Here is a 57671-nt window from a genome sequence, read left to right as displayed (position 1 = left end):
ACTGAAGAAGAATGTTCCAGGTTTTATCAAAGGCATGGATTCTAAATGGGGCGAATATGGCTATGGTTTCTCAAAAAACGGAATGATGATCAAGTTGTTTGAATCAGGTCAACCCGTTCTGCACACATGTTCAATAAACGTGCTAGAAGAATTTGAAATTCAAGCTTTTGGAACAACTGAGGAGAAACTATCGCAAATAGATTTTGAAAAATGGAATGATGCACTCATGTATGGTGTTGATGCCGTAATATATATATAAGATAAATTAGTGTAGTAAAAAACATGTATAGGAGATAATAAAATGGGAGATTACTATAAAAAGACATATGGGAATAGATTGATTTACAATAAGAAAGAACTAGAAAATGATTTAAAGAAAGCATTCCAGTTATTTTTGTTTGAGTATTATTTGATTGTAGAAATTAATAACAACAAAATAAGTGTTACACATAATATCTCTGCAAGGGACAGTGAAGTTTTAGCATGGGTAACCCAGGTTTTAAATCAAGGTGGGTTTGGAAACGATCATTTGGGAAGCAAACAAACCATAATTGTGCAAATTTCTTGGCGTGATAGTAATACAATTGGAATTGATCACCCAGAGGGGCTAAAGGGTTATACAAGAGATAAGTTAAGGGAAATATTCAATAAGAATAGTCTGAGTGAAGGGTTTTATGCTAGATAGGGTGCTAAAATATTAGTAGGGTGCTAAAATATTAGTAGGGTGCTAAATTGTATTAGCACCGGTTACCTTAGACAGTCCAGTAAAGGGGATTTAAACCCTATTGATTATTTTTGTTGTGAAAAAATCAACGATGGTGTTTCAACTAGATGACTTCAATGTAACAACTCAAAAATATGTTACTTTGGTATTTTAGCCACCTGTCTAACCATGTAAGGGGAAACATATTTTAGTCGATTTTGATGTTACTTTAATACACACAAGGTTGATTTTGCAAGCAATATGGTTTTTTCAACGCATGTAGAGTCTATTGTGTTGCTTTCTCTAAAATAGCACTTGTCATATACTTGACACATACTTGACAACACTATATTTTTAGTCTAAATTATTAAAATCAGCCATCAGATAACTTTCATAGGTATCCGATGGTTTTTTTGTCTATCTGTGCAAATTTCGTCCATTGTGGGAACATATTTTTTGATGAATAATAGCCTTTTTTGTCCGAATGGTTGTCTTACGCAACATATTTGCTTTTAAGAATTGAATAGGAAACTATACAAAACACTCCATCAAGATAAAACAAAACACTCCGTCAATATAGTGCAAAAGACTCCATTTGAATTGCATATTCAATAAACGTGTGATAAAATATAGATAAGAAAGTGAGTGATATCTTGAATACAATATACCTTGTTCGAAACATTGATAGTGAACTTGAATCCTATCTTGAGGCTTTTGGTGCTGTACTTATTACAGGGCCAAAGTGGTGCGGTAAAACAACAAGCGCATCCATGAAGGCAAAAAGTATTTTGAAACTACAGGATCCAGACAAATCTCAGGGTTATTTATTAACTGCACAAACAAAACCCTCACTACTACTTGAGGGTGATAAACCTCGATTAATTGATGAGTGGCAGATGGCACCTGTGTTATGGGATGCGATTAGAACGTCAGTTGATAATGTGAGGGATGAAGGGCTATACATATTAACAGGATCAACAGTTGTTGATGAGTCGAAAATCATGCATACTGGAACGGGTAGAATCGCTCGTTTGAAGATGTATCCAATGAGCTTATTCGAGTCTAAGGAGTCGAATGGTATAATATCATTAAAACAATTGTTTAACGACAAAAATTACAATATTGATGGCTTAAAATCAAATTTAACCATTGAAAACTTGATTTTTGCAACTTGTAGAGGTGGTTGGCCATCGAGTTTAACTAAAAAAACAGATGCTGCTAAACTACTTGTAGCTAAATCATATTTAGATAACATTATCCAAATAGATATTTCTACAGTTGATGGTAAAAAAAGAGAACCATTAAAAGTTCAATATTTACTTAGATCATATGCAAGAAACATAGGCACAATCTCATCGAATAAAACCATCATTGACGATGTTAATTCAAACACAAACCTGTCTGAATCTGCATATTATGAATATGTTAACGCACTGAACAAGCTTTATGTAATTGAAGATATACCAGCATGGAATCCATCAATTCGCTCAAAAACCTCCATCAGAAGTTCGAATAAACGAATGTTCATTGACCCATCAATAGCAGCTGCTGCTCTCGGCGTCTCACCTCAAATGTTGTTACAAGATTTTGAAACTTTTGGCTTTATGTTTGAAAACTTATGTGTAAGGGACTTAAAGGTTTATGCAACGTCACTTGGAGGAAGTTTATCATATTATAGAGATCGAATGAATCTTGAAGTCGATGCAGTACTACATTTAAATGATGGAAGATTCGCATTGATAGAGTTTAAGTTGGGAACAAAGCAAATAGAAGAAGCAGCAAAACATCTTCTTGAAGTGGTTGATCTTATTAGAAAAGCAAATGAAACTAGAAACTCTCAAAAATTAAAAGATCCAGAATTATTGATGATTATAACAGGTGGTGAAATGGCATACACAAGAGAAGATGGAATTAAGATTATACCCATAGGTTGTTTGAAGCACTAAAAATCTATTTTGTTTACACTTTTGACTGCGTGAATTTATTAAGAAATTTGAAATTATTCAGTTGCTAATAAGTGTATCGATGGACTTTGAATTCTAAGATATATAGGGGAAAAATATTTTTATTGGTTTTCTATAATGAGACCAGAGAGGATAAATGATGAAAATTATATACGTGAGTTCAGAAGAAATATATAAGTTATTAAATATCACAGTAAACGCATTTGATGGTGAGATGTATTGGGATTTTAGAGCATATAACGACTGGTGTTTGAGACCAAATCTTTCCAGTCTTATACAAATTCATAAAGAAGTAATTTTAACAAGCGACATGAAAAAGTTTATTGATGATAATTATGAACAATTAGTGGTATTTTTCTTGACAACTTATGTCTCCATGACTCAACCAAGTACTCCCATCAGAAGTATGGAAGATTTAATGAATAGCAACACAAGATTTGCAATCCAGGTTGCTGACACTACTGAAATATGTATTTATACAAAAAACGATCATGATTTTTCAAAGTTATATGACTTATGCAACACTGTAGAGAACTCTAAAGTTGAAATTATTCATGATTTCATGCATTGGGATTTTGATGTTTCATACATCCTGAAGAAGTGAAATGAATTATCGTTAGTCGAAAGTTCAATGTTATATCACGGATTCATGTATAGAATTAACAACAAGGAATGACGTTAGTTATCAAACAATTAGAAGTTATCGTATGCTTTAGCGTATCAATGACGACCTAGCACGAGTCTAGATAGGTTTTCAAGTGCAATATGTTCCCACACTGGAAAAAGTCTGGAATGGGGGAACATAAAATGCCTAAAAATATGTCTCCGACGTACATGCAACGACATTTTTTCGAGCAATCAGATATACTCCACGCATGTAGAGTCTATCACGTTGCTTTCATTAAAATAGCACTTGTTATATACTTGACACATACTTGACAACACTCTATTTTTAACCCAACTCAATAAAAATCAGCCATCAGATGACCTTCAAAGGTATCCGATGGCTTTTTTTGTCTATATGTGCAAATTTCGTCCATTGTGGGAACATATTTTTTGGTGAAAAATGGCCTTTTTTGTCCGAATGGTTGTCTTACGCAACATATTTTACTTCAAAAAAAATTAGATAATAACGACCTTATAATTCATAATCTTATCGTACTTTTCGTTGTGATAAGTACCTGTTGCTAAAGGTTTTAATGCTTCAAAAGCATGTCTATTTTCTGAGAATTCTTTATCGGTATAGTTCTTTGTTCCTGCTACACAGAAGACAATGTTTTCAGGTGTTACTGAGATGATCTTGTAAATGAATGAGCGTAAGGTGTCACTATCAACTTCCTGGATGGGTTCTAGTAAATTGTTGAGTGTGGTTTCAATCTTTGCAAGTCTTGAACGTGTATCGTAGTTTTTTAAGTACTCACCCTCAAGCTTTCTGATCTCGGTTTTATTATTGTGAAGCTGCAAAGTCAATGATTGGTATTTGCTGTTGAAATCCTCCTGGGAAAGATTAGGATTCTTCACTTGAACATCAATGAGGTTTGATATCATTCTTTCAATCTCATCGCCTTGTGCTTGAAGTTTTTGAATCTTGATTTCAACATCACTAACTCGTATGGTTGATTTGATGATCTTCTGTATATTTGGGATGATGTCCTTTTCCTGTAAAAACACCTCGTTTAGCATTTTCACAGTCGCACCTTCAATCATCTCTTGGTATGTTGCTTTAGCCTTGCAGTGAGCTTTACCGTCGATGTAACCACCACATTGCTGCATGACTCTTTGAGCTGGTGTACCGTAGTTCCAATAGCGTCTTTTCAAGGTTCGCCCACACTCTGAGCAAACGATAAATGCTGAGAAAGGATAGGTTACATTGTACTTAGCCAGGTTCTGCACTGCTATGAATAAGTGGGACACGTTCCCCCTCCCTGAAGGTATTAAATATAGTATAATAATACAAAGGAGTTGATAGTGTGGTTAATCAGTACAGTGTAGACTTTAAGCTAAAAATAGTAAAGATGATTCTTAATGAAAATATAAGTAAGCACGAAATAGAAAGAACATATAAAGTGGCTAGGAAAACACAAAGAGACTGGGTAAGTAATTATGAGACAGAGGGTGTAAGTGGACTTGTCAGTAAAAGAAAGATTAGGGATAAACTATATACTGATCATGAAGTAGATCAAGTGGAGACACTAAAGCATGAGATACTCCTTTTAAGAATAGAAATTGAGCGTTTAAAAAGAGGCTATAATAGTGAAGATGTAAAATACATAAAAAAAAAGAAATCATGAATGATGAATACAGTCTGGTTCATAAATTCAGATCTAAATTCTATATCAATGAGCTATGTAGATATATAGGAGTTACAAGAAGCGGATACTATAGATGGCTAAGCAGAAAATCACATAAAACACAAAGACAAGAAACAAAAGACTACTTAAAATCAATCATTATGAATTATCACGACATGTATCCAGCTAAAGGATATAGAGCAATAAAAAAGGATATTTTTACTGATACAGGTTGGATTGTCTCATATTACCTGATGTATCAATGTTTTAAAGAGTTGGGCATATCAAGTAAAGCACGCAGGAAAGCCTTTAGAAGACCAAAGGGAATCTCTGATAAGTATCCTAATATCATCAAAGGTGATTGGTCTACTAAAGGACCCTTTGAGAAAGTGTGTAGTGATACGACAATGATCATTCATAAGGGAGTAAAATATGATTGGAATTATCATGTAGATGTCTATAATAATGAAATTGTAGGATCTGATGTAGCAAGTTACAAGCACTGTAATGGCGTTATGAATCATTTAAGAAGTCTAAAAGACTTTCTTCGTATTAAAGAGAGTAGAGGATATAAAGATAAGCATACCATTCTTCATAGTGATCAAGGCATTGTATATGCATCAAGCAAGTTTGAAAAAACACATAAAACATATCCAATTACTAGAAGTATGAGTAGAGCAGCTACGCCTACTGATAATCCAGTTATTGAATCTTTAAATGGATGGATCAAAGCGGAGTTGAAACACAATTTGAAAATACATGATTTTACAGACATAAAAACAGCAATAGAGCTATACATCAATTACTTCAATAACAATAGACCAGCTTGGAAACTTGATTATCTTACCCCAGTAGAATATAGAACTATTGAAGGATTTAAGTAAAGTGCATCAAGCATAACTAGTTATGATAAAATATAAGTAACAAAGATAGTTACATGTCCTATTTTTTAGACCTAAAGGGGGGGCATGTGTCCTAGAAAGTCGTAGCAGAGCAATTAATCTTCGTGCAGTTAGAGGACTAAGAAATGCCGTAAGTCACCACAGAATGTTATTTGTTTATGAAGACTTTGATGAGTGCATCGTGGATAATATAATTAGTGATAGCTTAACAGCAAATGTCATTAACTTATCAATTCTTATAAATCCATTCTATAAGGCTTTTATCATTAATGAATTAAATAGAGCAAAGAATGATAAGGATGATCCTGGGTTTGTGGACACAATTCCATCGAAAGCGTATTTTAAACTAGGAGAGAACTATGCAAACAAATAGTTTTGATAAAATTAGATTTTTTGAGGATAATTGTATTGTTATCGATGACTGCTATAGTCCTTTAACTAAAAAACGTAACATTGATAATTATATCATTCAACATGCTAAAGGTGTTATATCACAAGACAATGATGTTAGCTATTTGCCCGATGTTCCTGATTTGTACTATGCATCCTTACCGAGAGATGTAGAGAACATTGATGTAATAGTTCAACTAACACACTTAAAAGCACTAAAACTTTTTTCGAGTGCTCTAAATAAGATTGACATCAGTCATTTGATTAACCTAGAGCATTTACACATCATTGAAGATGATGTATTGTCAAACTTTAATTTTCCTAAATCACTCGTGAGTGTATATTTTCAAGGATTTGGCTTTAAGAATTTATTGCCTTTAAAATCTTTCATTCAACTAAGAGAACTCTATATTGATAACTCCTCAAAGTTAGTATCAATCGAAGGTATCGAAAATCTCACTAGTTTAAATCTAGTTTCATTAGACTATTGTACCAAGCTAAAAGACATCGAATCTATCTCGTCATTATCTAAAACTTTGAAAGCTCTACGTGTAATGGAATGCAATAAAGTCATAAATTTCGATTTTTTAAATGATCTTAAGGAATTGACAAATGTATTTATTGTAAACTCGCATTCAATGGCACCTATAAAATTACCAAATTTGGAATTCGTGAACTCAACAAAAATAGATGAATATATATGTAACTTCAAAATAGAGGACGGGAATTTAAAACCACTATTAAAATCAAAGCATGCAGAAGTCTTCAAATTCTACTCAAATTATAATTTGATAGATAAAGATCTGCCAAAAAAGTATGTAGCATATCATGACTCTAATTACACAGGCAAGAGAGTGTTATTGTCAGATCTAGAACTTGGAAAAGATGATCCTAATATAATTTGGACGAAGTAGTAATTTTTCACAGAGCTAAACACAAAATATATTGTTTAACTTGAATTTATTAATATATAAAAAGTATATTAAAAACTATACAAGGAGCAGTTATTGATGGATATCAAGTATAAAAAACCTGAATTTGTTTTATTTTTAGTACCTTTTGGATTACTCTTGTTATTTGGTGTTATTGACGCACTGATTTATTATGACAAATATCCAGAAATAGCAATTATTTCGATTATTTTCGGTGCAAGTGGCACACTATTTGGATTATTGATGTTGTTATATGGATTGCTATATATTTATGAAGCAGAGTTTGAAATTAAAGGTATTAATGCCGTAAAGAGAAAAAACGAAATATTTATTGATTTCAATAGTATAAGTGATATTGATTATATAAAACCTTCACTATTTAATTATCTAACAAGCACCGCTGGGTCAAGTTCATATTTATTTCCAGGATTTTTAAGGATAAACATCAAAAAACACAATAGCAAAAAAGGACCATATTTCATTCGCCTTAAGTACAAAGACTTTGAAAGACTGCCTAAAAAATACAAAGACTTAATGAAATATCCAGTCTGATGTATTAAAATATGAATTATGAAGTATGTAATGGTAACAATATACTATAGTAAAAACATTGAACAATTCGCGAATGACCTAATTCAGACATTTGGAGGAATAAAATATGGAGTATAATGACTATAAATTTGACGTTGTATATACAGATGAAATGTTGGTTCAATTGAGTAAGCATATTATAGATCTAAAGAGAAAGAGATTATTAATATACTTTTTTCTACTCACCTTATTATCAGCATTTTTAATTATCTTAGATATCGTGGGACCAGATAACATTCATACCTTGTATGCGGGGGTTTTCTTTTCTGCGTTTTCTGCTTTATCACTTACTGCGTTGGTTCAGACTCGCATATCAAAAATAAGGAAGAGTATATTAATTAATAGAGTGGGGTTACCTGTTAAATCTTCTTTTACACTAAATGCCGACACAATAACAATTGAAACAGTTACAAAGTATTCAAAGTCAAATGTCTTGTATGAATATTATGCTATAAAGAAAATTGATAAAGTTGCATCCGATTTGATATACATATATATGAATGATTCGAGAACAGCAATAGTTCAAACAGATAAAGCGGAAGAAATCTATAATCATCTTATGTTGCGAGTTCAAGGAAATAAAAACTAGCAAGTGCATTGTAACTATGATAAACTTGCATTTCAATTTATGAATTGTCTCGATATCATCTAGAGAGTAGTCTACCATTATTAAAAAGACTAGGTGAGCTACTTATTTGAAAGGAACAAGAAGATGGATAAAATACTAGATTTTATTGTATATGCATTAAGGTGTGTAATGCTGTTGTTTTCTGCAATGCTTGGACATGGTGAGGTAATCGACAATTGGTTGAAGGATACAATAGTTGGAGTTGTTACACTTTGCCTTATTATCTTGTTATTATTCTTCATAGATAGATTAACAGTTAAAATATATAGAAAAAAAAGATTAAAAATAAAAAACCAAAATCTTGTAGAAAATACAAGTAATTATGTTTCCTTTTGCATTTGGGGAGATGGTCCAGGAAGACCCTATGATAATGCATATGAATTGAAAAGCAAAAAAATAGATGTTGATCAAAAAACTATCAAATTTCAATTTAATGGTGGTGAAGAGTGTATTGTTGAGAATCCAGTTGGGATTGATTGGGGTCAAAAAGGTGTGAGAATCGAGAAAGCTACCATGATTACTTGGAAACACTACTATTATGGTAAACCTCAAACAATTGAAAACTCAATCATTTTCGAATATACTTTGATTGATGAATCGCATGTCCATGTTGTTGTGAAAAGTAATTTTTTTAACAGGGACGAAATAATTAGTATCGATAAAGAAATAGCTATTGTTTCGTTTTAATAAAAGTATTTTTACATAATAAAGTTGAACACCGAATAAATCAAAAACAATCGATTATTATCGAAGAATATGTTCCCTCACTGGAAAAAGTCTGGAATAGGGGAACATAAAATAGCCAAAAATATGTTTCCGACATACACGAACCGACATATTTTCGAGCAATCAGATAAACTCCACGCAGAAAGATTGTGTAAACATAATTATCAAATCATAATAATCCTGGTGGAATTCCGTCATTTTCCACCAGGATGGATTTCGACTCCTCATACAAAAATACCACCTAGAGCAAATTGATATGATCCCCTCAAAGTAGGCACTACAATTATTTAAACACTTAAATATAAAACGGCTAAAATAAGCCGTTTTAATTCATATGTTTGGTGGAGATGAGGGGAATTGAACCCCTGTGCAAAACACTTCATAAAGCACTTTCTACATGTTTAGTCTGTTTATGATTTAATGCTTTAACCTAAACAAACAAAAGGTTATAACACGATCCTATAAGGTTCTTTTATTGTCCTAGGAAAAACAATAAGTATAACTTACTAAAATTGGGCCGCATCAGAACCGTAAGTGAATTCAGAATTGGCTCGCACCTTTTCTTAGGCAGCGAAACTTAAAGATTGGTTTCCGGTTATAATAACCTCGGCTTTTTTACTTGAGCAACCAAGACATGCTTATACTCTACTCCATGCCGTGACGAATCCAGAACATCCCCAGCGCATATATCTTACATCAAAGCACTGCTTTTGTAAAGTCTAAACATTCATTTTACAAAAATAAGGGTGGTATAATATAAAAAAGAGGGGGTTATCAATATTCCAGAATCAATTTATAACCAATGATAAGATGAAATGCACAAAATAATCTATATATTGCATAATTTAAGTGATATAATAAATTAGGATTTACAAAGGGGACTTTACATGATAAAAGCAATCATATTTGACATGGATGGAACAATTTTAAATACAATTGATGACATTACAGATAGCGTTAACTACGCACTTTCTATGAAGAATCTTCCAGAAAAATCAGTTGATGATGTTAAACAAGCTGTTGGTAGTGGAGCTTTTCAGTTAATTGAAAAGGTTGTACCAGCACATTACGATGAAGAAGAAAAAAAAGAAGTCTATCAAATCTATCAAGAACACTATGATCAAAACAGCTCCAATCGTACCGGACCTTATGATGGTATTTTAGACTTACTTAAAACCTTAAAAGAACAAGATTATAAACTTGCTGTTGTTTCCAATAAACACGAGTATTTAGTGCATGAACTCAATATAAAAATGTTTAGAAACTATTTTGATGTTTCTATCGGTATGGTTGAAGGTATACCGATTAAACCTGAACCAGACATGTTGCTAAAAGCTATCAATCTACTCAATATATCTAAAGAAGAAGTCATATTTATTGGAGATTCGGATGTTGATATGTTAACGGCAAGAAATGCTAAAATAACATCCATTGGTGTTACATGGGGATTTAGAGACCGACAGGTTCTAGTCGATCATCAAGCAAACTATATTATAGATGAACCTACTGAACTATATCCAATCATTGAAGGGATTAACAAATTATGAGCATGATTAAGTTAGAGAATGTATCTAAATATTATAAATCCGAGGAAACTGTATCCGTAGGGATGAAAAATATAAACCTAGAGTTTAGCCTAGGCGAATTTATTGCTGTTACGGGTGAATCAGGTTCAGGTAAGTCAACTTTACTCAACGTGATTAGTGGTTTAGATGGTTATGAGGATGGAGAACTTTATTTATTTGGTGAAGAAACTTCTCACTACACAATTGCAGATTGGGAAAAGTATCGTGGAACACATATTGGTTTTGTTTTCCAAAACTATAACATTATTGATTCCTACACAGTTCTTCAAAATGTTCTATTAGCGCTTGAGGTTCAAGGTTATGATCCAAAAACAAGAAAACAAAGAGCTTTAGAACTGATTGATAAAGTTGGTTTAACAAGTCATAAAAATCATAAAGCTTCGAAATTATCAGGTGGACAAAAGCAACGTACAGTCATCGCAAGAGCACTTGCAAAAGATTGTCCAATTATTGTTGCTGATGAACCAACTGGTAACTTAGATTCTGCATCTGGTGCCCAAGTCTTAAAAGTGCTTCATGAGCTTAGTAAAGACAAATTGATTATTGTCGTCACACATGAGTATAGTCAAGTTGCAGAATATGCAACTAGACGTATTAAAATGCACGATGGAGAAGTCGTTGAAGACAAAAAAATAAAGAAACCTGAAGATGTAAAACAAAAAGACGCACCTAAAATTAAAGGTATGCCTTTTCATACGCTTCTAAGATTTACTTTAAGAAATCTATTTGCCACACCAAAACGATTGGTGTTCTTAGTGTTTATGCAAATGCTTGTCATGGTTGCATTTACACTTTTTTATACGTTTAGATTAAGCTCTATTAGAGAAATGGAAGTTGCCCAATCTCAAAGATTTCCAAATGTTCCAGAAACCAGAGTCCTAATTGAAAAAAGAGATGGACAAGATTTTGATATTGATGATTTAACATATTTCAATAACATCCGTTTTGTTTCTAATGTTTATGAACAGGGACTTAATTTTTATAACTCTACAAGGTTGTATATTTTTAAATCAGAAAACATACACACATGGGGAAATTCAACCTATATGGATGGTATGTATGTTGAAGGTACTGATGCAGCAAGTACACTTCGAGAGTTCAATATAGAAGGCTCGATGCCTATTGCCAAAAATGAAATTGTTATTGGCCATAACTGGTATAATTATCAGGTTGGTGAAACTGTTAAAATAGGAACATCATACTCATATGTTTATGATGGTGTACCTATAAATAATGACGACTTTATAGGTAATTTTGTTATCTCAGGTATCGATAAAACAAAATCTAATATATTATATTTTTCTGAAGCATTTTTAAGTGCTGAAGATGAAGTGCCTCGATACATAGAAAATATAAGCGTAAAGAACTCATTAATAAATCAAGCATATTATGGATTTGGATTTTTATTTGGATCAAATTATCATAATTTAGAAAAAAGTAGCATTGATATACCTGGAAAAGTCATTCGATTTGATGATGGTAGTGGTGATCCTATTGAATATGTGACGACTCAATCGATAACGTTTAATGGTTACATATATAATGAAAGCACTTGGAGTACAGAAGAAGTACTTATTACAGTTGAGGATGTTCACATCCATTATAACAATGTGACTTATTACGCGACGATGAGTGGTGAATTAGCAGATATTATCAAAGATTATGTTTTAGATCAGTACTCACATTTTTATTTATCAGAGAATAGACCAGTATTGTCACTCAGCGTTAGTGGTTTAAGTGCAGGCAATCGAGCAATTAGAACGATTGACTATGAAAAATATCGCGTGATATATCCTGCAAACATCCCTGATCCTACTGGTGGTATCTTTGTCTTTATGCAATCATTATTTACAGGAGTTTTCTTATTTATATTTGGTGTTTTATTATACTCAATCGTTCATGCAGTAACCAAGAATATGATGAAAACAAGACAAAAAGATTTTGCAATTTATAGGTCTATTGGTACGAATAAAACAACACTTGCTCGCCTTGTTGTATTAGAACAGGTCTTTATAGCACTTATTAGCTCAGTCATGATGTTTATTGTCTTGTATATCTTAGGGCTTTATGTTCCATTTATTTATCGAATTATTCAATATATGGAAAATATAGATTACGTCATCTTAATTGGCATCTTCCTATTCTTTGGTGCATGGTTAGGTTTAAGATTCAATAAGAAAATTTTCAAACAATCAGTTATTGAATCAATCGTATTAAGTAGGGAGGAATAATCATGATTAGAGTCAAAGGTTTACAAAAATATTTCTTCAGACATAAACGTAATGAAATCCATGTTTTAAATGATATGACTATTGATTTCCCTGAATCCGGACTTGTCGTTTTATTAGGACCATCAGGCTCAGGGAAAACAACATTATTAAATGTTATTGGTGGACTCGATAGTGTCCAACAAGGGACAATTGAATTTGATGATCAACAAATAAACCGTTATAAATCTAGCACATGGGATAAGATTCGAAATGAGTCTGTAGGTTATATATTCCAAAATTATAATTTACTTCCACAACTATCTGTATATGATAATATCGCATTAGTCTTAAAGATGGTCGGAATTCATGATCCTAATATTATCGATCAAAGAGTTGCGTATATCCTAAAAGCTGTGAAGATGTATCCATTTAGAAAAAAGAAGTCAACGCAACTTTCTGGTGGACAACAACAAAGAGTTGCTATTGCAAGAGCATTAGTTAAAAATCCTCGTGTTATTATCGCTGATGAACCAACCGGTAATTTGGATTCTAAAAATACAATCGACATTATGAATATTATTAAGGAAATATCCAAACAAAAATTGGTTGTTTTGGTGACGCATGAAAGAAATATTGCAAATGTTTATGGAGATCGTATTATTGAAATCAAAGATGGACAAATCATTGATGACCATCTAAACGAGTCGGATCATGAACATAACGTATCAGAAGAAAACATTTTATATCTAAAAGATATGAATCAAATCACTGAATTGGGAAATAGCAACGTCAAATTATCGCTTTATAACGATTCAGATCAAGTCATTGATCCTGTAAATATACGTTTAATTGTAAAAAATAAAACGCTTTATTTAGATATAGACAGCAGCTTAACCAAAGTTAGGTTAATCAATGAATCTAGCAACTTATTAGTTAAAGACGAACATTATGTCAAGAAGAATAAAGAGCAGTTATTAGAGACAGCTTTTAAAACTGATATGCTGGATAACAAAGACGTTCATAAGAGTTTTAGAACCATTGTTTCAATTAAGCAAATTTTCATGCTTGCTTTGCAAAAGATTTTATATTCATCTCGAAAAGGTAAAATCATGCTGTTTAGCTTTATCATGTCTGGTGCAGTCATTGCTTTATCTATCGCAATGGTTTCTGCAACCATCATTCCAGATTTATCTAACATGCGATATGAAAATAATTATGTTAGAGTCAGACAAACACAGTTTAGCAAAATGGATTATGATGAATTAGTAGCATATTCTGATGATGATGCGAAATTATATGTAAATACATTAGGAACGATTGAAATTTCAGTACTTGATCCATTAAATGAGGACAAAGCATTATTCAAACTTCAGTATTCAAAAGGTATGTTCCAACCAGCAGATTCTGAAATCACTTTAGATATTATTGATCATGTTTCAAGATCTAAAATCGTCAAAGGGCGAATGCCTCAAACACATAACGAGTTTGTGATAACGAGTGAACTTGCAGATCAATCCATACAAACACAAGGTGCGGAATTTGGTGTCTGGTCGTGGGACCATTTGATGTTAGAAGATTTTGAGATATCTGGTGTTCCTGTAAAATTAGTAGGTATTACAAAAAGTGATCGAAATATTGTTTATACAACAAGAGATTTTGCTAATATGATCAAACCAACTTCTTATTTAACACAAGCACCTATTTATGTAGGAACCTTAAATGCAACTATAATAGGTGATCATTATCTAGATGAGAGTCTAATTACTCAAGGACAGTTACCAACAGGAGATCAGGTGATTGTCTCACAAGCATTATATGATGCATTATATAAATTACCATCAGGTCAAGATTGGCCCAAAACATTTGATGATTTTGATTATACAATTAGCGGAGTATTTACTGACACAGAAAGATTAATCGTTGGTTCAAACCAAATCATTGAAAAAGCAAGATACGATAAAGTGAGCAGTTTTTATGTTTATTCAAGTCGACCAAGGGCTTTAGTTAGTACTTTGGAAGCTGATGACATCGAAGCTATTCTTGAACTTGACGAGCAAACCAACATCTTTAACCAAGCAACCATTCAAGCAAGAATTACAACGACAATCGTGACTTTAGTCATTATTGGCTTTACGTTATTAGGATTTTATTTCATTATGCACTCATCGATGGTCTCAAGAATTTATGAAATATCTGTTTATCGAGCATTAGGTATGAAAAAAACAGAAATTTTCTTCTCCTTTATGATTGAAATCTTGATTTTATCAACTGTTACATCATTAATTGGATATGGTATAGCTACGATTGGCTTAATTCAATCTTCGAATACACTAATAGGTATGTTTAGGGCATTTCTTGTAACACCATTAACGATATTGATAGGAATAATTATTTTATATCTTATTAATTTAATTGGTGGTATGTTTCCAATATTCTTACTCCTTAGAAAAACACCAGCACAAATTCTTGCACAATATGATATTTAAAAAAAAGAGCCAATCGGCTCTTTTCTTTACATCCAGGTTGTTATGTCATTAATATCAAGTCTAACTGATCTGTAACCATCTTCAGCTTTTTTGCCAATTGATACAATCATTACTGGTTTGTATCTTTGATCATCTAAACCTAATGATTTAACAAGCAGTTCGTGACGGAAACCTCCAATTGAACAAGTATCATATCCATATTCTTTCGCGATGAGCATCAGTTGCATTGCAACTAAACCACCATCGATTAATCCTGTTTTCTCTAAGCGATCTGCAGAAACGGTGTTGACCATATTTGAAATACTTCTTAGCTGTTTTTCCCTGACTTCTATAGGCATAACCCCAGCTTTAACGGCTTTGTCATATATTTTTTCAGCAAACTCATATTTCTTTAAATCGTTTAAGATAACGATCATAGCTGCTGATGTTTCTAGTTGGCTGACATTTCCGTATAAAACAGGTCTTAGTTTCTCTTTTGCTTCATCAGACTCTATAACGATAAATCGCCATGGCTGCATATTCATAGATGATGGAGCTCTGGTAGCTTTTTCAAGTATTTCAGTCATTTCGTCTTTGCTAATTTTCACCCTGGGATCGTAGATTCTAATTGATCTACGCTCTGTAATTTTCGACATTTGCTCTCCTCCTCATCTAAAATCATTATATCATGCATAGTGATTTCATTTAGTGTTTATGATTGCTTACATGTGCTATAATCGAAATAGGAAGGAAGATGATGATGACAAAATTTATATTGGTTCGACATGGTGAGCCTAGATATGATGAAGTATTAGAAAGAAGATATTTTGGAATGGGCTATGATTTAGGTAAATTAACAGATTTAGGTGTTAAACAAGCAGAAGAAAGAGCAGAAGACCCAATTTTTAAAGACGCAGAAATCATTGTTTCTTCACCTTATACGAGAGCTTTACAAACAGCATCAATTATTTCGAGAATTACGGGTATCCCTTTGACAGTTGAAAATGATTTACATGAGTGGATGCCAGACACGACATTTAAGTTTGAACTTAATGCAGGTAATGCTTTTGATGAGTATGTTGAGTCAAAAGGTGTTAGAAATGAATCAACGGTTTATCATTGGGAGTCTTATGAACATTTGAAAAAACGTGTTCGTTTAGCACTGAGTAAATATCAGAATCACAAAAAAGTTATTGTTGTGTGTCATGGTGTTGTGATATCAACACTTACAAGATTTAATGATATGATTGAGCATTGTGGCGTGAGGGAAGTTACACTTTAATGAATATTAAGAAGTTGGAAGCTTGGTATGAGAAAAATCATCGAAAGCTTGTTTTTAGAGAATCAAATCGTCCATATGATATTTGGGTAAGCGAGGTGATGTTACAACAAACACAAGTTGAAACCGTCTTACCTTTTTTTGAACGCTTTATGAAAAAGTATCCAACTGTTTTAGATCTTGCAGACGCAAAAGAAGAAACGCTTCAAAAAGCTGTTGAAGGATTGGGATATTATCGTCGCTTTAGAAATATGCATTTGGCAGCCAAAATAATTAAAGATAAATATGATGGCAAGTTTCCTAGTACATATGAAGAAATCATCAAGTTACCTGGTATTGGTAAATATACAGCAGGAGCTATTATGTCAATTGCGTATCATCAGCCTTATAGTGCACTTGATGGCAATGTAATTCGTGTGTTATCTAGATATTTAGGAAATGATTCTGATATGAGAGTTGAGAAAAACAAAAAGGCATTAGATCAAATTAATCAATCCTATATAGAACAAGCAAATCCAAATGTTTATACTCAAGCGATGATGGAACTTGGTGCTTTAGTCTGTCGGCCTAAAAATCCTAAATGTGAAACGTGTCCGCTTCAAGAACATTGTTTTGCATATCAAAATGATTTGGTCGATCAATACCCTGTATTATCTAAGCTAAACGATAAAAAAGAGTTTAACTATATAACATTACTCATTCATAGTGAACATGGACTATTTTTAAGAAAAAGAGATGAAGAACTTTTAAAGGGGATGTATGAGTATCCTCAATTTGAAAGTGAAAGTATAAATTCAGTGATAGAGATGTTAGAAGAACAAGATATTATTCTTGATGTATATAATCATCATAAAACGTATAAACATGTATTTACACACCAAGTATGGCATATGGATGTATACGAAGCTAAACTTATTTCTGGAAAGCTAGAAGATTGGATTTGTATGGATTTAGACCAAATCCATCAAGCACCGATGGCAGTTGCACATAAAAAGATTAAAAAATAAAAAAAGACCCTAAGGTCAATTTTTAAAGAATTCTAAGAAGTCTTGATTATCTTTAAGTGAATAATAGATTGGAACACCTAAAACATATAAAACAACAAACTCTCCAATAAATACGGAAGGCATTGTAATATATAAAGGACCAAGATGATAACCATAAGTTAAGATTAAACCAATGATGACGCCATTGATAATTGCTGGCCAAACCATCGCGAATAATGGAACTTTTCTCGTATACCACATCAGAAATCCAGCAATTGTGGTTGCCATGGTTCCAAATATTACATCAATAATAATCGCTCCACCTACCAAGTTAGCTATAAAACAACCAACCGTCAGTCCGATGATACTTTTCTTATCAAAGAAAACTAAGATCATTAACACTTCGGCAATTCTAAATTGAATCAATCCAAAACTAGCAAATTGAAACACATAGACTAACACAACATACACCGAAGCAATCATCGACTGCTTCAAAAAATCTCTTAATACCATTTTATTCATTTGTAATCTCCCTGTTTTGTTTTAGCTGGTTTCCTAGGGTACAGCTAATATTACTTAAACATTTTATCAAAGATATGCTATAATTACAAGATGAAGGATGATAAACATGAGTATAAAATTTGAAGTCTTACATGTATGTAAACAAAGTGGAGCACGCTTAGGGAGATTAACGACACCTCACGGGGTTTTTGAAACGCCTTTTTTTATGCCAGTTGGCACTCAAGCAACTGTTAAAACCTTGGAGCCAAAAGAAATTAAAGAGGTCTCAGAAGGGCTTATATTAGGCAACACTTACCACTTGTGGCTACAGCCGGGAGAAGATCTTGTTGAAAAACATGGAGGTATCCGTGGTTTTATGAATTGGGATGGATCCGTTTTAACAGATAGTGGTGGTTATCAAGTATTTTCGTTAACCGAAATGCGTAAGATTACTGAAGAAGGTGTACATTTTAAACATCATAAAAATGGATCTGCATTATTTATGTCTCCAGAAGACTCAATTAAAGTACAAGAAAAACTAGGTGCTGATATTATCATGAGTTTTGATGAGTGTCCACCACCTTATGAAACTTATGAGTATATGAAAGACTCTGTCGATAGAACATTGCGTTGGGCAAAAAGAGGAAAAGATGCATTATCAACTGATCAAGCGCTATTTGGTATTGTCCAAGGTGGCTTAAATGAAGAATTAAGGAAATACTGTGCAGAAAAATTAATAGAAATGGATTTTCCTGGATACTCTATTGGTGGTTTGTCAGTTGGAGAAACTAAAGAAGAAATGTATCAAATGACGAAGTATTTAAACCCTATTCTACCTTTTGATAAACCTAGATATTTAATGGGTGTTGGTGCACCTGATGATTTAGTTGAAAATGTAATTCATGGTATCGATATGTTTGATTGTGTACTCCCAACAAGGATTGCACGTCATGGGACAGCATTAACAACAGAAGGTAAAATCGTTATCAAAAATCAAACTTATGAACATGATATGAAACCATTAGATCCATATCTAAAAACTAAAGTTTCTAAATACACTCGCTCTTATATCAGACATTTATTTAAGGCAGAAGAAATGTTAGGGATGCGTTTAGTCACTTATCAAAATTTGGCTTATCTAAAGCATTTGATGCAAGAAATTAGAACAGCAATTAAAGAAGATCGTCTTCTTGATTTTAAAGAAGAAATGAAGAAAAAAACAAATTATTTTAAATCTAGATAAAAATCTTTCATTTATAGAGATTATATTGTAAAATAGAGATAGTGCTAGGAGGGATACCTATGGTATTTGGCGAATCAGATAATTTCAATCAAAAGCCCGTTATAAAAGTTATTGGTGTTGGTGGGGGCGGAGGTAACGCTATCAATAGAATGATTGAAAACGATGTTAAAGGCGTTGTTTTTGTTGCTATGAATACCGATGCTCAAGTACTAAAAGTATCGAAAGCTGAAACCAGAGTTCAACTTGGTAAATATTTAACAAGAGGACTTGGTGCTGGTGCTAAATCAGAAGTTGGACGTCAAGCTGCAGAAGAGTCAATTGAAGAGATAGAAGATGTTTTAAGAGATGCTGATATGGTCTTTATTACAGCTGGTATGGGCGGAGGTACTGGAACAGGTGCTGCACCAATCATTGCACAAAAAGCTAAAGAAATGGGATGCTTAACAATAGGTATCGTAACAAAACCATTTGCTTTTGAAGGACCTGCTCGTATGCAAGCAGCAATTTATGGATTAGAAGAGTTAAAACCTCATGTTGACACATTAATCGTGATTCCTAACGAAAGATTATTAGCAATCTCTGGTCCAACAACTCAGTTGTTAGACGCATTTAGAGAATCTGATAATGTATTGCGTCAAGGTGTTCAAGGTATTGCTGAAATTATTGCGATTCCTGGTTTAATTAACGTTGACTTTGCTGATGTTAAGACAGTTATGGAAAATAAAGGTACTGCATTAATGGGTATTGGTATTGCATCAGGTGAAGATCGCGCAATTGAAGCAGCAAGAAAAGCAATTCACTCTAAATTGTTAGAAGTCAGTATTGATGGAGCAACTGATGCAATCGTTAATATTACCTCAGGCACAAATATCACACTATTTGAAACAGAACAAGCATTATCTGAAATTAGAAATGCAACAGATAGAGATTTAAACATTATTTACGGAACTACAGTAAACCAAGATTTAGATGAAGAATTAATTGTAACAGTTATTGCTACTGGTTATGAATTAAAAGCTAAAGACTCAACGATTGAAAACTTGGCAAGTGAGATTTTCAATAAGTCTTCAGACGAACAAATGAAACTTACAAAACAAGGATTGAAATCACAAGAGTATGAAGAAGATGATTTAGAAAGCAATCAACCTTCTGAAGGTAAGAAACGCAACCTACCTTCATGGTTAGTAAAAAAAGGAAAATTTTAAAAGGCGAAAGCCTTTTTTACTGGAAGGATATAAAAAATGTTAAAAGCAGGAATTGTTGGGCTACCGAATGTAGGGAAATCTACGCTCTTTAATGCCATTACAAAAGCAGAAGCACTTGCAGCAAACTACCCGTTTGCTACAATTGAACCGAATGTAGGTATTGTTTTTGTACAAGATAAAAGACTAGATGTTTTAGCTCAAAAATATAAACCAAAAAAGGTAGTGCCTACAGCATATGAATTCATCGATATTGCTGGGTTAGTTAGAGGCGCTTCTAAAGGTGAAGGATTGGGTAACCAATTTTTAAGTCATATTCGCGAAGTCGACGCTATTTGTCAAGTAGTGCGTTGTTTTGATGACGAAAATGTGACGCATGTTGATGGAAAAGTAGATCCAATTAGAGATATCGAAACCATTAAGATAGAGCTGAACTTAGCCGATATTGAATCCATTGAAAAACGCATTCAAAGACTAGAAAAAAAGGTTAAGACGAAATCAAAAGAAGCGATTCAAGAACAAGAATTATTAAAGCATATAAAAGATACGCTTGATAAAAATGAAAGTCCGAGACTTCTAGATTTTACTGAGGAAGAATTAAAGATTATTAAAAACTTTAATTTGTTAACAATGAAACCTATGATTTATATTGCAAATGTTGCAGAAGAAGGGCTTCATGAACCAGAAAAAAACCCGCATTATCAAAACGTTTTATCCTATGCGAAACAAGAAAAAACAGAGGTTGTATTAATTTCAGCACAAGTAGAAATGGAAATTGCTTCATTACAACCAGAAGAACAACTCACTTTCCTAGAAGCTTACGGATTAGAAAAATCAGGGTTAAACGAAGTGATCGAAAAAAGTTATGATCTACTTGGTTTAAAAACATACTTTACAGCTGGGGAACCAGAGGTAAGAGCCTGGACATTTAAAAATGGTATGAAAGCACCTCAGTGTGCTGGTATTATTCATAGCGATTTTGAAAGAGGGTTTATCAAAGCGGAAACGCTAGCTTATGATGACCTTATCAAATATGGAACACCACAAGTAGCAAAAGAAAATGGAAGAGTTAGATTAGAAGGGAAAGACTATGTTGTCAAAGATGGTGACATCATGCTCTTTAGGTTTAATGTATAATGTTATTTGATATCAATGCGACTGTGATTTGTGCATCTAAATATTTTGATACAAATCAAATGAGAGCCTTGTATCTAAAAGGTGTCTTTCATTTTGGAGAAAATCGCGCACAAGATTTACTCAAAAAAATAGAAGAACTCAAAGATTTAAACATCACGTGGCATTTTATTGGTCATCTTCAGTCCAATAAAGTTAAAGATATCATCAATCAAATTGACTATCTTCATACACTTGACCGAATCAGCTTAGCAAACAGCATTCAAAAGCACGCAACAAAGCCTATTAAATGCTTCGTTCAAGTTAATTTAACAGAAGAAGATCAAAAAAGCGGGATTTTACTCTCGAATTTGGCTCAATTTCTTTTAGAAATTAAAAAATATGATAAAATAGAGTTAATCGGTTTTATGACCATTGGTAAAGATGAAGATCGAATGATAACTGACCAAGTGTTTCATCAACTAGATGAGTTAGCTAAGACCTACAAACTGCCATATCGTTCAATGGGGATGACCAATGATTACGAACTTGCGATGAAACATCATGCAACACATGTTCGGATTGGTAGAAAATTTCTTGAACTGCTTGAATAGGAGGAAATATGGGATTATTTAGCATTGGTAAGAAGAAGAAAAATGAAGATCAATTAAATGTTGATAATGAATTAATGTCTGACAAAATTATTTTTGAAAATCTTTTGACTGATGAGGATCAATACATAACTGGTCTTGCAGAAAAAATGATCAATGGACATCCATTAATCCTAAACTTTGAACCGCTTGATATTGATCAAGCAAACAAAGTCATCGCATTTCTTTCAGGTGTCATTTATGCCATTCATGGAGAAATAGCAAATGTTCAAGAAAAAGTATTTATGTTCGCAGCTAGCGATGTTTATGATGATGGATCAATGGAAGAATTTTTAAAAGATGTAGTAGAATAGAATATTGCGTTGAAAAGGACAAGCAAACTCAATTGAAGTTTCAAGCGATTTAGGGATGGTGTAAGCCTAAGAACCACTCGATTAGTATGCATCACCTTTGAGCAAACATCAAAAAACGAAGTGCTAGAATTTTATTCTAGAACTAAGGTGGTACCGCGGAATTTTATTTCGTCCTTAGCTATAAGGGCGAATTTTATTTTTATATTAGATTAAGAGGAGAGATAAAAATGGATTATAAAGACACATTATTGATGCCTAAAACTGATTTCCAAATGAGAGGGAACTTAGGTGTCAGAGAGGTAGAATTTCAACAAAGATGGAATGATATCGATCTCTATAAAAAAGTATTAGAAAAAAATAAGGCATCAATACCCTTTATTTTGCATGATGGACCACCATATGCAAATGGGGATATTCATATCGGACATGCACTCAATAAAATCTTAAAGGATTTTGTTTTGCGTTATCAAACCATGAAAGGTAGATATGTCCCATATGTACCAGGATGGGATACACATGGTTTACCGATTGAAACTGCATTAACCAAAAAAGGTGTTAAAAGAAAAGAGATATCACTTGTTGAGTATAGAAAATTATGTAGAGAATATGCACTCGATCAAGTTGAAAAACAAAAGGGACAATTCGCTAGATTAGGTATTTTAGGTGAATGGGAAAATCCTTATATCACTTTAACCAATGATTATGAAGCAAATCAAATAAAAATATTTGCCAAAATGGTTGATCGTGGACTCATCTATAAAGGACTTAAACCAGTTTATTGGTCGCCATCATCAGAATCTGCATTAGCAGAAGCAGAAATTGAGTATCAAGATAAACAATCTATATCTGTATATGTTGCTTTTCCATCTATAGATGCAAAAGATACCTTAAAAGATGCATCCTTTTTGATTTGGACAACAACACCATGGACACTTCCAGCAAACTTAGCAATTTCAGTACACCCAAGATTTAACTATTCAGTGGTTGAAGTTAAAGGAAATCGTTATGTGGTTGCTGAAACATTAGTTGAAACATTAGCTAGCACCTTAAATTGGGATGAATACAAAGTTGTTGATACCATCAAAGGTAAAGATCTAGAGTTTATGAAGTATAAACATCCGTTATATGGTCGTATATCACCAATTATTGTTGGTGAACATGTTACTGATTCAGATGGTACTGGACTTGTACATACGGCTCCAGGGCATGGTGAAGATGATTATCGTATTGGAAAAGTTTATGATTTAGATGTTTTTTGCCCTGTCGATGATAAAGGGTTTATGACCGAAGATGCTGGTCCATTTGCAGGTCAGTATTATGAAGTTGCAAATGAAGCAATCGTTGTTGCACTTGAAGAAAAAGGTGTGCTCCTTAAACAAAATAAATTTACCCACTCTTATCCACATGACTGGAGAACGAGAAAACCTGTCATCTTTAGAGCTACACCTCAATGGTTTGCAAGTATTGATCAATTAAAACAAGATTTACTTAACGAAGTTAAAAAAGCGGATTGGCTTCCTCTATGGGGAGAACTCCGTATCTCAAATATGATTACTGGTAGAGAAGACTGGTGTATATCAAGACAACGTGCATGGGGTGTTCCAATTCCAGTCTTTTATGCTGAAAATGATGAGCCTATTATGACACAAGAAGTTTTAGAACATATCAGCAATCTATTTAGAGAGTTTGGTTCAGATATTTGGTATGAAAAAGAAGCTAAAGATTTGCTTCCTAAAGGTTTTACACATCCAGGTAGTCCAAATAACATCTTTAGAAAAGAAACTGATATCATGGATGTTTGGTTTGATTCAGGTACTTCACATTCTGTATTACATGCAAGAAACTTACCATATCCTGCAGATTTATATTTAGAAGGATCTGACCAATATCGAGGATGGTTCAATTCTTCTTTAATTACAGGCGTTGCGGCATATGGACAAGCACCATATAAAAAAGTTGTATCTCATGGGTTTGTACTCGATGGTCAAGGTAAAAAAATGAGTAAATCATTAGGTAATGCTGTTGATCCATTGGTTGTTATGAAGCAACAAGGTGCAGACTTATTAAGACTATGGGTAGCAACAGTTGATTATCAAAGTGATGTTAGAATTTCAAAAGAAATGATGAATCAAATCTCAGAAGGTTATCGCAAAATCAGAAACACTTTACGTTTTATGTTAGGTAACTTAGATGGTTTCGATCCAATGACACAATATATAAACTACGACTTTAGAAGTAAACTAAATAAAGTGATGACACTAAAATATAATACATTAGTCAAACAAGTGCTTTTAGCATATGAGAAATATGAGTTCGACAAAGTTTATCGTCTTGTTGTTCCATTTATGACCAATGATTTAAGTGCATTTTATCTAGATTACACAAAAGATATTTTATATATCGAAAAAGAACATGATGCTGAAAGAAAAGGTGTTCAATCAACTTTATATGATATCACTTTAGGTGTCTTAAAATTGTTAACACCGATATTGCCACATACAGCATCAGAAGCATATTTGTTGTTACCATACAAAGCTAAAGAAGATATATACTTAGAGAATTTACCAGAAATCAGCACAAAAAAAGAAGATGACTTGATGAAAGCATTCAAGGTTTTTGATCACATGCGAGAAAATGTTTTGAAGAAACTTGAGCAAGCAAGAGAACTAAAAGTGATTGGCAAATCATTAGCTGCTCAACTGGATATGGTCGTTACACAAGAACAAAGAGATGCGATTGATTTCCTAGATATGAAAATACATCAAGTATTAATTGTTTCAAAAGTTAATTTATCAGTTGGAAGTAAATTTGAAGTTCTTGTATCACCTGCGATAGGTGAAACATGTGATCGTTGTTGGAACATCGTCGATCATGTTCATGAAAATGGATTATGTGATCGCTGTCAACAAGTTATAGGGAGCAAATAAACATATGAATATATTAGTTGTCAATGATGATGGATATCAAGCACAAGGGTTAGAAATATTGGTTCGTGCTTTGCAGCCTTATGGCAATATTTATGTATCAGCACCTAAAGAACATCAAAGTGCAAAAAGTCATTCAATTACAATAAAAAGCCGTATCGAGACATTTGTTACTGAACCTATTTTAGGTTCAACAGCGACACTTGTCGTCGATGGAACACCTGCTGATGCGACTAGATTAGGTTTAAAAGTTTTTAACGTTGATTTTGACCTTGTTGTTTCAGGGATTAATTATGGTCCTAATATAGCAAAAGATATTTTGTATTCAGGAACAGTCGCAGCAGCAATGGAAGCGAAAATATTAGGCGTTGATGCAATCGCTATTTCTGCCCCAACAACAAATTTGCCTTATCTTTATGATGAAACCATTAAGTTAATGGATGAAATCATTGAAGCTAAATTGTATGAGGGTGATAGTATTTTAAACATTAATTTTCCTAAAGAAACATATGCAAGACCTAAAGGTGTAAAAATCACAGTTCAAGGTCTTAGACTTCAACATGCTGAGTTCATTAAAAGTGAAAAACCAGATATCTTTCATATTCAATCGAGCATCATTAATTATCAAGAAGATCCTGAATCAGATGTTGTTGCTTTTGACGAGGGATATATTTCAATTACTCCATTAACACTAAATCGTTCAGATTATCAAAGAATTAAGGAAATATTTGACAATCAATAAATTGTTAAACCATATGATTTATGGTAAACTTATAACATAGGGTGGGTGAAAACATGGCACAATTCAATATACATTTTTTCAAAGAAAAAAGTCGTAAAATTGATCTTGAACAACTCATTGCTTTCTTCGAACAAGTAGAAGGTATAACTGTTGAAATGGATGAAAAAAGTGTCCGTTTCAAATATTTGCATCCAAGATTAAATTACGATGCTTTATTTGTTATTACACCAAAATCTCAGGTTCCAGACATTTACCGTTTGAGTCCTAAATTTTTGGATTTGAATTTTCACTTAGAAATGCCAATATTGACACCTGATTATGTAGCAAGACAATTATTTGAGCTTGTTAGAAAAGTTTGCGATACGTATGACTTCCACATCTATAATGAAATGTTTGAAGATGTACTTCCATTTAAGATGGATGTTGTCTTTAAAGTTTTTCATATGGTTAAAGAAGCCTACATCTCTAAAAACCCTGTCTTATTGTCAGATTATCATTTAATGTCTAAAGAAAAACTTCATCAAATATTTAGATATTTAGATGACTTGTATGAATTACAAAATTATTATAAAGAATTAGATACGTATGTTCCGAAATACCATTTTTTAACGACAGAGAAGAAAAAGTTAGTTATCGGCATTGAATGGAAAGAACATACACTAACTGTTTTTCCACCACAACTAGACTATATTTTCTATCGTGTGGGAAATGAAATCAAAGTCATTTCTTATGATGAAGCACTTCCATTAATAGAAAAAAATCTTCAAGATGTACCAGGTTTCATCAAGGGAACGAAAGTCATTCCTAAGAAAACAGCTAAAAAAGTTTACAAAACTATGAAAAAAACAAAATTTATGTTAGTTAATCACACCTTTGCTAAAGAGAATGTCAAGAGGTTGTTAGATTAAAAGGAGTATACATTGATCAAGAAAATCATGATTCATCTTAGTGGGTTTATGTTCATCGCATTAGGTATTGTTGGTGTCATATTCTCAAGAGTAGGAGCGACTCCACTAGATGCCTTTAATTATTTTGTTTATACACTAACACCATTAACACTGGGAACTATAGCGGTTATATCAGGGTTAGTCGTATCGACAATCGCCTATTTATTAGACCCCAAAAAGGATATGTTGATATCCATTGGATTTTTGTTTTTAGTTGGTCTATTTATTGACGGCTGGAAGTTTTTGTTTGAAATCATTTTTCCATTAGGTATCGATAGTTTTTTTATTCGAATTCCTTTAGCTGGATTTAGTTTAATTAGTATTACATTTGGTGCAGCATTAACTCTAACAACAGGACTTGCAAGTTCACCTTTTGAAAGATTACTCATCATTATCAATAGAAAAGTAAACAACCTTATGTTATCGAAAATCATGATGGAGGGAACGTTCTTGATTTTGGCTGTTATTATGGGATTGATTACTGGATTATTATTTGAGCAAGTTCATGTTTATACACTTATTTTAGTATTAGGTATTGGGCCATTTATCTCAATGTTTGTTGATCTCATTAACAAACAAAAAAGAAAGGGAGTAGAAGTACATGGAATTAAATAAAACAATTGATCATACGAAATTAGGAGCTAATATTGAAAAAAGTCAAATTGATCAATTAATTGAAGAAGCGAAGACATACGATTTCAAAAGCGTTTGTGTGAATCCTATATGGGTAAAATATGCAAAACACAAGTTAAAGAAAACAGACGTTTTGGTTTGTACAGTTATTGGTTTTCCTCATGGTACACATCAAGCTGACGTAAAGTCTTATGAGGCGAAAAGAGCGATTTTAGATGGAGCAGATGAGTTAGACATGGTGATTAACGTCAATGCGCTTAAATCGAAAGATTATCATACAATCATAGAAGAAATTAAAGGCGTTGTTGAACAAGCACAAGGCAAAACAGTTAAAGTGATTATAGAAACTTGTTACTTAAGTAATGAGCAAATCGCAAAAGTTTCTGAACTTGTTGTTCAAGCTGGTGCACAGTTCGTTAAAACATCAACTGGATTTGGTACACACGGAGCTACAGTTGAACATGTGAAACTGATGAAAGAAACAGTTAAAGACAAAGCAGAAGTTAAAGCAAGTGGTGGCGTTAGAACATATGAAGATGCTATAAAAATGATTGAAGCTGGAGCAACAAGAATTGGGACGTCAAATGGCGTAGATATTGTCAATAAAAGGAGAAAAGAAAATGATTCCAACACCTCATATTGAAGTAGAAAATAAAGATTTAATCGCAAAAACAGTTTTAATGCCAGGAGATCCTCTACGGGCTAAATATATTGCTGACAATTTTTTAACAAAGGTTGAGAAAATTAACGATGTTAGAAACATGTGGGGGTATACAGGTTATTATGGTAAAAAGAAAGTAACCGTTATGGGTTCTGGTATGGGCATGCCAAGTATTGGTATTTATAGTTATGAACTCTATAACTTTTATGGCGTAGAAAATATTATTCGAATAGGCTCTTGTGGAGCTTATACAAAAGACTTAAATCTTTACGATGTTGTTTTAGTTAATCAAGCATATTCAGAATCAAGTTATGCGAAAACAATGGGTGTTTCATCTAGAAAAACATTAAGTGCTTCTAAACCGCTTAATAATAAAATTATTAAAGCAGGCGAAAAATTGAATATAAAGTTACACATATGCAATATTCATTCATCTGATGTTTTTTATCGTTTAAAACATGATGAATTTAAAGAAATTCACGAGAAGTATGGTGCTGATGCTGTGGAAATGGAGTCATTTGCCTTATTCGCAAACGCAAAAGCATTAAAGAAGAAAGCGGCTTGTTTATTAACCGTTTCTGATTCATTAATTACACATGAGGCAACAACCTCACAAGAACGTCAAGAAGCATTTACAAAGATGATGGAAGTTGCACTAAATAGTTTATAATGATATCGATTCAAAAGGATTTTAAAACGATTCAACTCGCTGTGTACTTTACAGATATAGACGATGAAGACACACGTGTATATCGTTTTCTATTGCCTAAATTATTGATTTCACATACAAATAAGCTTATAAATAGACAAATGATGAGTGAAAAATTAGAGGATCTTTATGGTGCTTATTTTAACGTTAGTGCAGAACATATGGCAAATCTTAATGTTATTAGTTTAGTGATGACTTTTGTTGATCCAAAAATTGTAAACGATTCTCAATTGCTTGATGAAGCACTAAGTCTATTTAATGATGTGTTATTTGAGCATGAGTTTTTTAGCCCTGAAATTTTTGAAGAAGAAAAAAGAATGTTAATTGAGCAATGGGAAACGTTAAAAGATAGAAAAAGACATTATGCGAATACAAGATTTTTTGAAATCTTTTTTGGTGATGACTTGTATGGATATCCGATGAGTGGAAAATTAAAAGACATTAAAAAAATAACCGTTGATCAACTTTTTGAATATTATCAGAAAGTGTTTTTAAATAATATGAAAAAAGTTATTGTCAATGGACACCTAGAGAATAATGATATGGCTAAGATCAATAATGTTTTAGTTAAAGATATGCATAAAGATATCCCTTTTGTAACAAAGTTTAGAAAATCAAGAGATGTAAAAATCGTTAAAGAAAAAACGAATATGAAGCAAGCGATTATTAAAATAGGGTATCATTTTCCTATTTTTAGAAATGATGATTTATATCATGCATCAGTCTTATTAGAGACCATATTAGGTGGATATCCTGATAGCCGATTATTTAAAGAAATTCGTGAGAGATTAAGATTATGTTATGATATTTCAACGAATTACGATTATTATAAAGGTGTTTTAATGATTAGTAGTGGAGTTGCTTCTGAGAAAAATGAGATTGCTGTCGAAGAAATTAAAAAGCAAGTCAATTTGATGATTCTTCATGGGATTACTGAAGTTGAATTAGTCCAAGCGAAAGCATATTTCATTCATCAAGTTAAAAGCAGTTTAGACAATCAATCTGTTTTAACCAAAAGAACGTTTATTAAAGATTTGTTAGATGATCATGAGACAATCGAAGATAAAATTATATCGATTTCAAAAGTTTCAAGTAAAGATGTTGAAACTGCGCTTAGTCAATTAACTTTAGATACGATATATGTGCTTCATGGAGGTGTTAAAAATGATTAAAAAATCATATGAACGCTTCAACGAAGAAGTCTATATTATTAAACTAAAAAATGGGATGCAGGTTCATATTTTACCTAAAGATGACCCATATTTCACAACTTATGTAGAACTTTCTATTCCTTATGGAGCTCTAGATTTGAACTTTAAAGTAGGTGATGAAAATATTCAATCACCTTATGGAACTGCTCATTTTTTGGAACATAAAATTTTCGCAATGCCTGATGGTGATGCTTTCGTTAAATTTTCAACACTCGGTGTTGAAGCAAATGCGATGACATCTTATAATCAAACATCATATTTATTTTCTGCTACAGAAAATGTGATGGATGCATTAAGTCATCTCATGGATATGATGGATACACCATTCTTTAATCATGATAATGTTGAACAAGAAAAAAATATCATTGCTGAAGAGTTAAAAATGTATCTAGACGATCCAAATACTGTTATGCAAAACAAGTTGATGGAAAATATGTATCATGTTCACCCTATTCGCTATGATATTGGGGGGACTATATCATCTATCATGGATGTTACACCTGAGATATTAAATCAAGTTTACGAACATTTCTACAATCCTAGTAATCGGTTAATCACGATTGCTGGCAAAGTTAATTTATCGGATATTAAAAAGTTTTTTAAGATATATGATGCTAAATATCCGGATAAACACCGAAAACCTAAAACATTGTTTCCTAAAGAACCTAATCGATTGGTTGTGAAACATGAAGTTGAAGATACAGATAACTGTATTGATAAATTAATGATTGGCATTAAATTACAACCAAAAACGTTATCTAAATCAGCTCAAATCAAAAAAGAAATGGCAATGAGCATGATGCTCAATATGTTATTGGGGTCTTCTTCAAAGATGTATACTTTGTTGCTAGAAGAAAAACTTATTAACCAAAGTTTTTATATTCAAGCATCTTTTGAACGTAAAGCTGAAAATATTATGATTTTTGCTGAGTCAAAAAAAGTATATAAACTTAAAAAAAGATTGATTGACTTTCTTATCAATGATGCGAAGAATGAATTAAGTGAAAAATCATTTGAGCGTTATCGGAAAGTATATTTAGGACAATTTGTTTATGCATTAAACAATCTTGAAACCAAAGCTTATTTATATGGTAAATACTTTCATTTAGGTTCATCATTATTCGAAGTCGTCGATATCTTAACTGAACTTAATTATCAAGATGTTTTAGAAGCACTAACATTTATAGAAAAGAAATATGTAACAACATTGATTCACAAAAAGGCCTGATAAAGGTCTTTTTTTTATAATTCCAACCATTTTTTCTTTTTAAAAAGAGGTCCAACAATGAAAAGATCTTGAATCTAGAAAAATATGTATAGTTTAGATTATAAAATTTAATTTGGCCATTTCGATTATTTAATTGACTCTTATATACTAGATAAAAAAAGGAGTCATTATGCTAAATCAAGTTATTTTAATCGGACGTTTAACTCACGATCCAGAAGTTAGAATTTTAGAAGATGGTAGAAAGGTGAGCTATATTTCACTTGCAGTACAAAGAGGATTTAAGAATATGGATGGACTCTACGATACTGATTTCATCAAAATCTCAGTATGGGAAGGCCTGGCAACAGCGATTGAATCATATTGTACAAAAGGCATTATGATTGCTGTCAAAGCAAGAATTCAATGTTGGAAGTATGAATTACCAGATGATAAAAAACTCAATATGCTAGAAGTTATTGCTGAAAGAATCACGTATTTGTCATCATCTTCAAAAAATGACACTAAAGTGTCAGAAGAAAGTTCATAAAAATTGAACTTTTTTTATTGACAAACAATACTATGCAATGTATAATATAAGGCGTAAGGTAGCATTGAGGTGAATTATGAAAGAGCAAGTTAAAAAAGGTGTACTAGAAATATTTGTCTTAGCGATATTAGCTAGAGGCGATTCATATGGATATAAGATTGTAAATGATCTTATTCAATATATAGAAATTAGTGAATCTACTTTATATCCGATTTTAAGAAGATTGGAAAAAGCAGATGAACTTAAAACATATAATGTCATCTTCCAGGGAAGAAATAGAAAATACTATCAAATAACAGCTAAAGGTAAAAAACACATTGATGAGTTTTTGAATGAATGGGAAGACATTAGAAAAATATATGATATTTTAATGAAATGAGTGAGAAAATGAAAACGTGGTTAAAAGAGCTAGAAAAGGCATTAAGCAGAAAATTTTATGAGGATGAAGTTAAGGACATTGTTTCATATTATGAAGAAATGATTGAAGAAAGACGTTCATCAGGGGAAAATATTGATGATATATTAAGTGAATATAAAATCAGTGAGATTGTTAAAACAATGACACCAAACGTCTTATTAAAAAGACCTAATCGCACACATAAAGATATTACAAAAAATACGAAACAACTTGTTGTGGTGTTGTTATCCACACCATTTCTATTACCGCTAGGTATTCTTTATGTTACATTTTTAATCGTTGCGTTTTCAATGATGTTGGTTACAGGAATATTAATTTTAAGTAGTTTCGCAGGGATATATTTGATGGTATTAGATCTTATCCAATCGAATATGGAGACTGCAAATATATTAGGTATTGCTGGATTTTCGATGATGACGTTTTCTTTTGCAGTACTCGTGTCAGTTTGGATCTATCAAATAGCTTGGCATTTATCAAAGAAGATGTTGGTGTGGTTTAGTAATATCGCAAGAAAAAAGGGTGAACTAAGATGAGAATTATAGTTAAATTATTGTTAGTTATGTTTGTATTAGGTTTAGTCATGGCAACTGCTGCTGTTTTAATGGGACTAAACATTCAAGGGCTTTCTGATTTCTTTAATGATGATGAATCATATGGAGAAGAGATTGTATATGTTCAAAATGATCTTATAGATGGTATTCATCTTAGTTCTGAGACTAGAAATGTTATTTTAAGTGCTACAGAAGATGATTTTATAACGATTAGATATTATGCACAAGAAAAAGATACATGGACAATATCAGAAACAGGTGGCGTGTTATCGATTATTCAAGAACAAAAAACAGAGTTTTTTAGATTTATCAACTTCAAAACAGCATCTAGTGAAGTGAGAACGATATATATTGAAGTTCCTGAAACATGGGTTTTAGATTTAACACTAAAATCAAATGTTGGGACAATGAGACTAGAATTTGATGATGTAGTATATCATAAAGCATTGTCTATTGAATCTAATACAGGCAGAGTTTACTTGAAAAAACTGAATGTTGATTCAGTCGATATCAAATTAAATACAGGTTCTAGTAGTTTAATCGATGTTATGATAGAAAATGATTTAGTGATTAATACAGATACAGGGACTATACATGTTGATAATGTAGGTGTTAACGATGTAGCAGTTAAATCAAGCACTGGTAATATAAGATTGCAAAATTTAACAGCTTTCAATGTCACTGCAAATAACGATACAGGACGGATTACTTCCGAAAATGTTTTAGCATCAGGGGATTTATCATATAAGACAACGACAGGAAGAATCACAATGGAAAAAACAACAGCAAACAGTTATGATTTAAGAGCAACTACGGGTGACATTATCATAACAGTTGAAAGTTTAAGTGAGATGAAATTAGACTTAAAAGCTACTATTGGAAAAATAATGGTTGCTGGAGCTAATCAAGGTAACTCCCATGTTACTTCAACTGGCTCAGTTTCTATTACAGCAAGAGTGACTACTGGAAACATTACAATTAACGTACAAGACTAGTTCTTGTGCGTTTTTTATTTATAAAATAAAATATCGGCTGACTTCCTTTATATTGGGCTTTATTTATGCTACAATGAAAAAAGGAGATGATAAAAAATGTCTATTAATTTTAAAGAAGAAGTACTAAAAAGAAAAGATGAATTAATTGAAGATTTAACGAAACTGATTCAAATCAATTCAGAATTAACTACTTATGATCCAAAACGTAAGGATGCTCCTTTTGGAGAAGGTATTAAAGAAGCACTTGATTTAATGTTAGAAATTGGGAAAAAAGATGGTTTCGAGACAGTAAATCTTGAAGGATATGCTGGTCATATCGAATATGGAAATCAAAAAGAATATGTCGGAATGGTTGGACATCTTGATGTTGTTCCTGCGGGTAACGATTGGACATTTGATCCATATGGCGCAGAAATTCATGATGGCAAAATGTATGGTCGTGGAACTGAAGATGATAAAGGACCAACGATTGCTGCTTATTATGCACTGAAAATATTAAAAGAACTTAATTTGCCTTTATCTAAGCGCATTAAGTTAATTTTAGGTACTGATGAAGAAACCGGATGGCGTGGTGTAAGACGTTATTTTAGTGTCTACCCAGAAGCTCCTGTTTCAGGATTTATACCTGATGCTGATTTCCCATTAATATATGCAGAAAAGGGTATTTCTAGAATTTTAATTAAAGGGAAATTAAAAAATAAAGATATCGTGTCGATTCAGGGTGGATTCAGAGATAATATGGTTCCTGATTATGCATCAGCAGAATTAAAGTCATCAAAAGACTATCAATCGTTATTTAATCAATTTTTAATAAAAAAGGGATATGATGGTTCGGTTGCAATAAAAGATGGAAATGTATCAATTAAAGTCATTGGAAAGAGTGCTCATGGCTCTACACCTGAGTTTGGTGAAAATGCAATTGACCGTTTATTTGAATTTTTTATTGAAAATAAAATTGATGACCAACTTGTTCAATTGGTTGACAAATTACTGATTCATGATGTTCGAGGTGAAAAGTTAGGTGTCCAATACCATGATGAAGAAATGGGACATTTAACGAATAATTTTGGTGTTATTTCAACCGATCAAGATCATTATGAGTTAAAATTAAACTTGCGCTATCCAAATGGTGTTGTTTTTGATGAAGTTGTTGAGACTATTAAACAAAAGGTTGCTCCATTTGAAGCAAATGTTTCAGTTGATGGACATCAAAAATTATTATATAATGACCCTAACTCAGATTTAGTTAAAACATTAATGAATGTTTATAAAAAGCATACAAATGACCAACAAGCTAAACCCATCACAATTGGCGGTGGTACATTTGCAAGAGCGTTACCAAATAGTGTAGCATTCGGACCACATTTCTTAGATAAGCCAACATTTATTCATCAAAAAAATGAATTTATCGATATCAACGATTTATTATTAGCAACAATCATTTACACGGAAGCATTATACGAACTCGCTAAATAACAGGAGGTTTCTATGAAGCAATATCTAGATTTATGTCGTCATGTTATGGAACACGGAAGTTTTAAGATGGATCGAACAGGTACTGGAACAAAAAGTGTTTTTGGTTACCAAATGCGCTATGATCTAGCTGAAGGATTTCCTCTTTTGACAACAAAAAAGGTACATTTAAAATCAATCATACATGAGCTTTTGTGGTTCATCAATGGAGATACAAATATAAAATATCTTATTAATCATGGCGTAAAAATCTGGAATGAATGGCCATATGAAGCGTTTAAGAAGAGTGTTGATTATCAAAATGAAACGATGGATGAATACATCGAAAAAATAAAAAATGATGAAGCATTTGCGAAAAAGCATGGTGACTTAGGACCTGTTTATGGTGCACAGTGGAGACAGTTTAATGGAGTTGATCAACTCCAATATATTTTAGATGAAATTCAAAATAATCCAGACTCTAGAAGAATGATTCTAAGTGCATGGAATCCTGCTGAAATCAAAAACATGGCATTACCACCATGTCATACCTTAATTCAATTTTATGTTCGAGATAACAAATTATCTTTACAGTTATATCAAAGAAGTGCAGATATATTTTTAGGGGTTCCATTTAACATTGCATCCTATGCATTGTTATTAATGATGGTTGCCCAAGTGACAGGTTTAAAAACTGGTGAGTTTGTCCATACAATAGGAGATGCACATATTTACTCAAATCATTTTGAACAAATTGAGCTACAACTTTCAAGAGAGCCAAAAGCTAGACCTAAAATGGTAATTAATCCTAATGTAAAATCGTTATTTGATTACAAATATGAAGATTTTGAACTAAAAGATTATCATCCACATCCTGCAATTAAAGGTAAGGTGGCTATATGATTTCAATGATATGGGCAATGGACGAAAACTGGTTAATTGGTAAAGACAATTTGCTCCCCTGGCATTATGCAAAAGATTTAGCATATTTCAAAAAAATGACTCAAGGTCAATCAGTTTTAATGGGAGACATGACGTATCAGTCTCTTAAATCGTATTATAAAACAAAACCTTTGCCATTTGGAAAATCATATGTTGCTAATATAAGTGATGTTGATTACCCAGATGCAGTTCATGTTAAAAACATTTTTGAGTTTTTTAGACATGTAGATGAAGATATATTTATTATTGGTGGAAAGACAATTTATGAGCTTTCTCTACCATTTTCGAAAAGATTATATATCACCTATGTTTTAAAAGCACATGAGGGCAATGTATATTTTCCTAAATTCGATTTATCACAATACAAACTAATAGACAAAAAGATAGAGGAAGGACTCATCTTTGCCGTCTATGAAAGGAAAAATTCATGATTAGTATCATATTTTTATTAGGTTGGGCCGCATTTGTTTATATGATGACAATCATTGTCCCAAACTTATATTTCATCCCCTTATGGTTCGTTTTAGGACCTATTGTAGGCTTTATCGTCATGGTCTTATTTTTATTGTTACATTTCCCATTATTTAAAATAACGAAATATGACAATAAATATAAATATTTTTTATCAAGAAGTACAGCAAGATGGGTTAATATTTTCCCATTAAGATTAAAGATACAAGTTGAAGGTTTAAAAAACATTCCAAAAGATGGACCACTTACGATTTATGCAAATCATAAGTCTTATGCAGACCCATTTATTATATTTGAAATGATGAAAAGACCAACAACATTTACTCCAAAAATGAGTGTTTACAAAGCTCCTTTAATAGGATCATGGTTAAAATATTTAGGTGCATTCCCAATTGATAGATCAAGTGATCGTAACACAGCTAGAGCGATGGTTGATGCGATTAAAGTTGTTAAATCGGGTATGGCAATGGCTATTTTTCCTGAAGGTGGAATTAAAGATAGAAATGATATTAAAATGGTAGCAATGCGTGCTGGAGCTTACAGGGTTGCTATGAAAGCAGAAGCTAACTTACTTCCTGTTAGCATACATGGTTCTACTCAAATTAAACATCGTGCACCTTTTAGAAGAACTAAAATACATGTTGTTATCCATCCTGTTGTTTATTATGAGGACATAAAAAAATTATCAACAGGTGAAGTTGCTGATAAAATATTTAATATTATTAATGAAAGTTTACAAAAATAAAAGGCTAATCGCCTTTTTTTAATCGATAACTTTTATGTTTCCATCTTTGACTTCAAAGTATAGAATATCACCATTTTTAATTAAATCTGCAAAAGAATACTTTTCTGGATCTATACGCTTACGAACAGCTTTTATGACGTGAGAATGGGCAACAAATAATACTTTTTTATCGCTGTGCATATGATAAAATCTATCTAATCCTTTGGTAACACGTTTCACTAACATTTGATCAGTTTCATATCTTTCAAATGTATAGTTTTCTTGTCTAACGAAAGGCATAGCTGTTTCTACAGGTGTACCATCTAGGTGATAGAAATCACGTTCAACAAATGCATGATCAACAAAAATAGGTTGATTCATTTGAAGTTCTCGTGACAATATATAAGCAGTTTCTAAAGATCTTGATAAAGGTGAGGATGCGATCATATCGAATGTTTCACCTTTTTGTTTTAATAATTTACCTAAAGTTCTTGCTTGTTCTTTTCCAGTTTCATTTAATGGATTATCGACTCTACCTTGAACCAAACCTTTTTCATTGAAGAAAGTTTGGCCATGACGGACCATTGCTAGTATCATAAAATCCCTCTTTTCATCCACATCATTATAACACGGATTTATACATATTGTTTATCATATATGATAAAATATAAATAAGGAGTTGTGATGATATGCATATTGTAGATATTATCTCTAAAAAAAGAGATGGCAAAGTTTTAACTAAAGAAGAAATAGATTATTTAATAAAAAATTATACCAATGGAAATATCCCGGATTACCAAATGAGTGCCTTCTTGATGGCGACCTACTTTCAGAACATGAATGATGAGGAAGCCACTTTTTTAGCGCTTGCGATGAGAGACTCTGGTGATATCATTGATTTATCAAAAATTCCTGGGATTAAAGTAGATAAACATTCAACTGGTGGTGTTGGGGATAAAGTGACCCTTATTTTAGGACCTTTACTAGCCAGTTTAGGTGTTAAATTTGCCAAAATGAGCGGACGTGGTCTTGGCCATACTGGAGGCACAATCGATAAGCTAGAAAGTATTCCTGGCTATAAAGTTGAGTTACCGGTTCAAGACTTTATCAAACAAGTTAATGATATTGGAATTGCTATTGTTGGGCAAAGTGGAGATGTCGCACCAGCAGATAAAAAATTATACGCACTTCGCGATGTTACAGCAACCGTTGATATTATTCCTTTAATCGCGTCTAGCATTATGTCAAAGAAGTTAGCAAGTGGAGCGGATGCGATTGTTTTAGATGTTAAAGTTGGTCATGGTGCATTCATGAAGACTGAAGAAGAAGCAACAAAACTTGCTGAACTTATGGTTGAAATAGGTAGAAAATCTGGTAAAAAGATGACTGCTATTTTAACAGGTATGGATGAACCTTTGGGTCATAAAATCGGAAATGCACTTGAAGTCTATGAAGCGATTGAAACATTAAATGGTCAAGGACCGAAGGATTTAGTTGATGTAACTGTTGAAATTGGAGCACATTTGCTGTTGGATTCAGGAACTGAATCCGATTTTGAAACCGCAAAAATTAAGCTGCAAGAAGCACTCCAAAATGGGACGGCTTATCAAAAGTTTCTAGATTTAGTAAAAGCACAAGGTGGAGATATTAATCGATTAAGTCAACCTGAGCAATTATTATCAAAAAACACTGTTGAAGTGTTATCTCAAAAAGAAGGTTATATCACTGAGATTAATGCACTTGATATCGGTAGAGCAGCGATGCGCTTAGGTGCAGGCCGTGAAACAAAAGATGATGTCATTTGTCTTGAGGTTGGTATAGATTTACACAAAAAGATTGGAGATCATGTTAAAAAAGGACACGTGATTGCTACATTATATACTAGAGATAAAGGAGTTAAAGAAGCCGAAAAACTCGTATTAGAAGCAATTTCTATAGGGGATGAGCATAAACGACTTCAATTGATCAAAAAAACGATTAAATAGGAAGTGTTTAAGATGATAGTTTATCCTGATTTTACAAATTCAATACTTAATGTAACATCAACAATTTTAAAGCATTATAAAGCACCAACAATTTATCCATCAATTCCAGAGTTAGAAAAGGAATTAAAAAAGAATTTTAAACATGTGGTTCTGATTTTACTAGATGGTATGGGCATGAATATTATAGATAGACACCTGAATTATAAAGATTTTTTATCTGCGCATGTCGTTAAAACAATAACATCTATTTTTCCACCTACAACAGTGGCTGCAACGAACACTGTGTTATCCGGACTACCACCTTTTTCCTCTGGTTATTTAGGTTGGGTTCAATATTTTAAAAAAGAAAACACAAACTTAACGGTTTTCACCAATCAAGATTTTTATGATCACAAGCGAATATTTGATGAGGTATTAAGAGATAAATACTTGAAATATCCATTAATTTATGATCAAATCAAAGCTTTCAATCCTAGAACAAAAACTTATGAACTATTTCCAAATTTTAGACCAAATGGTTTTGCTAGCTTTAAGGAACAAACAGAAAAAGTTCTTGAGATTATTGAACAAAAAAGCAAAACATTTACCTATGTCTATTGGGCACAACCAGATATGGTCCAACATGATTATGGTATTGATAGTTTAGAAACTAAAAACATTTTAAGGAAACTCAATGAAGAAGCAGAAGAATTAGCAAACAAAATCAATGATCAAACCCTACTCATTTTTATTGCAGATCATGGACTTGTTGATGTGAAAGCATTTGATTTAACAGATAATAAGCCTTTAATAAGACTATTAAAAAGAAATCCTTCGATAGAGTCAAGAGCTACCAATTTCTTCGTTAAGCCATTTAAAAAGAAGAAATTCAAATCCGTTTTTGAAGATAATTATGGTGCATTTTTTAAACTCTACACAAAAAATGAAATCATCAAATCAGGTTTACTAGGTTATGGAAAGAAACATCCAATGCTAGATTCATTTCTTGGAGACTTTGTAGCTGTTGCAACCGATGAGTACATGCTCGAGTTTTTAAAAGGTTCAAGCTTTAAAGCACACCATGCAGGGCTTACTAGAGGTGAAATGGAAGTTCCTTTGATTATTTATCACACCACAATTGACACTTAAAAGTTTAAGTGTCTTTTTTTTTCCAAAGCACAAAAAAAGGGCAATTGCCCTTAATTTTTGTACCTTAATTATTTTTTATCGCCTTTAGCTATTTCAGCTGCCATCATAACGGTTGCAGCGATATCTGTAATATTTGTTGGAACAACAATCTTCGTAGCTTGTCCATTAGCAACTTGAGCAAGAGCTTCAAGTGACTTTAATGTAAGAACTGCTTGATCTGCACCAGCATCTTTAATTAACTTAATACCTAATGCTTCAGCCTCTTTAATCTTAAAGATTGCTGCTGCTTCACCCTCAGCTTTTAAGATCCTTTGTTTCTTATCAGCTTCAGCTCTAAGAATAACTGCTTCAGCTTCACCTTCAGCTTTAAGAATTTGAGAACGTTTTTCACCTTCAGCAATCAAAATGTTTTGACGTTTTTCACGTTCAGCACGCATTTGTTTTTCCATAGAGTCGCGAATATCTTTTGGTGGAACAATGTTCTTAACTTCAACACGACTTACACGGATTCCCCATGGGTCAGTTGCTTCATCAAGAATTTCTCTCATCTTAGTATTAATTAAATCTCTTGATGTCAATGTTTGGTCTAAGTCCAAATCACCAATGATGTTACGTAATGTTGTTGCTGAAATGTTTTCAATTGCTGACATTGGATCTTCTGTACCATAAGTATATGCCTTAGGATCGGTAATAGAGAAGAAGACAACGGTATCAATTTGCATAGTAACATTATCTTTAGTAATAACAGGTTGTGGATCGAAATCTTTAACTTGCTCTTTTAGAGATACTGTTTTGACCATGCGATCAACAACAGGGATTAAAAAGTGAATACCTACACCCCAAGTGGTATGATAACCACCAAGACGTTCAACAATAACCTTTTTGGTTTGTGTAACCAATCTAAAACTAGCAGCAAGAATCACGAACAATACGATTGCAACAATGATTAATGCTGTTTCCAATGCATTAAGTGCGATTGGATTGATGAATAAATTTAAGAATTCCATGATAATACCTCTTTTCTATTTATTTTTCTATTGTTTCTACGATTAATTTTGCGCCTTCGACATCTAGAACTCTAATTTTAGTTCCAATTTCTAATGTGTCATGTGCTATTGCAGACCAATCTCCATTTTTGACTTGAACTCTACCAATAGTATCTGGAGTTATCGTTTTCGTAACAACTCCGGTTGCTCCGATATAAGAATCTACATTTGTTTTAATTTCATTTGTCTTAAAATACTTCATTACAAATGGTCTAGTCAGAAGTAGCAATAATACTGCAATCAATACAAAAACAATGACTTGAATAACGATGTTAACCTTTAATAAAGCCATAATGAAACTAGGAACAGCAGCTATAGCAAACCAAATACTTACAAGATCTGATGTTGCAAATTCAACAACGATTGCTGCGATAAATAATCCTAACCACATCCAAACCATGAATTCCATATTATATTTCCTCCTTAAGATTGACAACAAGGATTTGCTCTTTATAGTCCCATGTTGCCTTAAACTTATGTGTTTCGTCATCAAGACGAATCTCATACATATTGCTAATCTCTTCCATAAAAGCTTTATTAGTTACTCTACTATAAGAGGAACGTACAGTGATGCGATATTTATTCTTATCTGGAATATCATGCCTCATTGCATCTTCTTTACTAAGAGGTTTGATGACGAGCAGATGTTTATTTTTCTCTAAACCCAACATAACGCTATAAGCATTCTCGAAAAAAGTTGTTGCAGGTTTATTCAATGTAATATTACCCGCTGCTAAAGTAACAACACAATCTTTGGGTTTTTCGTTAAACCAAGTTATCTCCATTGTAATCACTCCTTACACTTTATATTATACACCTAATTATACAAAATGCAACAAAATTACAAAAAATTATTATTCGTTATTTTGAGACAATTGATTTCAGTTCAATCCCAAAGTTTTCCGCATGTTCCTTGAGTTCGTGGAAAATTTTGTCATCAATTGGTATAAAGTTAGTTAAATAATATTTAATCTTTTTCTCAAATACAGATAAAGCATCTAATGCTGAGTATACAAAGAGTTTGACATCGGTCACTTGATAATAATAGTCTACCATATAAGTAATCGTATCATTTTCACTTGGCATAGAAAAAGTGAACTTTCTTTCCATTTGATCAAGACAAACAACTTGAATTGCTCGATCAAATAATGGAATTAAGATATAAACACCAGGTTCCTCTATAACTTTAAGAAAGACACCAAATCGCTCAATCACCATCGCATGATTTTTCGATAATATTTTAATATTTGGAACGATAACAAGTACAACCAAAAATAGCAAGACAATGACTGCGATTATAACTTCTTTCATTAATAAAACCTCTTTTCATACAAATGTTTTGATATTCATAATGCCTTATGATAATATATAGATGATCACTACGGGGAGCCATGTGCTGAGAGGACGAAAGTCGACCCGAGAACCTGATCTGGATTGTACCAGCGGAGGGATAGTTGAGATGTAAATCACAATAACTATCAATTTCTAGGTCATCCATAGAAATTTTTTTATTTTCTAAGGAGGAAAAGAAAATGAATGCAAGTAGAGAATTAAAGAAGATTACGATGAGTAGTGGTTTAGTAGCAATCGCTTTCGTGATTGAATTGCTCATCAAATTTGTTTTGCCAATCTTCAGTATGCCATTTGGTGGTAACTTTATTGGATTATCAATGTTGCCATTAATCTTTATCGGATTTCTTTATGGATTGAAATACGGTATATTAGCATGCTTTGTGTACGGTATCTTTGAGATTATTTTAGCACCAAGTGGTTATATCATTGGATGGTCATTTATGCTAGATTATTTGTTAGGTTTTACTGCATTTGGACTCACGGGTTTATTTGTTGGTAAACTAGGTAGTGCTAAATGGACAATCATTGGTATAGCAGTTGCAGGTTTTGTAAGATATTTATCTGTTTCTTTTGCTGGCGTTATCTTTTGGACTGAAGCTGCAAATTTTGATGCATGGATTTATTCATTTGTTGTCTATAACTTAGGTTATATGGTTACATCGACTGCATTGACGATGATCATTGCATTGCTTATTAGAAAACGTGTCTTAGATCTTAATGATCAGATGATGTCTCAGACGCCAGCAACAAGTTAACTGCTTTTAAGTAATCTAATCTTGGTTGATAACCAAAGGGAATTAAATAAGCGCGTTCAACAAAAGTGGAATAAGGGATGGATTTTCGTCCCTTTTCTTTATCATATTGCATATCCCAATATTCAAATAAGACTTGTGCTGGTAATAAATAATACTCGTTATATGCTTTAAAATGGACAATCAAAAAAGAAATCCCTTTTTGCTTATCTACATTTCGAAGATGATCAATTTGATGGGGATGGACATTTTTTAAAGGCATTGATGTTTTCGAATTCGTTTCTTTAGCATCAAAATCAATATACATACCTTTGTAAATACCATTGAAGTCGGTTGTTGAAGGTGTTTTATAATAAGCTTCAGTTATTTTTGCTTTGTTTCTTGCTGGATAACTAACGTTGACGACTTGTATAGGTGTAGGTTTTTTATGAATAACTGCAATACCCATATCAAGATAATAGGAATTCGTAGATTCAATATCTGATTCCAATGTCATCCCTAGATTCGCATAATTTGTTGATTTCACTTGTTTTTTTCTTTTAATTGGATAATTTACCATATGTTCATCACCTACTATAATCATAACATAGTTATAAGACAAATTCATTGTGTAATTTGAAAAACATGGTATAATATTTTTAGTCAAAAACGTTACAGAAGGAAGTGTTAGTTTGAGTAAAATAAGATTTTTTGCATTAGGTGGACTAGGCGAAAATGGGAAAAATATGTATGTCATCGAGGTTGATCAACAACTATTTATATTGGATGCGGGGATTAAGTATCCAAGCGCTGAACTGTATGGTGTCGATGAAATCATTCCAGATTATAAAGTTTTAATACGTGCTAAAGATCGTATAGCAGGCATTTTTTTGTCGCATGCTCATGAAGATCATATCAGTGCACTCCCACATATTCTAAAGGATTTAAATGTTCCTGTTTATGCAACGAACTTCACGATGCAAATATTAAAGGATTTATTGAAAGATGAGGGTTTTAATCTTGATGATTTAACTTTAAATACAATTTCTCAAAATAGCATTATTAAATTTGGACACGTTAGAGTCACATTTTTTAATACGACACATTCCATTCCAGAATCAGTTGGGATTGCTGTGCATACAGTAGATGGAGTTATTGTTTATACAAGTGATTTTACGTTTGATCAAAGCGGTGATGTGATGTATCAAACTGATTTTAGAAAGATTAATGAGTTGGCAGAAAAAAATGTTTTAGCATTATTAATCGAATCCTTAGGTTCTACACTAGAACTTAAAGGTGGTGTCTCTACCAATTTAAACCATAAAATTAATAGTATATATACCAATGCTGAAGGAAGAATTATTGTATCGCTATTTTCATCAGATTTAAGAAAAATACAAAGAATCATCGACATATCGTTAATGCATCATAGAAAAATAGCGATTATTGGTAGAAGGGCACAAAGAATTGTTGATATTGCTATTCAAAACGGTTATTTAAACATTCCAAAGGAATCTTTAATAACATTACGTTATATCGATGATAAAAATAAAAATGATGATAAAAACATCGTTGCACTAGTTACTGGTAACCGTCATGAACCGTTCTTTATGTTACAAAGAATGTGTAAAAAGGTTGATCGACTCATTAATATTACTGACGAAGATACGGTTATTTTAATGACTGCACCAGTACCTGGTACAGAAAAAATGGCAGCACGCACATTAGATATCTTATATCGAAGTGATGCGAAAGTAGAAGTCGTTGATAAGAGATTATTAACAGCAGCACACGCGACTGCTGAAGAAATCAAAATGATGATTAATTTGCTCAAACCTAAATATATCATCCCAACGATTGGTGAATTTCGTCACCAGTTTGGTGTGAGAAGACTTGCACAAGAAATCAATTATAAAGAAAATCAAGTCCATTTATTAGATAATGGAGATGTCTTGACATTCGATAATAAAGAAACATATGTTTCACGTAGTGAAATCAATGTAGGAGAAATTCTAATTGATGGTACTGCTGTTGGGGATGTTAATGACTTTGTGATGAAAGACCGTGAATTATTGGCTGAAGATGGGGCTTTATTGGTGGTTGCACATATTAGTCCAAGAACTAAGAAAATCATCGGAGAAGTTAAAATTATTACTAAAGGATTCGTTTATGTACAAGAGTCCGAAGAGATTTTAAATAAAGTTAAAGAGAAATTCATTGAAGTCAGTCAAAAACATTTGGAAGGCAAATATATCAACTGGAATGAATATAAAAGGGATGTTCGTAATGAAGTGAATCGTTTTATTTACCAAGAAACGAGAAGATCTCCAATTACGATTCCAGTTATTATCTCTACTGAAAATTAAAAATACCCAAATTTGGGTATTTTTTTATCGCTTAATTTTCTTAACTTTATCAATAATTTTCAATCGTTCAGCTAATGCTTTTTCATAGCTTGACTCTGTTTTAGGATGATAATATGTTTTATCTTTAATTTTATCTGGTAAATGTGTTTGATCATTAATGCTATCAGCATCTAGATGAGGATAATGATAAATTTCAGGGTTTAACTTAATCTTTCGATTATTAACATGATCAGGTACAGTTCCAGTATCTGTATTTTCATAATCTGCAATTGCATTATCGATTGCTGCTATAGCAGTATTTGACTTCGGAGATATCGCCATATCAATAACGACATTCGCAAGGATAATCCTAGCTTCAGGAAACCCAACACGAATGGCTGCATCACACGCATTTAAGACTTTACCACCCATTAATGGATTTGCTAAGCCTATATCTTCATAGGCAATAACTAGAAGTCTTCTAATGATAGATTGAAGATCACCTAACGTTATTAAACGTGCTAAATAATGGATTGATGCATCTACATCTGATCCTCTTATTGATTTTTGTAATGCAGATAAAAGATTATAAAAATGGTCCTCATGATCATCTAGATCATGGCTCACCTTACCAGCAACACGATAAACGGTTTGTGCTGTTAAAAGGTCGCCATCATTTAAAACTAAAGATGCACTTTCCAAAATATTTAATGCTGTTCTTACCTCAGAGTTTGAGTACCTTGTTATAGCACTTAACGCATTTTTATCAATTCTAATATCAACATCTAATTCTTTAATTGCACTCATTAAGGCTTTTTCAATCGCTTCATCATCCAATTTCTTTACTTCATACAAATGACACCTTGATCTAATCGCCATATTGATGCTTTGATATGGATTTAAGGTTGTTAAACCAATAACTGTAGCATTACCATTTTCCATATAAGGTAATAAATAATCTTGAACATCTGTCTTCATTCGATGAATTTCATCGATAACGATTAAGATATCATGATAATTGGTCGTTTCAATAATATCTTTTAATTTAGCTTTACTATCTGTAGAAGCATTAAAAAAATAAAAATCGAGTTCTGATTGTTGTGCAAACAGTTGAGCAATCGTCGTTTTTCCTGTACCAGGAGGACCATGTAAAATAAATGAAAGTAGTTTCTTTTTTTCTAACATGGAAACTAAAACACCATCATGTCCAACCAGATGGTCTTGTCCAAAAACATCTTCAAATTTTTGTGGTCGCATACGATAAGCTAATGGCTTCATTTCATCACCTATTTAGATTATAGCATACTTGCTAAAAGTTTAGAAATGAGTTAAAATAGAACGGTATAACAATGCTCTTTTTTTATAAAAGAGACACCTAGGAGGATTTATTAATGAATTTAAAAGATTACATTGCAGATGTGCCTGATTTTCCCAAAAAAGGTATCCTTTTTAGAGACATAACACCACTCATGTTAAACGGCAAAGCATTTCAATATGCTGCTGACCAATTTATTCAATTTGCTAAAGATAAAAAAGCAACATTAATTGTTGGTCCTGAAGCAAGGGGCTTTATTTTTGGATGTCCTGTTGCAGCTGGTTTAGGTATTGGATTTGCTCCTGTAAGAAAACCTGGCAAATTACCTAGAGAATATGTTAGTGTATCCTATGATTTAGAATATGGCTCTAATGAACTATGTTTACATTCTGATTCTATCAAAAAAGGTGATAGAGTTTTAGTCGTCGATGATTTACTTGCTACAGGCGGAACGATGGATGCAACCGTCAAGTTAGTTGAAAAACTAGGTGGAGAAGTTGTTGGTTTAGCATTTCTTATAGAACTTTCTGAACTAAAAGGTAGAGACAATTTAAGAAATTATGATATATTAACATTAATCACTTACTAAAGGAAGTGTTTTTATGAACGATCCACTGTTTCAATCCCTCTTCGAATCTTTCGATTCTTACATCAAAAGAGAGTCTGACATTGAGCTTATTAAAAAAGCTTATTTTTTGTCGAAAGAAAAACATGAGGGGCAAATGCGAAAGAGTGGAGAACCTTATATTACACACCCTGTTGCAGTCGCTAAAATCTTAGCTGATCTAAGAGGTGGTCCTGCAACCTTAATAGCTGCATTACTTCACGATACGGTAGAAGATACTATTCTAACATTAGCAGATGTTGAAAAAACTTTTGGAAAAGATATTGCACTACTCGTTGATGGCGTAACTAAAATTAGTAAGCTTTCATTTAATACACAAGCATCTCAAGCTGATAATCATCAAAAAATGTTGTTAGCGATGGCTAAAGATATTCGTGTGATCTTAATTAAAATTGCGGATAGATTGCATAATGTGCGTACACTTGATTCTATGTCTCCAGATAAACAATATAAAATCGCAACTGAAACATTAGAAATTTATGCACCACTTGCCCATCGATTAGGTATCTTTAGAATTAAGGCTGAATTAGAAGATCGTTCGCTTCGGTATACAGATCCACCAATGTATTATCGTGTTTCTAATATGATTCAAGCTAAAAAAGCTGAACGTGAAGCATCAATTGGTCATGTGATCGAACATATTACAGAATTATTTCAAATAAGTGAGCTGATCGATTTTGAAATCAAAGGTCGCATCAAAAATATATATAGTATCTATAAAAAAATGGTTAAAGATCAAAAGCAATTTGAAGATATTTATGATCTTTTAGCAGTTAGAGTAATTGTTGATCGTGTAGAAACATGTTACCAAGCACTAGGTATTATTCATGCTAACTTCACACCAATTCCAAGACGATTTAAAGACTATATAGCAGTACCTAAACCCAATATGTATCAATCGCTTCACACAACTGTTTTATCTGATGATGGAACACTTTTTGAAGTGCAAATTAGGACACCTGAAATGGACCAAATTGCAGAATTTGGGGTTGCTGCACACTGGGCTTATAAAGAAAATAAAACATACTCAAAAGAAAGAGAACAATTTGAAATTGCTCAAAAACTTAAGTGGTATGGTGAGCTTCTAAAAATGAGTGAAGATACGGATGAAACCGAAGGTGGGGCAGAAGAGTTCGTTGGAACGATTAAAGGCGATATTCTTGATGCTAACGTTTATGTTTTTACACCTAAAGGTGAAGTCATAGAACTTCCAAAAGGTTCAACACCAATTGATTTTGCTTATAGAATCCATACGGATATTGGAAATAAGATGGTTGGAGCCTTAGTTAATAATCGAATCGTAACACTTGATTATGAACTTAATACTGGCGATATTGTTAGTGTTAAAATAAATAAGAACTCTTATGGCCCAAGTGAGGATTGGTTAAAAGTAGCTAAGTCTTCTCATGCGAGACATAAAATCAAAAGTTTCCTAAATAAGTTAAACAAAGATTCTTTAATGCAAACAGGTAAAGAAACCATTGATCGTGAGTTTACAGCTAATAAGATTAATGAGTCACTAGACGATGCATTTGTTAAAAAGCATTTCGAAAAGAATATGATTACAACCGTCTCTGATTTATATTTAGAAGTCGGAAAAGGAAATGTCAGTCCGAAAACTGTTGTCAGTAAGATGTTAGGTCATGAAGTTGATCCAAATCTGATGTTACAAAGACAAATGGAAAAAGCTTCTAAACAATTAACGACACATCATGAAACAGGTGTCGTTATTGAAGGACTATCAAGCCCACAACTTAAATTATCTAATTGTTGTCTGCCGATTCCTGGAGATTCAATTTTAGGATATGTTAGTAAGCAAAGTGGTATTGTTATTCATACTAAAGATTGTCCTAACACTAAACAATTTGAAGAAAATCGTTTAATTGAAGCTTTTTGGACACAAGAAATTACAAGAAAATACCCGACATGGATAAAAATAGTCGGTGGCAATAAAGCCACGTTATTGACTGAAGTCGTTACCACCATTAATGCATCAAGTGTAGCGATTGCTGAGGTCAATGCAATTACAACCTCAAGTTTAGAAATAATAATTAAAGTCAAAGTATCGATTACAAACTTAAATGCATTACAATCACTGATGGTTAATTTAAGAAAAATTAGTGAAATCTATTCAGTGGAAAGAGATTACAAATGAGAGTCATCGTTCAAAGAGTTGAAAGCGCAAAAGTTGAGGTTGATTCAAAAGTTGTAGGACGTATTGATCAGGGTTATTTACTTTATGTTGGTATCCACGTAGAAGATGATGAACAAAAAGTGATTAAAATGGCTGAAAAAGTGCACAATCTAAGAGTTTTCGAAGATGATGAGCAAAAGATGAATCTACCTTTAGCAAATAAAAATGGGAGCATATTAGCAATATCCCAATTTACGCTATATGGAGATACTAAAGGCAACAATAGACCATCATTTATTCAAGCAGCAAGACCTGATCAAGCAGAAAAACTATATCTATTGTTTGTCAATGAACTTAAAAAACATCATCATGTCGAACAAGGCGTTTTTCAGGCGCATATGAAAGTTCATTCAATTAATGATGGACCGGTGACAATCCTGATTGAATTCTAATTGACAAAATTATCTTTTTAAGATAATATTGAACTATAAATAAATCGTCAATGATAAAGGAGCTCTAATAGAGCAGTGACACCTTTTGAGGCAAAAACAAGACATTGAGGGCTAGAAACTTTTCTAGAACTAAGGTGGTACCGCGTATATTTTACGTCCTTAGAGTTTTTTTGAGGACGTTTTTATTTTGATTGAGGTGGATCATGAAGAAACCGTACAAATTGATGCCTGTTGTTTATTTTGATAACTATGTACTAAGAACACTGAAAAAAACCGATTACAAAGACATGTATGACTACGGAAGAGATCCTGAGGTTACAAGGTATTTGTCATGGGGACCTTTTGTTATGCCATCAGAAGCTAGACGCTCGATTTCACAAATTTTCTATCCAAGAATTAGACATGGATTGCCAATTGGTTATGCCATTGTAGATGTGAAGACCTCTAAAATGATTGGAACTATTGATTTTCATAGTAAAATAAGAGGTGAAAACGGAGCTGAAATTGGCTACGTCTTACATCAAAACTATTGGAATCAAGGTATTATGTCACAAGCCATTAAGAAAATGATAGAAATAGGTTTTGATTACCTCAATTTTGATTTATTAAGAATTAGACATTTAAAGAAAAATGTAGCAAGTCAAAAAGTTATTGAAAAAACACCATTTAAATTTATCCAAAAAGAAAAATATGTTTTAGAAAAAAGCAATTCAATATTAGAAGATGAGATGCTCACATATGAGCTTACCAAGGAGGATTATTATGGCAGTCAACAAAGTCAAAGGAACCTATGATGTATTACCAAGTGAATCATATTTATGGCAAGCATTAGAAAATCAAATAAGAGAGGTTCTAGGGCAATATAACTTTAAAGAAATCAGAACACCTATTATGGAGTACAGTGAAGTTTTTCACCGTCATACTGAACTATCCGATATGGTCACCAAAGAAACTTATGACTTTGATGACCGTGGAGACAGAAAATTGACACTTAGACCAGAGGGTACTGCAGGTGTGATTCGAAGTTATGTTGAAAACAAACTTTATACAAGTCAAGAGCTAGAAAAAGTCTATTACATCGGACCTAATTTTAGATATGAACGTCCTCAAAAAGGTAGATATCGCCAATTTTATCAATTTGGCGTTGAAGCTATTGGTACAGTCGATTCTGCTTTAGATGCTGAAATGATTATATTAGCCTATGATTTTATGAAAAGGTTAGGGTTAAAAGGGGTCAGAGTTAAAATCAATAGTTTAGGTGATGAAGAGTCAAGACAAAACTACCGTAAAGCTCTAGAAGACCACTTTCAACCACACGTTCATGAACTATGTAGTGATTGCCAACAAAGAATTACAAAAAATCCTTTAAGAATATTGGATTGCAAAGTCGATCAAAAACATAAAGCAGTTAAAGAAGCACCAACACCACAAGATTATTTAAATGAAGTTTCAAGAGCTTATTTCCAAAAAGTGCTACAACATTTAAATGCTGCAAAAATAAGCTATGAAATCGCGCATAAGCTTGTTCGTGGTCTAGACTACTATAGTCATACAGTTTTTGAAATAGAGGCTGATATTGAAGGTTTTGGGGCTCAAAACGCACTTGGTGGTGGTGGCCGTTATCAAAAACTTGTTTCAGAACTTGGTGGACCAGACTTAGGGGGTATTGGGTTTGCTTGTGGTATGGAAAGATTACTTTTAGCTTTGGAAGCTGAAAATGTAGCATTTGCTAAAGAAAGTGAACTAGATGCATATGTCATAGTTTTTAGTGAGGATTTAAAAGTGGTTGCTACAAAGATACTTTATGAACTTAGAGTATCTGGTGTTAAAGCAGATATGAACTATACACAGAAATCATTTAAGGCACAATTAAAACAAGCACTAAAAATGAATTCTAAATACTTAATTATATTAGGTGATGATGAGTATCAAAAAGGTGTTGTTGGTATTAAAAATACGAAAACAGAAAAACAAGAAGAAGTCGTGATTTCTAAAATTAAAAAATATATGACAGAAAAACTGGAGAAGAAATAAAATGAAGTATACGCACCATAATCATGAATTAAATAAAAATCATATAGGTATAGAAGTTTATCTTAAAGGTTGGGTTGCTAAGACGAGAAATCTTGGAGGTTTACTTTTCATTGACCTAAGAGACCGATTTGGAATGACACAACTCGTTGTCAAACCTGAAAATAAGAATTATGAAACAGCTTTGAAGATTAGAAACGAGTTTGTTATAGAAGCGAAAGGCATCGTTATTGAACGTGAAAATAAAAATTTAAATATGCCAACAGGAGAAATTGAAGTTGATGTTTTTGACTTAGTTATCCTAAACACTTCTGATAATCCTCCTTTAATCATAGCAAATGATACAGATGCATTAGAAGATACTAGACTTAAATATAGATATCTAGATTTAAGAAGACCTGTTATGCAAAACTTTTTAATTAAACGACATGAGATTGTACAATCCATTCGTCAAACACTCGTTGATGAAGGTTTTTATGAACTAGAAACACCAATTTTAGGAAAATCAACTCCTGAAGGAGCAAGAGATTATTTAGTACCTTCAAGATTATACCCAGGCAGTTTTTATGCATTACCTCAATCACCACAAATTTATAAGCAATTATTTATGATTGCTGGATTTGAGAAATATTTCCAAGTTGCAAGATGTTTTAGAGATGAAGACCTTAGATCTGACCGTCAACCTGAGTTTACTCAAATCGATATTGAGTCATCATTTGTCGAGGAAGAAGATGTAAGAGAAATCATTGAAAAAATTATGGTAAATACATTTAAGAAAGTTTTGAATGAAGAAGTTAAAGCACCATTTGAAATCATGACCTATCACAAAGCAATGGAACTTTATGGAACAGATAAACCAGATCTTCGTTATGAAATGTTGCTTAAGGATTATACTGAATTTTTCAAAGGTATAGATATACCTCTATTTAATGATGAACCTATGGTAAAAGGATTGATTCTCGAACATGGTGAAAGTATATCTAGAAAGAAAGTGGATCAACTAACAGAACATGTCAAGAAAAATCATGGAAAAGCATTAGCTTTTGTTAAGTATAGTAAAGGCTCATATACTGGAAGCATCATTAAATATTTAAATGAAGAACAACTTCAGTCATTAAATCTTGGAGAAGATCATGTGCTATTCTTAGTTCCTGGTAGTTTCGATGATGTTTCATCAAGTTTAGGAGCTTTAAGAATCGAGTTAGCAAACCAGTTTAATTTAATACCTAAAGATGTTTATAAGTTCATATGGATTAATGAATGGCCATTATTAGAATATGACGAAGAAGAAAAAAGATTTTATGCCAAGCATCATCCATTCACAGCTCCTGTGAATGCATTAGTCTTAAAAAATAACCCACATCAAGCAATGGCAAAGGCGTATGATATCGTTTTAAATGGTTATGAAATTGGTGGAGGATCCATTAGAATTCATAATCAAGATGTTCAAAGATTGATGTTTGATACACTGGGCTTAACTAAAGAAGATGTGCAACATCGTTTTGGATTCTTTGTTGATGCATTAAAATATGGGACTCCACCACACGGTGGACTTGCATTAGGTTTAGATCGAATTGTTATGTTAATGACAAATACAACGAATATTAAAGACGTCATTGCGTTTCCTAAAACTCAAAGTGCAAAGGATATGATGATGCAATCACCATCTGATGTGGATCAAAAACAATTAGATGAGCTTGAATTAAAGGTAGGTAAGTAATATGAAGAGTATCGTTTTAGGTGGAGGATGTTTTTGGGGTGTTGAAGCCTATTTTAAACAACTTAAAGGCGTTGTAGAAACGTCTGTTGGTTATGTTGATGGCAATAAACGAAACCCTACATATCAAGAAGTATGTGGTGGTGTAGCTTCACATACTGAAGCATGCCAAATATTTTATGATGAAAATATCATCAAATTAGAAAATGTTTTAGAACAATTTTTCAGAATCATTGATCCGTTTGTTAGAAATCGTCAAGGACATGATATCGGAAGACAATATAGATCAGGTATTTATTTTGATTATGAAGAAGACGAAAATAAAATTGTTGAATATATTAAAAACCATTTTGGAAAAGATTATGATCGTGTTCAAACTGAAGTTAAAAAGAATGTTGATTATGATTTAGCTGAACCTTATCACCAAGACTATTTAAAGAAAAACCCAGGTGGATATTGCCACGTTGACTTAAACCTCGCTAAAAAGGAGGAAATCAAGTAATGCGTAAAGATTATATTACATGGGACCAGTATTTTATGGGCGTTGCTAAGCTATCTGCGATGCGTAGTAAAGATCCAGGCACACAAGTTGGTGCTTGTATTATAAATGCTGGTAAGCGTATTGTTGGGATTGGTTATAATGGTTTGCCACAAGGATGTAAAGATGATGAATTTCCATGGGGTAATGAAGGTGATTTTCTTCAAACAAAATACCCTTTTGTCGTCCATGCAGAAGCAAATGCTATCTTAAATGCAACAACGAACCTAAAGGGATCAACGATGTATGTTACATTATTTCCATGTAATGAATGTACTAAACTCATTATTCAAAGTGGTATTACTGAGATTATCTATGAGTCCAATAAATATCAAAGTTCAAAAGAACATGAGGCAGCTGTAAAAATGCTAAAAGCTTCTCATGTCAACTTTAGACAGATTCAGGTTGGAGAGTTGAGATATGATAAAATTACTTAAGCAATATAAAAAAATTCTTATTATTTTAAGTTTCCCATATGTTTATTTATTGATGGTGTTGGTCATGCCGACACAAATGGCAGTGACTGCTCCAGGAGGGTTAACTCGAGTTGTTGATTCAATCCAATTAGAAAATGTAGAGTTTGTAGACAATTTTAATACAGTTTACGTATATTCATATAACCCGATAACACCATTTCAATCATTTGTACTATCAAATGATAAAACAATGAATGTTTATGAAATGACAGCAAGACAAAGGGATACTTCGTGGAAAGATGATTATACTGCCGGACAGATCCAAAAATTGGTATCACTAAAAACATCTATTATTAAAGCTTATGATTTAGCTCATGATCAAGATAATCGTATAAGTATTGATTATTATTATGCAGGGTTGTATTTAACGTATAGACCTAGTCGATTAACTGATTTAAAAGTAGGAGATAAAATTGTTGCGATTAATGGTATTAATTATTCTGGACATACACATGAAAGTTTCCTTGCGCTAGCTTATCAAAATGAAGTGACATTTACGATATTGAGGACAGAAGAGGATTTAGGTGTTTATCATACAGTAACTTATCAGTATGATGAAGATGACCCACGGATGATTTTTTATCCCAATTATGAGATTGAGAGTGCGTCTCCAAACTTTACTTTACCAGGCTTAGATGGTTTAGTAGGCGGACCTAGCGGGGGTATGATTCAAACACTCAGTATTTACGCAAGTTTACTAAAACTAAACATTGGAGATTTGAAAATAGCTGGAACAGGCACGATTGAGATGTCTGGAAAGATCGGAAGAGTCGGTGGTGTACCACAAAAAATGTACACCGGTTTGTATCAAAATATTGATGTTTTCATCGTTCCAGAAGCACATATCGATGATATCCCTGGTGTTATTTTCCCATATGAATTGGTTATAGTTGACACGATAGAAGAGGCGGTGCAGTGGCTTAATGAATACAATGATTAACAAAATATTTTCATTTTTTAGAAGGTATAAAAAGCTGTTAAGGTTAATTGATCGAGAGACAACAATGAAAAGCGTTCTAAAATCAGTTGCTGGTGCACTCGTGTTGTCATTATTTTCGATAGCAATCCCCGTTTTGGTGGTTGTCAATATGTTTATATATACTAAACTTACATTTATTTTATCAATTTTTTTGGTTATCATCATTATGGGATGGAGTTTTTTATATTATTTCTTTTATTACAGACTATTAAAGAGTTATCACGATAAAATTAAAAACATCAACACTTTATTACCACAACTAACAGAAAGTACCATGGTAGCAACATTTTTCTTAGTTGTTGGTATCGTTGTCTTATCAATAATATTTTAGGAGAATACTATGCTTATCGGATTAATTATCATTATATTATGTATTATCATCGATCAAACAACTAAATATGCCGCACAAGCTGCATTTGCTGGAACTTCGGGACGAACATTTATCCCCTATATTCTTGAATTTGGATATGTAGAAAATGACGGTGCATCTTTAAATATACTTGCAGGAGAGCAGTTTACATTTATGATCATTACTGTTTTTGCCCTAGGTATTTTTGGATATTTATTTTTATCATCAGATTTTAAAAATAAAAAAGCATATAGTATTGCTATCGCTTTATTTATTGGTGGAACCTTTGGTAATGCAATCGACCGTGCAATGCATGCTTATGTTATCGATTTTATGCATTATCCATTTCTAGAAATGATTTTAGGAAGATATGGTAGTTTTCATAATAATTTCGCTGACTTATTTTTAAGTGCGGCTATTGTTTTGTTTTCTATTGATTTATTCTTTTTAGAACCTAAAAGATTAAAGAAGGAGAAAATCAATGTCCAAGAGAGTCATTAAAGTTAAAGAAGAGTATCAAGGTCTTCGCTTAGACCTTTTTTTACTTGAAAACTATTATACTAATCAAAGTAGAAGTTATGTTCAACATGCCATTAAAGATGGTTTTGTAACGGTTAATGATCAAAAAGTTAAAACAGGTTATACACTTAAAACTGA

The 57671-nt window shown here is 32.6% G+C and carries 63 protein-coding genes, 1 other RNA gene and 1 riboswitch (2 of these 65 running past the window's edge); of the genes, 53 read left to right on the top strand and 11 right to left on the bottom strand.

Features of this window, described 5'->3' with window-relative positions; translation table 11 throughout:
- The 4 genes from QJ521_RS00830 to QJ521_RS00815 form a co-directional block, all read left to right on the top strand.
- Positions 1-259: the 3' portion of a hypothetical protein gene (locus QJ521_RS00830; protein WP_282838495.1), read on the top strand. 170 nt of this gene lie to the left of the window's left edge; 259 of the gene's 429 nt are visible here — the last part of the coding sequence; its start codon lies off the left edge, out of view; it ends in the stop codon at positions 257-259.
- 42 nt (positions 260-301) lie between these two features.
- Positions 302-685, top strand: a complete 384-nt coding sequence (locus QJ521_RS00825; RefSeq protein ID WP_282838494.1) for a hypothetical protein — start codon at positions 302-304, stop codon at positions 683-685.
- 671 nt (positions 686-1356) lie between these two features.
- The gene (locus tag QJ521_RS00820) at positions 1357-2649 is read left to right on the top strand and encodes an ATP-binding protein (protein ID WP_282838493.1); all 1293 of its coding nucleotides are present in this window, start codon (positions 1357-1359) and stop codon (positions 2647-2649) included.
- Between the two features lie 157 nt (positions 2650-2806).
- Entirely contained in the window at positions 2807-3271 is a 465-nt protein-coding gene (locus QJ521_RS00815) for a DUF2691 family protein (RefSeq protein ID WP_282838491.1), read from the top strand.
- A 518-nt stretch (positions 3272-3789) separates the two neighbouring features.
- On the opposite strand, the gene QJ521_RS00810 is transcribed toward QJ521_RS00815, so the two are convergent.
- On the bottom strand, positions 3790-4560 hold the full coding sequence (locus QJ521_RS00810) for a recombinase zinc ribbon domain-containing protein (RefSeq protein WP_282838530.1): 771 nt from the start codon (positions 4558-4560) through the stop codon (positions 3790-3792).
- Between the two features lie 77 nt (positions 4561-4637).
- On the opposite strand from QJ521_RS00810, the gene QJ521_RS00805 reads away from it, so the two are divergent.
- The 7 genes from QJ521_RS00805 to QJ521_RS00775 all read left to right on the top strand — a co-directional run bounded on the left by QJ521_RS00805 (position 4638) and on the right by QJ521_RS00775 (position 9088).
- A complete protein-coding gene (locus QJ521_RS00805; protein ID WP_282838490.1) occupies positions 4638-4958 on the top strand; it encodes a helix-turn-helix domain-containing protein in 321 nt (106 codons plus the stop codon).
- Complete coding sequence (locus QJ521_RS00800) at positions 4955-5842, top strand: IS3 family transposase (RefSeq protein WP_282838489.1); 888 nt, start codon at positions 4955-4957, stop codon at positions 5840-5842. The genes QJ521_RS00805 and QJ521_RS00800 overlap by 4 nt, the downstream gene beginning before the upstream one ends.
- A gap of 199 nt (positions 5843-6041) precedes the next feature.
- Entirely contained in the window at positions 6042-6233 is a 192-nt protein-coding gene (locus QJ521_RS00795; RefSeq protein WP_282838488.1) for a hypothetical protein, read from the top strand.
- A complete protein-coding gene (locus tag QJ521_RS00790) occupies positions 6220-7164 on the top strand; it encodes a leucine-rich repeat domain-containing protein (protein ID WP_282838487.1) in 945 nt (314 codons plus the stop codon). Before QJ521_RS00795 ends, QJ521_RS00790 begins: the two co-directional genes overlap by 14 nt.
- 96 nt (positions 7165-7260) lie before the next feature.
- Positions 7261-7734 carry a hypothetical protein gene (locus QJ521_RS00785; protein ID WP_282838486.1) on the top strand — a complete coding sequence of 158 codons (474 nt, stop codon included), beginning with the start codon at positions 7261-7263 and terminating at the stop codon, positions 7732-7734.
- Positions 7735-7840: 106 nt separating this feature from the next.
- Positions 7841-8362 (top strand): hypothetical protein, encoded by a 522-nt coding sequence (locus QJ521_RS00780; protein ID WP_282838485.1) that lies wholly within the window; start codon positions 7841-7843, stop codon positions 8360-8362.
- A 123-nt stretch (positions 8363-8485) separates the two neighbouring features.
- Entirely contained in the window at positions 8486-9088 is a 603-nt protein-coding gene (locus QJ521_RS00775; protein WP_282838483.1) for a hypothetical protein, read from the top strand.
- 378 nt (positions 9089-9466) lie between these two features.
- On the opposite strand, the gene ssrA is transcribed toward QJ521_RS00775, so the two are convergent.
- Positions 9467-9806, bottom strand: a transfer-messenger RNA (tmRNA) gene (gene ssrA, locus QJ521_RS00770).
- Positions 9807-10014: 208 nt separating this feature from the next.
- Between ssrA and QJ521_RS00765 the strand changes: the two genes are divergently transcribed.
- From QJ521_RS00765 to QJ521_RS00755, 3 genes are read left to right on the top strand one after another with little or no spacing between them, the layout of a single operon-like run.
- Entirely contained in the window at positions 10015-10674 is a 660-nt protein-coding gene (locus tag QJ521_RS00765) for an HAD family hydrolase (RefSeq protein ID WP_282838482.1), read from the top strand.
- Positions 10671-12944, top strand: a complete 2274-nt coding sequence (locus QJ521_RS00760) for an ABC transporter ATP-binding protein/permease (RefSeq protein WP_282838480.1) — start codon at positions 10671-10673, stop codon at positions 12942-12944. Before QJ521_RS00765 ends, QJ521_RS00760 begins: the two co-directional genes overlap by 4 nt.
- A 2-nt stretch (positions 12945-12946) precedes the next feature.
- A complete protein-coding gene (locus QJ521_RS00755) occupies positions 12947-15409 on the top strand; it encodes an ABC transporter ATP-binding protein/permease (protein WP_282838479.1) in 2463 nt (820 codons plus the stop codon).
- Positions 15410-15435: 26 nt separating this feature from the next.
- Here QJ521_RS00755 and QJ521_RS00750 read toward each other — a convergent pair whose 3' ends face one another.
- A complete protein-coding gene (locus QJ521_RS00750; RefSeq protein WP_282838478.1) occupies positions 15436-16044 on the bottom strand; it encodes a nitroreductase family protein in 609 nt (202 codons plus the stop codon).
- A 104-nt stretch (positions 16045-16148) separates the two neighbouring features.
- Here QJ521_RS00750 and QJ521_RS00745 point away from each other — a divergent pair, with 104 nt between their 5' ends.
- Together QJ521_RS00745 and mutY are read left to right on the top strand one after the other, a co-directional pair.
- Complete coding sequence (locus QJ521_RS00745; protein ID WP_282838477.1) at positions 16149-16670, top strand: histidine phosphatase family protein; 522 nt, start codon at positions 16149-16151, stop codon at positions 16668-16670.
- Positions 16670-17674 (top strand): A/G-specific adenine glycosylase, encoded by a 1005-nt coding sequence (gene mutY, locus QJ521_RS00740; RefSeq protein ID WP_282838476.1) that lies wholly within the window; start codon positions 16670-16672, stop codon positions 17672-17674. Before QJ521_RS00745 ends, mutY begins: the two co-directional genes overlap by 1 nt.
- A gap of 15 nt (positions 17675-17689) precedes the next feature.
- On the opposite strand, the gene QJ521_RS00735 is transcribed toward mutY, so the two are convergent.
- Positions 17690-18175: a QueT transporter family protein gene (locus QJ521_RS00735; RefSeq protein WP_282838475.1), complete on the bottom strand. Its 486-nt coding sequence runs from the start codon at positions 18173-18175 to the stop codon at positions 17690-17692.
- Between the two features lie 97 nt (positions 18176-18272).
- Between QJ521_RS00735 and tgt the strand changes: the two genes are divergently transcribed.
- From tgt to QJ521_RS00630, 21 genes are all read left to right on the top strand, one after another.
- Positions 18273-19397, top strand: coding sequence for a tRNA guanosine(34) transglycosylase Tgt (tgt, locus tag QJ521_RS00730; RefSeq protein ID WP_347568065.1), 1125 nt, complete (start codon positions 18273-18275; stop codon positions 19395-19397).
- A 59-nt stretch (positions 19398-19456) separates the two neighbouring features.
- The gene (gene ftsZ / locus QJ521_RS00725; protein ID WP_282838472.1) at positions 19457-20602 is read left to right on the top strand and encodes a cell division protein FtsZ; all 1146 of its coding nucleotides are present in this window, start codon (positions 19457-19459) and stop codon (positions 20600-20602) included.
- Between the two features lie 36 nt (positions 20603-20638).
- Positions 20639-21736 carry a redox-regulated ATPase YchF gene (gene ychF, locus QJ521_RS00720; protein ID WP_282838470.1) on the top strand — a complete coding sequence of 366 codons (1098 nt, stop codon included), beginning with the start codon at positions 20639-20641 and terminating at the stop codon, positions 21734-21736.
- Complete coding sequence (locus QJ521_RS00715) at positions 21736-22326, top strand: YggS family pyridoxal phosphate-dependent enzyme (RefSeq protein WP_282838468.1); 591 nt, start codon at positions 21736-21738, stop codon at positions 22324-22326. The genes ychF and QJ521_RS00715 overlap by 1 nt, the downstream gene beginning before the upstream one ends.
- A gap of 8 nt (positions 22327-22334) precedes the next feature.
- Positions 22335-22676: a cell division protein SepF gene (sepF, locus tag QJ521_RS00710; RefSeq protein WP_282838467.1), complete on the top strand. Its 342-nt coding sequence runs from the start codon at positions 22335-22337 to the stop codon at positions 22674-22676.
- A gap of 227 nt (positions 22677-22903) precedes the next feature.
- Positions 22904-25603 (top strand): isoleucine--tRNA ligase, encoded by a 2700-nt coding sequence (ileS, locus tag QJ521_RS00705; protein ID WP_282838466.1) that lies wholly within the window; start codon positions 22904-22906, stop codon positions 25601-25603.
- A gap of 4 nt (positions 25604-25607) precedes the next feature.
- On the top strand, positions 25608-26342 hold the full coding sequence (surE, locus tag QJ521_RS00700) for a 5'/3'-nucleotidase SurE (protein ID WP_282838464.1): 735 nt from the start codon (positions 25608-25610) through the stop codon (positions 26340-26342).
- A gap of 53 nt (positions 26343-26395) precedes the next feature.
- Positions 26396-27250 carry a hypothetical protein gene (locus QJ521_RS00695; RefSeq protein WP_282838463.1) on the top strand — a complete coding sequence of 285 codons (855 nt, stop codon included), beginning with the start codon at positions 26396-26398 and terminating at the stop codon, positions 27248-27250.
- 12 nt (positions 27251-27262) lie between these two features.
- Positions 27263-27904 carry a DUF6198 family protein gene (locus tag QJ521_RS00690; protein ID WP_282838462.1) on the top strand — a complete coding sequence of 214 codons (642 nt, stop codon included), beginning with the start codon at positions 27263-27265 and terminating at the stop codon, positions 27902-27904.
- On the top strand, positions 27891-28565 hold the full coding sequence (gene deoC / locus QJ521_RS00685) for a deoxyribose-phosphate aldolase (protein ID WP_282838461.1): 675 nt from the start codon (positions 27891-27893) through the stop codon (positions 28563-28565). Before QJ521_RS00690 ends, deoC begins: the two co-directional genes overlap by 14 nt.
- On the top strand, positions 28543-29253 hold the full coding sequence (gene deoD / locus QJ521_RS00680; protein WP_282838460.1) for a purine-nucleoside phosphorylase: 711 nt from the start codon (positions 28543-28545) through the stop codon (positions 29251-29253). The genes deoC and deoD overlap by 23 nt, the downstream gene beginning before the upstream one ends.
- Entirely contained in the window at positions 29253-30464 is a 1212-nt protein-coding gene (gene yfmF, locus QJ521_RS00675) for an EF-P 5-aminopentanol modification-associated protein YfmF (protein ID WP_282838459.1), read from the top strand. Before deoD ends, yfmF begins: the two co-directional genes overlap by 1 nt.
- On the top strand, positions 30457-31731 hold the full coding sequence (gene yfmH / locus QJ521_RS00670) for an EF-P 5-aminopentanol modification-associated protein YfmH (RefSeq protein WP_282838458.1): 1275 nt from the start codon (positions 30457-30459) through the stop codon (positions 31729-31731). The genes yfmF and yfmH overlap by 8 nt, the downstream gene beginning before the upstream one ends.
- Before the next feature lie 169 nt (positions 31732-31900).
- Positions 31901-32257 (top strand): single-stranded DNA-binding protein, encoded by a 357-nt coding sequence (locus QJ521_RS00665; protein WP_282838457.1) that lies wholly within the window; start codon positions 31901-31903, stop codon positions 32255-32257.
- 76 nt (positions 32258-32333) lie between these two features.
- Positions 32334-32636 carry a PadR family transcriptional regulator gene (locus tag QJ521_RS00660; RefSeq protein ID WP_282838456.1) on the top strand — a complete coding sequence of 101 codons (303 nt, stop codon included), beginning with the start codon at positions 32334-32336 and terminating at the stop codon, positions 32634-32636.
- Between the two features lie 8 nt (positions 32637-32644).
- Positions 32645-33208 carry a DUF1700 domain-containing protein gene (locus tag QJ521_RS00655; protein ID WP_282838455.1) on the top strand — a complete coding sequence of 188 codons (564 nt, stop codon included), beginning with the start codon at positions 32645-32647 and terminating at the stop codon, positions 33206-33208.
- Positions 33205-34221, top strand: coding sequence for a DUF4097 family beta strand repeat-containing protein (locus QJ521_RS00650; RefSeq protein ID WP_282838454.1), 1017 nt, complete (start codon positions 33205-33207; stop codon positions 34219-34221). The genes QJ521_RS00655 and QJ521_RS00650 overlap by 4 nt, the downstream gene beginning before the upstream one ends.
- A 96-nt stretch (positions 34222-34317) precedes the next feature.
- On the top strand, positions 34318-35697 hold the full coding sequence (gene pepV, locus QJ521_RS00645) for a dipeptidase PepV (protein ID WP_282838453.1): 1380 nt from the start codon (positions 34318-34320) through the stop codon (positions 35695-35697).
- A 12-nt stretch (positions 35698-35709) separates the two neighbouring features.
- Entirely contained in the window at positions 35710-36576 is an 867-nt protein-coding gene (gene thyA / locus QJ521_RS00640) for a thymidylate synthase (protein WP_282838452.1), read from the top strand.
- Positions 36573-37046 carry a dihydrofolate reductase gene (locus QJ521_RS00635; protein WP_282838451.1) on the top strand — a complete coding sequence of 158 codons (474 nt, stop codon included), beginning with the start codon at positions 36573-36575 and terminating at the stop codon, positions 37044-37046. Before thyA ends, QJ521_RS00635 begins: the two co-directional genes overlap by 4 nt.
- Positions 37043-37831 carry a lysophospholipid acyltransferase family protein gene (locus tag QJ521_RS00630; protein WP_282838450.1) on the top strand — a complete coding sequence of 263 codons (789 nt, stop codon included), beginning with the start codon at positions 37043-37045 and terminating at the stop codon, positions 37829-37831. The genes QJ521_RS00635 and QJ521_RS00630 overlap by 4 nt, the downstream gene beginning before the upstream one ends.
- An 18-nt stretch (positions 37832-37849) precedes the next feature.
- Here the strand turns inward: QJ521_RS00630 and QJ521_RS00625 are convergent, their stop codons facing one another.
- Positions 37850-38407 (bottom strand): histidine phosphatase family protein, encoded by a 558-nt coding sequence (locus QJ521_RS00625; protein ID WP_282838448.1) that lies wholly within the window; start codon positions 38405-38407, stop codon positions 37850-37852.
- A gap of 92 nt (positions 38408-38499) precedes the next feature.
- Here QJ521_RS00625 and QJ521_RS00620 point away from each other — a divergent pair, with 92 nt between their 5' ends.
- A complete protein-coding gene (locus tag QJ521_RS00620; RefSeq protein ID WP_282838446.1) occupies positions 38500-39795 on the top strand; it encodes a pyrimidine-nucleoside phosphorylase in 1296 nt (431 codons plus the stop codon).
- Positions 39796-39807: 12 nt separating this feature from the next.
- Entirely contained in the window at positions 39808-40923 is a 1116-nt protein-coding gene (locus tag QJ521_RS00615; protein ID WP_282838444.1) for an alkaline phosphatase family protein, read from the top strand.
- A 68-nt stretch (positions 40924-40991) separates the two neighbouring features.
- Here the strand turns inward: QJ521_RS00615 and QJ521_RS00610 are convergent, their stop codons facing one another.
- From QJ521_RS00610 to QJ521_RS00595, 4 genes are all read right to left on the bottom strand, one after another.
- On the bottom strand, positions 40992-41930 hold the full coding sequence (locus QJ521_RS00610; RefSeq protein ID WP_282838443.1) for an SPFH domain-containing protein: 939 nt from the start codon (positions 41928-41930) through the stop codon (positions 40992-40994).
- A gap of 19 nt (positions 41931-41949) precedes the next feature.
- Positions 41950-42378 (bottom strand): NfeD family protein, encoded by a 429-nt coding sequence (locus QJ521_RS00605; protein WP_282838441.1) that lies wholly within the window; start codon positions 42376-42378, stop codon positions 41950-41952.
- 1 nt (position 42379) lies between these two features.
- Positions 42380-42754, bottom strand: a complete 375-nt coding sequence (locus tag QJ521_RS00600; RefSeq protein WP_282838440.1) for a hypothetical protein — start codon at positions 42752-42754, stop codon at positions 42380-42382.
- A gap of 76 nt (positions 42755-42830) precedes the next feature.
- Complete coding sequence (locus QJ521_RS00595; RefSeq protein ID WP_282838439.1) at positions 42831-43280, bottom strand: SPFH domain-containing protein; 450 nt, start codon at positions 43278-43280, stop codon at positions 42831-42833.
- Between the two features lie 61 nt (positions 43281-43341).
- A riboswitch (TPP riboswitch) is annotated at positions 43342-43437 on the top strand.
- A gap of 64 nt (positions 43438-43501) precedes the next feature.
- Between QJ521_RS00595 and QJ521_RS00590 the strand changes: the two genes are divergently transcribed.
- Positions 43502-44077: an energy-coupled thiamine transporter ThiT gene (locus QJ521_RS00590; protein WP_282838438.1), complete on the top strand. Its 576-nt coding sequence runs from the start codon at positions 43502-43504 to the stop codon at positions 44075-44077.
- Here QJ521_RS00590 and recU read toward each other — a convergent pair.
- Positions 44037-44657 (bottom strand): Holliday junction resolvase RecU, encoded by a 621-nt coding sequence (gene recU, locus QJ521_RS00585; RefSeq protein WP_430757344.1) that lies wholly within the window; start codon positions 44655-44657, stop codon positions 44037-44039. The genes QJ521_RS00590 and recU overlap by 41 nt on opposite strands.
- Before the next feature lie 88 nt (positions 44658-44745).
- Here recU and QJ521_RS00580 point away from each other — a divergent pair, with 88 nt between their 5' ends.
- Positions 44746-46419 carry a ribonuclease J gene (locus tag QJ521_RS00580; RefSeq protein ID WP_282838436.1) on the top strand — a complete coding sequence of 558 codons (1674 nt, stop codon included), beginning with the start codon at positions 44746-44748 and terminating at the stop codon, positions 46417-46419.
- Between the two features lie 24 nt (positions 46420-46443).
- Here the strand turns inward: QJ521_RS00580 and QJ521_RS00575 are convergent, their stop codons facing one another.
- A complete protein-coding gene (locus QJ521_RS00575; protein ID WP_282838435.1) occupies positions 46444-47676 on the bottom strand; it encodes an AAA family ATPase in 1233 nt (410 codons plus the stop codon).
- 113 nt (positions 47677-47789) lie between these two features.
- Between QJ521_RS00575 and QJ521_RS00570 the strand changes: the two genes are divergently transcribed.
- The 12 genes from QJ521_RS00570 to QJ521_RS00515 form a co-directional block, all read left to right on the top strand.
- On the top strand, positions 47790-48302 hold the full coding sequence (locus QJ521_RS00570) for an adenine phosphoribosyltransferase (protein ID WP_282838434.1): 513 nt from the start codon (positions 47790-47792) through the stop codon (positions 48300-48302).
- Between the two features lie 13 nt (positions 48303-48315).
- On the top strand, positions 48316-50493 hold the full coding sequence (locus QJ521_RS00565; RefSeq protein ID WP_282838433.1) for a RelA/SpoT family protein: 2178 nt from the start codon (positions 48316-48318) through the stop codon (positions 50491-50493).
- A complete protein-coding gene (gene dtd, locus QJ521_RS00560; protein ID WP_282838432.1) occupies positions 50490-50924 on the top strand; it encodes a D-aminoacyl-tRNA deacylase in 435 nt (144 codons plus the stop codon). Before QJ521_RS00565 ends, dtd begins: the two co-directional genes overlap by 4 nt.
- A gap of 203 nt (positions 50925-51127) precedes the next feature.
- Positions 51128-51718 carry a GNAT family N-acetyltransferase gene (locus QJ521_RS00555; RefSeq protein WP_282838430.1) on the top strand — a complete coding sequence of 197 codons (591 nt, stop codon included), beginning with the start codon at positions 51128-51130 and terminating at the stop codon, positions 51716-51718.
- Positions 51687-52958 carry a histidine--tRNA ligase gene (hisS, locus tag QJ521_RS00550; RefSeq protein ID WP_282838428.1) on the top strand — a complete coding sequence of 424 codons (1272 nt, stop codon included), beginning with the start codon at positions 51687-51689 and terminating at the stop codon, positions 52956-52958. The genes QJ521_RS00555 and hisS overlap by 32 nt, the downstream gene beginning before the upstream one ends.
- 1 nt (position 52959) lies before the next feature.
- Positions 52960-54675, top strand: a complete 1716-nt coding sequence (gene aspS, locus QJ521_RS00545) for an aspartate--tRNA ligase (protein WP_282838427.1) — start codon at positions 52960-52962, stop codon at positions 54673-54675.
- A gap of 1 nt (position 54676) precedes the next feature.
- Positions 54677-55174: a peptide-methionine (S)-S-oxide reductase MsrA gene (gene msrA, locus QJ521_RS00540; protein ID WP_282838426.1), complete on the top strand. Its 498-nt coding sequence runs from the start codon at positions 54677-54679 to the stop codon at positions 55172-55174.
- A complete protein-coding gene (locus tag QJ521_RS00535) occupies positions 55174-55647 on the top strand; it encodes a deoxycytidylate deaminase (protein ID WP_282838425.1) in 474 nt (157 codons plus the stop codon). Before msrA ends, QJ521_RS00535 begins: the two co-directional genes overlap by 1 nt.
- On the top strand, positions 55631-56626 hold the full coding sequence (locus tag QJ521_RS00530) for a S16 family serine protease (protein WP_282838424.1): 996 nt from the start codon (positions 55631-55633) through the stop codon (positions 56624-56626). The genes QJ521_RS00535 and QJ521_RS00530 overlap by 17 nt, the downstream gene beginning before the upstream one ends.
- 64 nt (positions 56627-56690) lie before the next feature.
- Complete coding sequence (locus QJ521_RS00525) at positions 56691-56996, top strand: hypothetical protein (RefSeq protein ID WP_282838423.1); 306 nt, start codon at positions 56691-56693, stop codon at positions 56994-56996.
- Between the two features lie 9 nt (positions 56997-57005).
- Positions 57006-57515: a signal peptidase II gene (locus QJ521_RS00520; protein ID WP_282838422.1), complete on the top strand. Its 510-nt coding sequence runs from the start codon at positions 57006-57008 to the stop codon at positions 57513-57515.
- Positions 57496-57671 carry the start of an RluA family pseudouridine synthase gene (locus QJ521_RS00515; protein WP_282838420.1) on the top strand. 745 nt of this gene lie beyond the right edge of the window, so 176 of the gene's 921 nt are visible here — the first part of the coding sequence; its start codon is at positions 57496-57498; the stop codon falls past the right edge of the window. The genes QJ521_RS00520 and QJ521_RS00515 overlap by 20 nt, the downstream gene beginning before the upstream one ends.

The organism is Peloplasma aerotolerans (assembly GCF_030012175.1).
Classification (GTDB): Bacteria; Bacillota_I; Bacilli_A; order Acholeplasmatales; family Acholeplasmataceae; genus Peloplasma; species Peloplasma aerotolerans.
The sequence above is the reverse complement of the archived record's forward strand: the minus strand, read 5'-3'. Positions and strand labels throughout refer to the sequence as shown.

Coding starts and splice junctions, on each gene's coding strand:
- QJ521_RS00825 (WP_282838494.1), top strand. CDS start 302: ATGGGAGATTACTATAAAAAGACATATGGGAATAGATTGATTTACAAT.
- QJ521_RS00715 (WP_282838468.1), top strand. CDS start 21,736: ATGTTATTTGATATCAATGCGACTGTGATTTGTGCATCTAAATATTTT.
- QJ521_RS00650 (WP_282838454.1), top strand. CDS start 33,205: ATGAGAATTATAGTTAAATTATTGTTAGTTATGTTTGTATTAGGTTTA.
- QJ521_RS00625 (WP_282838448.1), bottom strand. CDS start 38,407: ATGATACTAGCAATGGTCCGTCATGGCCAAACTTTCTTCAATGAAAAA.
- deoC (WP_282838461.1), top strand. CDS start 27,891: ATGGAATTAAATAAAACAATTGATCATACGAAATTAGGAGCTAATATT.
- QJ521_RS00800 (WP_282838489.1), top strand. CDS start 4,955: ATGAATGATGAATACAGTCTGGTTCATAAATTCAGATCTAAATTCTAT.
- aspS (WP_282838427.1), top strand. CDS start 52,960: ATGAAGTATACGCACCATAATCATGAATTAAATAAAAATCATATAGGT.
- tgt (WP_347568065.1), top strand. CDS start 18,273: ATGATAAACATGAGTATAAAATTTGAAGTCTTACATGTATGTAAACAA.
- QJ521_RS00755 (WP_282838479.1), top strand. CDS start 12,947: ATGATTAGAGTCAAAGGTTTACAAAAATATTTCTTCAGACATAAACGT.
- QJ521_RS00695 (WP_282838463.1), top strand. CDS start 26,396: ATGGCACAATTCAATATACATTTTTTCAAAGAAAAAAGTCGTAAAATT.
- QJ521_RS00535 (WP_282838425.1), top strand. CDS start 55,174: ATGCGTAAAGATTATATTACATGGGACCAGTATTTTATGGGCGTTGCT.
- mutY (WP_282838476.1), top strand. CDS start 16,670: ATGAATATTAAGAAGTTGGAAGCTTGGTATGAGAAAAATCATCGAAAG.
- QJ521_RS00630 (WP_282838450.1), top strand. CDS start 37,043: ATGATTAGTATCATATTTTTATTAGGTTGGGCCGCATTTGTTTATATG.
- QJ521_RS00590 (WP_282838438.1), top strand. CDS start 43,502: ATGAATGCAAGTAGAGAATTAAAGAAGATTACGATGAGTAGTGGTTTA.
- QJ521_RS00575 (WP_282838435.1), bottom strand. CDS start 47,676: ATGAAGCCATTAGCTTATCGTATGCGACCACAAAAATTTGAAGATGTT.
- QJ521_RS00620 (WP_282838446.1), top strand. CDS start 38,500: ATGCATATTGTAGATATTATCTCTAAAAAAAGAGATGGCAAAGTTTTA.
- QJ521_RS00595 (WP_282838439.1), bottom strand. CDS start 43,280: ATGAAAGAAGTTATAATCGCAGTCATTGTCTTGCTATTTTTGGTTGTA.
- QJ521_RS00520 (WP_282838422.1), top strand. CDS start 57,006: ATGCTTATCGGATTAATTATCATTATATTATGTATTATCATCGATCAA.
- QJ521_RS00555 (WP_282838430.1), top strand. CDS start 51,128: ATGAAGAAACCGTACAAATTGATGCCTGTTGTTTATTTTGATAACTAT.
- deoD (WP_282838460.1), top strand. CDS start 28,543: ATGATTCCAACACCTCATATTGAAGTAGAAAATAAAGATTTAATCGCA.
- QJ521_RS00600 (WP_282838440.1), bottom strand. CDS start 42,754: ATGGAGATAACTTGGTTTAACGAAAAACCCAAAGATTGTGTTGTTACT.
- QJ521_RS00765 (WP_282838482.1), top strand. CDS start 10,015: ATGATAAAAGCAATCATATTTGACATGGATGGAACAATTTTAAATACA.
- hisS (WP_282838428.1), top strand. CDS start 51,687: ATGGCAGTCAACAAAGTCAAAGGAACCTATGATGTATTACCAAGTGAA.
- dtd (WP_282838432.1), top strand. CDS start 50,490: ATGAGAGTCATCGTTCAAAGAGTTGAAAGCGCAAAAGTTGAGGTTGAT.
- ftsZ (WP_282838472.1), top strand. CDS start 19,457: ATGGTATTTGGCGAATCAGATAATTTCAATCAAAAGCCCGTTATAAAA.
- QJ521_RS00750 (WP_282838478.1), bottom strand. CDS start 16,044: ATGTCGAAAATTACAGAGCGTAGATCAATTAGAATCTACGATCCCAGG.
- QJ521_RS00570 (WP_282838434.1), top strand. CDS start 47,790: ATGAATTTAAAAGATTACATTGCAGATGTGCCTGATTTTCCCAAAAAA.
- surE (WP_282838464.1), top strand. CDS start 25,608: ATGAATATATTAGTTGTCAATGATGATGGATATCAAGCACAAGGGTTA.
- yfmH (WP_282838458.1), top strand. CDS start 30,457: ATGATTAAAAAATCATATGAACGCTTCAACGAAGAAGTCTATATTATT.
- QJ521_RS00565 (WP_282838433.1), top strand. CDS start 48,316: ATGAACGATCCACTGTTTCAATCCCTCTTCGAATCTTTCGATTCTTAC.
- QJ521_RS00815 (WP_282838491.1), top strand. CDS start 2,807: ATGAAAATTATATACGTGAGTTCAGAAGAAATATATAAGTTATTAAAT.
- QJ521_RS00760 (WP_282838480.1), top strand. CDS start 10,671: ATGAGCATGATTAAGTTAGAGAATGTATCTAAATATTATAAATCCGAG.
- QJ521_RS00615 (WP_282838444.1), top strand. CDS start 39,808: ATGATAGTTTATCCTGATTTTACAAATTCAATACTTAATGTAACATCA.
- QJ521_RS00780 (WP_282838485.1), top strand. CDS start 7,841: ATGGAGTATAATGACTATAAATTTGACGTTGTATATACAGATGAAATG.
- QJ521_RS00525 (WP_282838423.1), top strand. CDS start 56,691: ATGAAAAGCGTTCTAAAATCAGTTGCTGGTGCACTCGTGTTGTCATTA.
- QJ521_RS00635 (WP_282838451.1), top strand. CDS start 36,573: ATGATTTCAATGATATGGGCAATGGACGAAAACTGGTTAATTGGTAAA.
- QJ521_RS00610 (WP_282838443.1), bottom strand. CDS start 41,930: ATGGAATTCTTAAATTTATTCATCAATCCAATCGCACTTAATGCATTG.
- QJ521_RS00785 (WP_282838486.1), top strand. CDS start 7,261: ATGGATATCAAGTATAAAAAACCTGAATTTGTTTTATTTTTAGTACCT.
- QJ521_RS00735 (WP_282838475.1), bottom strand. CDS start 18,175: ATGAATAAAATGGTATTAAGAGATTTTTTGAAGCAGTCGATGATTGCT.
- QJ521_RS00655 (WP_282838455.1), top strand. CDS start 32,645: ATGAAAACGTGGTTAAAAGAGCTAGAAAAGGCATTAAGCAGAAAATTT.
- QJ521_RS00605 (WP_282838441.1), bottom strand. CDS start 42,378: ATGGAATTCATGGTTTGGATGTGGTTAGGATTATTTATCGCAGCAATC.
- QJ521_RS00745 (WP_282838477.1), top strand. CDS start 16,149: ATGACAAAATTTATATTGGTTCGACATGGTGAGCCTAGATATGATGAA.
- ychF (WP_282838470.1), top strand. CDS start 20,639: ATGTTAAAAGCAGGAATTGTTGGGCTACCGAATGTAGGGAAATCTACG.
- recU (WP_430757344.1), bottom strand. CDS start 44,657: ATGATTATAGTAGGTGATGAACATATGGTAAATTATCCAATTAAAAGA.
- pepV (WP_282838453.1), top strand. CDS start 34,318: ATGTCTATTAATTTTAAAGAAGAAGTACTAAAAAGAAAAGATGAATTA.
- QJ521_RS00660 (WP_282838456.1), top strand. CDS start 32,334: ATGAAAGAGCAAGTTAAAAAAGGTGTACTAGAAATATTTGTCTTAGCG.
- QJ521_RS00665 (WP_282838457.1), top strand. CDS start 31,901: ATGCTAAATCAAGTTATTTTAATCGGACGTTTAACTCACGATCCAGAA.
- yfmF (WP_282838459.1), top strand. CDS start 29,253: ATGATATCGATTCAAAAGGATTTTAAAACGATTCAACTCGCTGTGTAC.
- ileS (WP_282838466.1), top strand. CDS start 22,904: ATGGATTATAAAGACACATTATTGATGCCTAAAACTGATTTCCAAATG.
- QJ521_RS00530 (WP_282838424.1), top strand. CDS start 55,631: ATGATAAAATTACTTAAGCAATATAAAAAAATTCTTATTATTTTAAGT.
- msrA (WP_282838426.1), top strand. CDS start 54,677: ATGAAGAGTATCGTTTTAGGTGGAGGATGTTTTTGGGGTGTTGAAGCC.
- sepF (WP_282838467.1), top strand. CDS start 22,335: ATGGGATTATTTAGCATTGGTAAGAAGAAGAAAAATGAAGATCAATTA.
- thyA (WP_282838452.1), top strand. CDS start 35,710: ATGAAGCAATATCTAGATTTATGTCGTCATGTTATGGAACACGGAAGT.
- QJ521_RS00790 (WP_282838487.1), top strand. CDS start 6,220: ATGCAAACAAATAGTTTTGATAAAATTAGATTTTTTGAGGATAATTGT.
- QJ521_RS00775 (WP_282838483.1), top strand. CDS start 8,486: ATGGATAAAATACTAGATTTTATTGTATATGCATTAAGGTGTGTAATG.